This window comes from Paenibacillus sp. VT-400 (assembly GCF_001029205.1).
In the GTDB taxonomy this organism is placed as follows: Bacteria; Bacillota; Bacilli; order Paenibacillales; family Paenibacillaceae; genus Paenibacillus; species Paenibacillus amylolyticus.
Map to the genome: position 1 here is coordinate 1845482 of NZ_LELF01000067.1, position 57671 is coordinate 1903152.

Consider the following 57671-nt stretch of genomic DNA (forward strand, 5'->3'; position numbering starts at 1 on the left):
GCGGTGGCGGGACTAATCTACATTACTCGCAGAAATACACGCCCCATCCAGCTGATCATGAATCGAATTCAGGCGTTACAGCCACGTGCCGAGGAGAATGAAGCAACTCCATCCGTCAAAGATGAACTGGCACTCATCGACCGTGCGCTGGAACATCTGATTGCTCAAACGGTTGACTATGAGAAACAACATCATGAAAACTTGCTGATTCATCGCAGACAGTTGCTTGTTGATCTGATGGAAGGAGAGCGGATGGATTCGTTCCGTCAGCGACTTCGCCATCTGCAACCGCTAGAGGAACGATTCATGGAACCGAAGAGTGTTGCTGTCCTCATTGCGGAGATGAATGGTGACGATCTCTCGACCAATCAGAATATTCTGAAGATTGCGCTTATGAACGTAGTGGAAGAACTTGTGCAGAATGAGACCCAGTTCGGCGGTTGGGCTGAATGGTTTGGGAACCGCAGGCTTATTGTAGTGATTGCATCGGATGAGCAGGAAGGACTGGACCGTGAATTACTTATGGATCTGGCTAAGCAGATGCATATGTGGATTGCGGAAAACTTCCGCCTACGGTTTACGTTCGGGATTGGACGAACCGTACCGGGCTGGGAGGAGATTACTCGTTCCTATGCGAGTGCAGATGCGGGTTTGCAGCATAGACTTACCCTAGGTAAAGATGCGATCGTTCTCAGTGAGCAACTGCCGGATCGTATTGAGCTGCAATCGTACAAGTATTTGCAGATGCTCGCAGACTTTGTCCGTGAATTCAGACTAACCGGCGATGGTTGGCGAACGCAGCTGGATCAGATGTTTGTTGCGTTTAATGAAGATCAGATTACAGATAACGATATTCGCATGTTGCTGCAGGCGTTAATCCAGATGTTGTCCCGTGAATTCGGGGAGCTGTCTGAGCGGCTGCAAAGCCAATTTGCCGAGGAAATCCTGACTCGTCTTCGCAGTGATATCCAGCAGGTGGAGACACTCGAGGGGATTCAAGAGATTTTGCAGGAGTGGCTTAAAGAGGTTTATCGCAATTATGTATCTGTAAATGAAACGAAAAGTCATCGCGCGATGATCAACGAGCTGCGGATCTATATTGAAGAGCATTTTGATGATCCGGATCTGTCGCTGAAACATCTGAGTGATCGGTTCCAGATCTCGGGCAAATATGCGAGTTATCTGTTCAAGGAAGAGTTTGAGATGAAGTTTGTTGATTTTCTGGTGAAACTGAGGGTCGAAAAGGCCTGTCGTCTGTTGTCTGCATCCGATATGGCTGTTCAGGATATTGCTCTGCAAGTGGGTTATGCCAATGCCATCTCTTTCGGCAGAGTATTTAAACGGATTATGGGCGTGACACCAGGAGACTACCGCAAGCAGAGTGGAAAACAAGGGGATCAATAACGGAATTGCACGTGTTAGAACATCCGAGTATCGGGTGAAAAGCAATATTCATAGAGATATTTCATGAAATCTCTTGTATGAGGGGATAAGGTTCGTGCCTTATCGTCCTTTTACAGGAGATTTTTTGATTTTTAATACAACATCTTAGGCCCATTAAGCTGGTGCGTTAAGGAATTTTACGAATGACCTATACTAGCATTATGACAATCCATTAATTCATAGGGAAGGAGTTGAAGATGATGTATACATACGGACAGCAAGTGTGGGGATCGGTAGATATCAATAGGCGGGTTACCATTACAGCAAGCAACAACACATTTACATTTCATGTAGATGACTCGTCATATACGATAACTATACCTGTTGGTACCTACACGACAAGTCAACAAAGGCATGAATCCGAACTTATTCAGGCCATTTCGAAGGCAGGGGCAGCTCAGAACATTCCAGTACGATTTATTTTGGGCGGAATGCATTATGATGAGAAGTATAATGTGTTGATTTTGGAACATACGGACACGACCAACGAGCATGTCATCGATCAATTTGCGGGAAATGCCATCGATACGTTGTTTGGTCAAATGAAGTTTAATCTTCCGCCGAGGAATTAGTCGTGGAATCGTTCTACACGTTTTGCTAAACAAGGAGATCACATAAGATGTGGTCTCTTTTTCATTTTTTGAAGAGAGATTTAATGGAAAAAAGATTATTGCAAGATGGGTGATGCCAGATTAGGTATGAGAAATCGATCTTAATGCAACATAATTTGTTATTATAGTTAACATTACTGGCGTGAAAATTGTATATTGTCAGGAAATATGTTTATATATCGCGGTGTTTAACGTAAAAAACGTGAATTTCACATTTTGAAAATAGTTTATTGTCTAAATATCAGATCGTATGTAATGATTAGTGACATTCACAGGTGCAACAAAATGGGATGAACAAAGTGGAGTGGCAATCATGTGAATCCATTCAGAGAGTGTGCGAAAGGGGAAAGGTCAAATGAGATTATTTCAAAGACGTAAGGCAGGCAAGGCAAGTTCAATCCTCGCAGTGGTAACAGCATTCACTCTATTATTATCTGCATGTTCATCAGGAAGCGAATCAACATCTTCATCTGGAGAGTCGGGTTCGGGGGAAAAAACGACTTTGAAAGTAGAAATCTTCGATCGGGGAAACACTCCGGCGGGCTACACCATTTCGGACAGTTATCTGACTCGCTTCATTCAAGAGAAGTTTGGTGATCCAAACAACATCGATGTTCAGTTTGTTCCGGTACCGCGCTCGGAGGAAGTACAGAAACTTAACGTTCTGATGGCGAGTGGCTCTGAAGTACCTGATATCGTCTTTACCTACGATTCGGGAACATTCAACCGGTATGCAGAGCAAGGAGGTCTGACCGAACTTACGGATCTGATCAATCAAAGTGGTCCTAACCTGAAGAAGTTCCTGGGAGATGAAACTCTGGCCTACGGTCAATACGATGGACAACAGTTCGCGGTTCCAGGTAAACGTCTTGTACTTGGGAAGTATGCATCCTATGTTCGTCAGGACTGGCTGGATGCACTCGGATTGCCATCACCTGAGACAGCTGAGGAGCTGCATACAACACTGAAGGCCTTTAAGGAAAAAGATCCGGGTAAAGTCGGTACAGGACTTATTCCGATGGGGATGTCCATTGCCTCGGCTCAATATGAACCACTGATCTGGTCATTCATTGAACCGCTGACGGAAGAACAGAAATATACATTAACGCAACAACTGGGTTCCAATGACTATCCAACGTTGTTGCCTGGTTTCAAGGACGCCCTGAAATATATGAACACACTTTATAATGAAGGATTAATGAGCAAGGACTTTGGACTCGACAAAGACAAGAAAAAGCTGTGGGAAGATGTATCTAACGGCAAAGTTGGATTCTACACCGAGGATGCAGGGGAGATTTATATCTCCGGTACGTACAAAAACCTGCAAACCAATCAACCGGGTGCAGTGATGACACCGATTGATGCATTCAAAAACTCCGAAGGCAAATTCGCCAAACCGGCATATGCACCCAATGCGATGTATGTCATGATCCCGAAATCGAGCAAAAATGCGGAAGCCGCGATGAAGTATCTGGATTGGATGGCTTCGGGCAACAACCTGTTCGACCTGCAATTCGGTGTTGAAAACGAGAACTATGAACTTGTGGATGGGGTACCACTGATCAAAGATGATGCTTCTCCTGAAATTGCAGGCCGTATCTATAATTCCGGTGACATTGCCATTATCGTGAACGGTAAATACGTTGGGGATGACAAGAAAAATGAAGAGGCCTATGTCGTTCAGGTAGAGTCGAAATATCGGGATGATATGCGCAAGTCGGTAGCGATCTCTAACACGGACACCATTCAACCGGTACGTTTCTCCAAACCGATTGAGGCGGAAGCACGCTACGGTAACGGCTTGAAAGACAAGTTTATGGAGTTTTTCGTGAAAACAACCATTTCCAAACCTGCTGATTTTGAAGCCACGTATGACAGCATGATGAAGGACTACATGGCGAGCGGTGGTCAAGCAATCCTGGATGAACGTACAGAAGCTTACAAAGCGATGAAATAAGTAGAGTAGAGATCACATCTAATGTGTATGACAACAAAGAACAGGGATTTCATTAGGGCGATGGCAACATCGCCTTGATGAAAAATCCTGAATGACATGGGGGGAAGGTATATGAAAACAAGCATCTATTTCCGCAGAAACTGGCAACTATATGCGTTGCTCCTACTGCCCATGATCTACTTCATTATTTTCAAGTATGGGCCAATGTATGGCGTGCAGATTGCGTTCAAGGACTTTAACTTCTTTCAAGGGATCGCCGGTAGTGAGTGGATTGGCTTGGATGCATTCAGAGAAGTGTTTCATAATCAGGGATTCTACACGGCATTACGCAACACGTTAGTGCTTAACATGCTGGATCTACTGGTCTCCTTCCCGGCACCACTTATATTAGCCATCTTATTGTTCGAGCTGAAGAAGGCCTGGTTCAAAAAGTTGGCACAGACTTTACTGTACATTCCTCACTTTATTTCGTGGGTCATTATTGGAGGGATCGTACTTCAGGTATTCGGTACACAATCCGGTTTTATTAACAATATCTTGATGAGCATGGGATTTGATCCATTACCTTTCCTTTCAGACAAAAACTATTGGCTCTTCACGTATCTTGCGGTAGGCGTGTGGCAGAGTGCAGGCTGGGGTACGATTCTGTATCTGGCATCTCTCACGGGCATCAACCGGGAACTCTACGAAGCCGCAGAAGTGGATGGAGCAAGTCGGCTACGCAGAATCTGGCACATCTCCTTGCCAGGCATCAAAACAACGATTGTTACCTTATTGATCATCAATGTCGGCAACATGATCTCTATCGGCTTCGACCGACCTTTTATAATCGGTAACGTGGCTGTACGTGAATACTCGGATGTGCTCAGCACATTTGTCTATCGTGTCGGTTTACAGTCTGGTCAAGTTACGCTCGCAACAGCTGTAGGTTTGTTCCAGGCATTAGTTGGACTTGTCTTCATACTCGGAGCAAATTATACGTCCAAGAAATTAACCGATGAGAGCATTATGTAGTGGATTGATTCACATATGATCTGTAAGGAGTGAGTGGGATGTCTGAAAACACGGCGAATCGAATATTCAACACGGTAAACGTCATTCTTATTGTCATTACGATGGTGCTGTGTCTTGCACCATTCATTCATATTATTGCGATCTCGCTCAGCTCAAACCGGGCGATCGGTTCAGGAGAAGTTTCCTTTTTCCCCAAAGAGTTATCCTTTGAGGCGTATACCAAAGTATTTGCAGATGGATCAATGATTCGTTCCCTCATCTATACCATTTGGCTGACCGTCCTGAGTACGGTGCTAAGCATGGTGATGACCATTGCAGCAGCTTATCCACTGGCGAAGAGCAATCTGAAAGGGCGCAAGTGGTTCATGCTTGTCATTGTGGTGACGATGTTTTTCAGTGGCGGCATTATCCCCGAGTACATTCTGATCAAAAATCTACATCTACTTGATAGCACATGGGGACTTATTCTGCCTGGATTGATTAGTCCGTTTTATATGATTATCCTCATTACCTTCTTCAGAGGGATTCCCGAAAGTCTGGAAGAAGCAGCAGGCATTGATGGAAGCAGCCACTTTGGAACACTTATGCGCATTATTTTGCCACTATCCCTTCCGGTTATGGCAACACTAAGCCTATTCTACGCGGTAGGACGGTGGAATGGTTTCCAGGATGCACTCATGTATATTACCAAACCTGAGCTATACCCTTTGCAATTGAAATTGTATCAGATGATTCAGCAAAACCAGATTACAGAACTGATGCAGAACGAAGGTATTGGTGCTGTTCAAGTCCTGCCTGAGAGTCTGAAAGCAGCCAGCGTTATATTCTCCACGTTACCGATCCTGCTTGTGTATCCGTGGTTGCAGCGGTACTTTATCAGTGGCGTAATGGTAGGTGCTGTAAAAGGTTAATAGAGGTTGTTCAAAAAGTTCACTTTTGATTACGAATGATGCCTAGTGGCATCATCAGCATCGAATATGAAATTCAGCCGAAATGTCCGTTGCTCACGTAGTTGTCCTACGCTCCGCTACTCCATTTCTAGCTTAATTCCATCTTCTTGGTACTGAAAACTGATCTTTTTGAACACGCACCTATAGTCTCGGGAGGTCCATGACATGACACAACGAAGGGTAGAGAAGATGTCGAAAGAGCAACAGTATCTTGTAAATCAGTCCATGTTGATGATGGATAGCTTTTATGACGAGAAAGTGGATCTGATTCGGAGTTTCGAAGAAGAGGATTCATCGCAGCACAGCACACGAGCCAGTGCACATTATGCGCTCGGATTGTTAATTCGAAATGAGCCTGGTGATGTGAAACGCGCGATACGAGTGTTCCACAAGGTGCTCGATGTTCAATATGACGCTCCGGATGAGATCTATCACGGAACCTTCGCGACCCGACCAACTGATGTGCATCCACCAGCGGGTCACTATGCTTGGAAATCTTTTGCGCCAGGCACGGCCTATTTCCTGGAACGCACCTTTGAGAAGGTGTCTGCGCAGTTTATCCATAAACTACAGGAAGAGGGTTCTCTGCTAACAGAGGCAGCAGACCCCAAACAACTGAAACACCTTTTTTATTCGGCAGTGAATCAGGTTCTGCCACCGGTCTGGATCAGCTATGATCCCAACTGGCGCGAGTTTATCGCTTGTGTCTGTGTGGTTGTGACTGCCGAATTCGCCGAACTTATGCCGGAGACACTCATGAAACGGATGGACCATGCGATGGAGTTGGCTGTGCAAGGGTCAATAGAACGCAGGTTATCCGATGTAATCCCCATGAACACGAATATTGAGTTGATGCACATTTTCATCACCCACTACTACGGCCATCGCTTGAACCGAACAGATTGGATTCAGCATTCGGATGAACAGGCGGAGGGGTTGGTGAAGGAGTTTGAACAATACAACGGTACATTCGCGGAGTTCAATACGACAACGTATTACGGGGTGGATCTGTCCGTGCTTGGCATGTATCGAAAGTATGGACTCACGGAACGTTTGATCGAAATTGGACACCGGATTGAACATGGGCTGTGGAATAATATTGCGCTATATTACAATGCCAATCTGGAGAATCTCTCCGGCCCATTCTCTCGGGCGTACGACATGGAAATGCGAGAGCATAGTTCGATCGGTGTATTTATCTATCTCTTGCTTGGAGAAGGGTATGAATATCTGGCAGGAATCAACTGTGAGTCAGGCCATGATCCACTGATTGCGCTCCTTGGGGTGGATGTGCCCGCTGAAGCCGTGCCGTATTTCAAGGCTCATCAAGAAGATCGGCTTGTGCAGAAACGGTTCATGGAACTGTGTGAGCGCAATGATCCAACGTCCAATCGGAATTTGTGTACAGCCAAAGCTTGGATCGGTGAAGATCGGATGATCGGGGCCATGTCGGGAAGTGTGAATACCAATGGCCAGATGCATCCAGCCACGATCCACTGGCAGACAGAGACGGGTGAACGTTATTATCTACGCTTGATCCGTCGTGAGGTAGGTGAGGGCTGGAACAGCCATCTGCGCGGAATAACGTTTGATGCGGACCTCACGCCAGATTCGTTAACCATTGATGTGGAGCTGGATACGGCGGAAGAGATCGATGTTTATTTTGAAATCAGAGGGCCATTCCTTCGTCAGCAGGATATTACACCAGTGTTATGGCAGTTCCCTGGACTTACGTGTACCGTGAAGGCTGAAGCACCTGAACCATCCGTGTTAATGTACGTGAATCATGCGGAGATCATCTATCGTTATGTGCCTGGAAAGACTGCAAACAGGATGAGATTTGAATTGACCCTCCGTGAAGACAACGGTTAGAGGGATGAATAGGTATATAAGATGAACTGAACATTTACACGAGAACGAAGAGTGCAGAACCGATCTGAAGAAGCGGAGCGTTCGCCTGAAAGCTTTCTGCAAGAAAGCTGCATCGGAAGATGGTACTGCAATTGGAGTGATCTAGTGTAAATTTTATTGGTTCAACTTATATAGATAGAGATAAATGGAATATGAATGGGCGATAGAATGAGAGACAGGAGGAACCAATGATGTATACGGACAAACAGGAATATTCATTCTCAACATGTTGGAATATCAAACGTCATACGACCGGACAAGGCATGATCGAGGAGATCAAGTCCCTTGGATTCAAACAAGTTGAACTGAATTATAACGTAACGGAAGAGATGCTGCAGACGATAGAACCGATGATTGAACAGGGCGAGATCGGTGTATCCAGTGTGCATAATACATTTCCACTTGTGGCTGATCCGGATTACGGGACGGATTCCGTCCTGCTTGGGTTCAATGATGAACCGCGCCGCAAACGGGCGATTGAGCTGTTACTTCGCTCAGCCGAGTACGCACATCGTTATGGGGCCAAGGCTGTTGTTGTACATCCCGGTGAGGTTCCGTTTGAATACAATATAGATGAAGTATTGAAAAAGATATACCACGATCAAGGACCGGATTCACCGGCATATCAATCTTTATGGCAAGAGATGCTGGAGAAGCGGGAAGATGGCAGCGCACATTACCTGAGCCTTATTCAGGAGAGTCTGGAAGAGGTATGTAACTTGTCGGAGCAGCGGGGATACGGGGTGAATTTCGGTATTGAGACCCGTTCACGCTGTTATCAGATGCCGACTTTGAACGAAGCGGGAACGATTATTGGACAAATGAAGGGCGCACCGCTTGGTCTTTGGTACGATATTGGTCACGGCATGATGATGGATCGAATGGGGCTGTACGATAATGTACGTGAGGCTAACGCGTTGATTGATCACGTGGTTGGCGTGCATATTCATGAAACCGTAGGGTTATCAGATCATTGGTGTCCATACATCCATAGTAAAGACATGACCTTTTTTGATTCATTTTTGGATATCATTGATCGTTCGCCAGTGAAAGTATATGAGTTAAAAGCCGCGTGTACACCGGAAGAGATTGATGAAAGTCACGATTTGATTACGTCTCGCATTGCTGAACGTCAGCGCGGGTAAAGGAGCAGATGTATCAAGCATGAATGCTCCTTATAGGAAAACCTCATAGTAAAGTAAATCAACAAATAGAGCGGTTCAGAACAAACCTCAGGTTGCGTTAGAGGGTGTTCTACCGCTCTTTTGTTGTTCTTTTAAACGGGTACATGTTTTTACCGTTTCTCAGGGAGTGTTACGTCACCGAGAATCCCTGCCTGATAGCCTTTGACTACAGCACCAATTCTGGACTTAACACCAAATTTCTGTGTAATAGAAGTTATATGATACTCCACTGTACGTTGACTGATCGCCAGATCCTGTGCAATCTCCTTGTTGGTCATCTCCAGTGCAATGCGGTTAAGCACTTCCCGTTCAGTTGCTGTGAGTGATTCCTCCAGATTAGGGGATAACATGGTCTCTGGAATAAGAACATGTCCCAACATACTTTGGTGAATGGCGTTGATAATCTGTCCATACGTTGCTTGTTTCGACAAGTAGGCATGGACGCCCAGATCATAAGCTTTTAACTGGAATTCATGATAGTTGTATCCGGATAGCAGTATGATTTTAACGGATAACCCGTATTGATCTTTCAATCTTCTCACAACCTCGAATCCGTCGAGCCGGGGCATGCGGATATCCATCACAACAACATCTGGCCGCAGCGCCGCTACTTCGGATAAAAAAAGCAATGGGTCGCTGAATGTCTTCACTACCTGTATGTCTGGTTCACGATTCAAACGGTTGTTGAGACCTTCCATGACCAGAGGATGATCATCAAGCAGTACGACTGTGATTGGCTCGTTCATTGTTCAGTTGCTCCTTTGGTTAAAGGCAAACGGATGTTGATTGAGGTTCCTTTGCCAAGGCTGGAATGTATGGTGAATTCTCCACCGAGATGTTGAATGCTGCTCTGTATGGATATCAAACCGAAGTGCCCTGTTGCAGTATCAAATGTGGTATGAACATTGAACCCCAAGCCGTCATCCTCTACTTGGAGAATCAAGTCAGTATCCCTTGTATGTACCTGAATGGAGCAGAACGACGCCTGTGCGTGCTTCATCACATTCATAATGAGTTCGCGGACCGTCCGAAAGACGGTGGACTTCAGAGGTTCGTGCTTCAACTCTTCAGAGAGGGCGTTGTAGTTTAGTTCCATTCTGATGCCACTTTGTATTTGGATTGTACGGATGAGCCATTGCAACGCTTCCTCAAGATCACTTCGATCCATAATATGAGGGTAGAGATCATCGCACAATTGACGTATATCTCTCTGGGAAGCATACAGGCACTCCAGCCAAACAGCCGTTTGATCCTTATGCGTCTCTCCGGTATCGTGTAATTCCTCCAAATCACGAGACAGGAAAATCAGGTTTTGAAGCAGTTGATCATGAAGGAAATAAGAGGTTTTCATACGCTCTGCCTGTTGGGCTTCCATCATAATATCATTGAACTGCCGATGACGGCGTATCTGGTGTTCATGAAGAGCTGTCTGGTCTACACGGTATTCATATCGCTTCTGCAGATCGGATAAGAGTCTGCCATTGACGAGCATTCGAATTGACTCCAGCCTGCCTTTATCAATGATATCCTGTTCCTCTGCTGAAAAAAGGGTGCGATTTTCTTTGTGACCAATGCCCAAAAATCCTATCGTCTCCGTAGTGGGTTCACCTGACAGCTCCCAAACCTGTGCCAAATCATATTTTTGTCGTAAAACTTTAATATCCAACGCCTGGTTATCTATATTCTGAATGGAAGTAAAAATCCCTGTACCTTCCTGAGAATATCTGTGCTTATCATCAATCCATATGACAATTACACCTTCAATATCCAGCATCTTGTGGAACATCTCGGCAAACACGTGAATCATGTCCCGCATGTTTTGCTGCTCAGCCATTCGCACAGTCAACCGCAGTTGCTGGTGTTCCAACCAGTCTTTGTTAAGTTTGTTTTTCTTGCGTGAGCGTGTGAGCGTGTACTGATACACCCAAGTGATTAGCAAAAACGAGACAAACAGTAAGCTGATATGAATTAACGAATGCAGGTGAGAAGCAGCCAGAAACAGTAAAAATACGATTAAAGCATATAGTCCATGAATTATCAATCTTGGCATAACCAGTTTGAGGTCAAGCATACTCCGTTGTACAAGTACATAAGTGAACATCCATGATAAAGGCAGAAATCCAATTAATGTATACTCTACAGGCAATAACGGTTCACCTTGAAGCAGGGTTGGAATAGCAAAACAGATGATGAAGGGAATCAGGCTGACAATAATTCCTGTTAACATGAGCAATAGCTGGTTCTGCTCCTTGCGATTGTAGCTTTTACGATTAACCCATGTCATCCAGATTAAGATCAGAAGGGTTGCACAAAGAATAAAGTTGAGCAGATTGGTTGGACCAGACGGTGCAACAGGAGTACTGACGGTAGTAATGCCTTGATTGAACTGAACATCGGTCATCATCCACTGCTTGATGTACAGAAAGGCAAGGCCGGTAGAGTAGGCAACGGCAATACATCTGCTGATGATTAATAACCATCGGAAACGATGCAGACGGGTACGGAATACAAAAGACACATAAAAAGCAGTTAGACAGTAAGGTAACCATGCCGCACAAAAGGCCAGAATATAATTAGATAAAGGCAACTGGGATGTGTATATCGTCAGTATACATATGGCCATGGACAGGTTAAGGAGGTAGAACAGGCGCATCACTCGTGAACCGGGTTGGTTAAACAAGGCATAGGTTCCGGTCAACAATAGCAATAATTCTACTATGGATGAGAAGCCGATGTTGAACCATTCACGTGGTCCAGGCTTCATTGTATGTTCGGATGCCTGACCGTGAGAATTCTCAACGCCGATGGTGTAGGCTTCAGTCACTAAGAATACACCTTTTTGATGGAGTAACCGTACTCCTCCTTTGGGTTCCAGCGAGATAACGGTGTCACCTGATCTAATCCCGGATGTATAAGCTAAACCTTGCGGATTTACATCATGTACTGCCCAAGAATTGGAGGCATTTGGTGTCAACGAAAGTCCGATATAAGGATTCATAAATGAAGAGATATGGATATACGTGGCTGTCAGTATAAAGCACAACATCGTTACAAACCACACGAGATTAAATTTAGTTTTCATGAATCTATGTAATGAGAGTTTTAGTCGCATGGTAAAATCATCCGTTCTTATAAAATGCATCATTGGTAAAATGAAGTGGAAAAACAAGCCATGTAGCAATGACATGGCTTGCCGAGCATCACTCTATGTTAATGTAGCAGAGTGCCTAACATTTTGTACATCAAAACTGATGATTCCTGCCTGAGCATAGGTTGCTTTGATCTATAATCCACAGCACCGGTGCTGGATACAGATACTTCCGGACCGTAGAGACCTAGAGCAACCACAAACTGGACACCTTCTTCAGCCCAACGATCCTGTGAACCGATGAGATCGGCAGCTACCGCAGGTGCACCAAGGAGTTGTTGTGCCGTTCTCGATATGATCACCGCGGCCTCTTGCCTTGTTATGGCTTGGTCAGGATGGAACAATCCACGGGTATTACCTTGCACAATACCCAGTTCAAGGGCTGTTTGAATGTAGGGGGCATAGGGACTTGATTGGGTATCTTTAAATTTTGGTGATTGAGCTGAAATGGACATCCCGCTTATACCCACAACCTGTGCTACAAACTCCCCACGACTTACAGGCTTCTCTGGTTCAAATAGGGATTGATCCTGTGGATACAGGCCAATCTGGGTTAAGCGATAGATGTAAGGAGCATAGGGATGGTCTTCTGGCACATCTTCATAAGGTCTGGCTTCTGGCAATTTCTCGGACCAGCTATCTGACTTGTTGTAATAGAAATATGTGATTTCACCTGACTGGTTTTTTTTGAAACCAGCGAGCTTGCCTTCCTCATCCATGAACAACATGTCCTTAACGGGGGTTAAGGTGTGAGTGCCATAAGCATCTATAACCTGAAGACCTTTCTCTGTTGCTGAAATATCATACAACCATGCAGGCAGGCGGATATCACGATATAGTCCCTCGTAGGAATGGAGTGAAGACTCGGGTACGCTATAATTGACATCTTGGACCTCATTATTCGGATAAAAATGATCCATAAATGCTTGGAAAAGCGCTTCTCGCACATCTGGTCCATCACTGTTGGAGACGATAAATAGTCCAGTCTTCTCGTTAGGTAACAGCCACAGATTGGAGTGGAATCCATCAAGATCGCCTGCTTTACTCACGACTTTACGTCCATGATTATACTGCGAATAGGTGGATTCGAATCCGTAACCTGTGCCAGGTATATCCGCGTGTATGGAGACATCCAACGTTTGCATCGCTTGGACGGATGACGGTTCTAGTATACGTGCACCCTGGTACGAACCTTGATTGAGCTGCGCAAGCATAAAGTGAGACATGTCCCGTCCAGTTGTAATTAATCCGCCCTCAGGGGAGCTGTCCGGTATATTGGGATATTGCGGAAGCTCCTGCCCTTCAGCGCCATAAGGAGTTGCGAGTTTACTCAGCGTGTCTTTGCTTAGTGTAAAATGGCTATCCGACATATCAAGAGGGTTGAATATATGCTGTTGTACATAAGTCTCAAACGGAAGTTTGGACTGTTTCTGAACAATGTAGCCCAAGAGTGCATAACCGTAGTTGTCGTAACGGAAAACTTCTCCTGGATTGCGAACAACGGACGGTTTGTTGTCTTGGATGAATTGCTGAAGCGGATAAGAACTTTCCAGTATTCTGTCTGTAGCTGCTACATCTGTGAAATCAAACCCGCTGGTGTGGGTCATCAGATGATCCAATGTTAACGCTGTTCCGGTATGGTTGGTCAGATGCAAAGCGTCTGTGTATGCGCTGATATCCTGATTAAGTTTTACTTTACCTTGCTCGGTCAATTGCATAATAGCGGTTGCTGTCAGCGTTTTGGAGATGGAGGCTACACGGAATAGAGTGGATTCGGCGTCGACGGGGATTTGTTTTTCCACATTGGCATAACCATATCCTTTATTCAACACGATCTGTTGATCGTGAACAACGGTGACTACGGCACCTTTCAGAGCAGACTTCACTTCAGGTTGGGCGAAGAATTGATTGATGAACGATTCAGTTTCCTGAGGGCTTACCTGAGGAAGAGGGAGACTGCTCTCTGCCGATACACTGGTTATTGTGGTGAAACTCAGAGATGCCACCAGGAGGATGTTGGCTACGGCACGTTTCCAATTAGGATTCGATTTGTAGCTGTGTTGTTGTTGTCGAGTTGGACATGTTGCTACATGAGATTTCATGAAATTCTCCTTTGAGTTGAGATATGTTTGTTCTCTTACATTTAAGTACATCTATAATCTATCAGTTCGAATGTAAGGGCGATTCCGTAGTACGCACTTATTACAGCAGGACTACCGCAAACCTTTTTGCGTGATCCCGCAATCGTGGAGGATGAAGAGTGAGTTTTGAATAATCTTGAATATATGAAAAGAGGTATTTGTCATGATGACCCAACGGGGGTCTCGACAAATACCTCTTTTTGTTTCGTCTTTTTATTTTCCATGCAAAGCGACATCGTGCAAAGGAATTGGGAAGTAGATTTTATAAAACTACTCGTACATCCGTCGTTCAAGTTCAGCATAGGCAATCGCAGGATCATCACTGGAATTATCAATATAAGCGACGGATGAAGCAGGGAGGGGCCAAGCTACTTCTTTACGGACGAGAGAAGCTGTGAAGGCATCCCAGTTGGCTAACTTCCATTCATCTAGTGGGGATTGTCTTGCTGAGATTCGTTTGTGATACAACGCTTCATTCTCAAGATAAATATAGGCTACACGCACATCCGTATCATCCAGGGTATGTCTAATTCGAGCGAGTTCCTGCTCGATCCAGTCAGGGGTACCGATTTCTTTGGTAAATGGCCCCACAACGATCGTATCGATACCCAACTGAACGTTATCCAGAGCGGCGTCCATCGTAATGCGGTACCCAAGATCACGGCACAACCTTTTGTATTCAGGCGAATCTCGGTCGGAAGGATCAAGTCCCTGAAGGGTCATGATCGCCTCAGCCGCGGGACGAAGCAGAATATCCATATCGAAGAAAGCAGCTTTATGTTTACGGGAAAGGGCTTTGGCTAGTGTGGTCTTGCCACTTCCGGCCCCACCGAGAAAGAAAATTAGTTTGCTCATGAATGTAATGCCTCCTTAGTATGGTGCAAGTGCGTGTAAGATGTGAGCTAATATCATTTGCTTATTTTAGCACAATCCATAACAATCTCACTTCATCACCTGCGAAGGAAACCAGATATGACGCAGGTTCACCCAGCCCTGGCTGTTGAAAGATAGACCACGTACTGAAGGCAGATAAGCCGTCTCTACCGGTTTTTCAGATAAATGGAACAGTAGGTTCTGGCTTACCAAGAATTGTTCAATGCGGTCTAATTCACGAGTTCGATCCGCAGCGATGGGAGAGGCGACGATGGTTTGCAAGATCTCATAGATCGTTATACGAGCAGAATCTTCCAGATGCTCAGACAACGTGGAGTAAAGATCGTATCTGCGCAGTTCTTCGTCCCTGTCCCGAATGAGAGAGAAGAGAATCAGATCAGATTCCAGCCGGAGATTTCCTTTGAACTGCTCCATCGTAGCAGTACGGACGGTACAGGAGAAACCGCACTGCTCCAGTATGGATGCCAGATTTTTAGCATCCCTGCGATATTGTGGAATGGTTGCAATGTGCAAGGAGATGGGACTGGAGGATACGGAACTTATCGATATATCGCTAAATCCCTCCGAGTGGACCTGGACTTTCTTGGTATTCACCGCACTAAAATCAGTCTCCACGACTTCAGAGTCATCTGCATGTCCGTCATCTCTATACATTCCAGCAAGGCATGACTGAAGGTGTGCTCTTACTTCCGGATCGTTTAACGGTCCGGTTTTTTGTGTATTACACGTGAGTAATTTATGAACCATTACACCTGCACTAATCTGTGTCCAGTCTGCACCCGCAGACGAAGACGGATTATGAAGAAGATGAAAGAACGGAGTTTCGATATCTTGGCTATCGTCCATTTTTGCCGAGGCACTCCACGGAATCTGCAGGATATCTACCCGGTCCATGTGTGCTCTACCCTGAAAATACGATGAAAAGGCTTCAAGTCTGCACAAGTGATCATCCCAAGCGGTGACCTTGAACGGTCCCGTCCCAACAGGTTTTTGCATCCCATGCACATCACCCGAATGCTTCAGCTTATGTTCGTTTGTTCCTGGTGAGGGTACAATCGCCGCACGACTTGTTGTCAGGAAGGACAAAAACAATTCATGAGGATTTTTGAGCTGGAAACACACGGTTAAGGAATCGACCGCTTCAATAGATAGAATCTGTTTACTTACATCACGGTACAGTGTCCGGCGATCTGTAGATTGCAGTCGTTCAAACGTATGCACTATATCATGGGCCGTCAACAACTGACCATCGTGAAATGTAATACCTTTTCGCAAATAAAAGATCCAGGTCTTTCGGTCTGCACTGACATCCCAGGTATGAGCGAGACATGGGAGGATCTCTCCCTGTTCACCCCGCTGAACCAACCCGTCAAAGACATGGCTGGTAACAAAGGATTCAGCTAATAGATTAATGAACAGCGGATCAAGGGCATGAAGCTGTTGGCGCAGGGGCAACCGAAGCGTATCAATCTGCTCATTATTGGTGCCGGCTTCCGTATGATGTCCTGAATACCCAAGCAACCACTGGTTTAGATGATCCTGCATGATTGTTGAACTGGAGAATGCGCTCACCTGCTCGGCAGCTTCCTGTAACTCCCGGCGATTCATGGCCTGCATCATATATTCTGCGGCGATTTGATCAGCCGGAACAAGCAAAGTCAGTGAAGAACGCCGACCCCGGCCACGCTGGGAAACCCAACGAATCCAATCATGGGCAACCATCTTTTTGACAATCGTTAACGTATTGCGGTGTGTACAATTTAGCAACTCAGCGAGATCGGCGAGTGTAAGTTCATGTTCTGTATGGTGACCGTAATGACGATGTAACAGCAGATATTGCTGATGTAATTTCAAGTGTTGATTCCCTCCTGGAGGTGAACTCTGACGTATTCCTCTAAAATAAGAAGTTTTGTCGATTTTAATTTCTATTTATATTCCTATTTTATCATCTAGAATATAGCATAGAAAGGTTAATGGAGGTTTTTCCCATGATTGATAAAATAATGGCTTCACCGCAACGCGCTCTAATCACGCTACTGTCTGCATGGATGCTGGCGATCATTCACCAGTATTTATTCTATGGTAATGAGATTGGCGTATCGTATCCTATCTTTGTAATTCTCTTTTATGTGTTCATGTATCTGTTTGCAAGGGATCGCATGAGGTCTTTCAAGTTCATTGATGCTTTTGTAGCGGCTGTAGTGCTATTGTTGTCGCTAACGTTTCTGTTATACGACAATGAACTGCTGTATGTTCTTAATTTTCTGGTCATACCTGGCGTAGTTATCTTACATATGACGTATCTGATGGGCAGAAAACAGAAGCAGTGGTGGGAGATTGGCTTGATTGGTACGGCTATTGACCACTTGCTACCTCAAGCCATACGTCATTGGGGGACTGTTGCTGCTATTGCTGTGAGAGCAGGCGGGCGTGGCATGGGCAAATCCCAGAAAACAGTTGTTTTCAAAGTACTCATTGGTCTTGTGGCGTCCTTGCCTATCCTCATTGTAGTCGTTGCATTACTGTCCTCTGCTGACGGGGTCTTTGATCAGTATTTAGCCGGTTTTCCGGAGTGGCTGAATCAATTGGCTTTTACTCCAGGGATACCAAGAATCATCTGGATTGTCATCGCAGGTGTATTGCTGTTCGGTTATGTATGGGGATTTGTACAGCCAATGCAATATGAGGCAGAGAAGAGAGCGAATGCACATTGGAAAAATGGAGCAGCATCCACGGTTGATAAGCGTGATCACACCTATATATTCTCTCCTGTGGACCCGGCCACTGAAGGTAAGGTTACCAATAAGATTACACCCGAGCCCGAACGCACTCCGGTTCAGCGGGAACCATTCAGATTGGACCCCATCATTGTGGGGACGATGTTGATTGTCATTAACTGTGTGTACGTTTTGTTTGTACTTGTACAGTTTTCGTATCTGTTTGGTGCAGGAGAGGGGCATCTTCCGGTAGATCTGTCTTACGCAGATTATGCGAGAAGTGGATTCGCAGAGTTAATTCTCGTCACAGGTATTAACTTCTTTATTCTTATTGTTGCTTTGCAGTATACCCGTTCGAGTGGCAAAACGGGTTCCATCGTGCATCAGGTACTTCTCTTGATTCTGGTCAGTTGTTCAGCAATTATGTTGTATTCCGCGTTTATGCGCCTGAATCTGTATGAGCAGGCATATGGATATACGTACATCCGCTTCCTGGTACACGCATTCATGATCTTCCTCGCACTCCTGTTGCTGATTGCTGGCCTTCGTATACGCTACACGTCAATACCGCTGATCCGCTGGTATATTGTGCTAGCGCTCACTGCATATGTTGCTGTCAACTATGTGGGCATGGATAAACGGATTGCCGAGCTGAATATTGAACGTTATCATCAGACTGGCAATATTGATGCAACCTATCTGGCGAGTCTATCGGCAGATGCAGTTCCGTTACTTCGTGAGTTTGCTCTGGAGGAGTATCCTGATCTCAAAAGGGAAATGCTGGAACGTCAAGCATATCTGGATATGGATACATCAGATCGTTCCTGGCCTTCTTATAACGTGGCAAGACACCGAGCTGAGCTAGAAATGTCCAAATTGAGAACGGAATAGCTGAATAGTCGTTGTTTTCACGTACGGATTTATGCAAAAACAATATGTAAGTGTTATAATATAAAAACTAACCTATAAAGGGGGTGAATCCCTTGTTTGAACTTCAGGAACTATTACCGTATTTATTCTCGATTGGACTCATCTTCACCGTCAGTTATGCCTATATCGCCCATCTTCACTGTGGCATGACAGAGTATTGGATGGAAGGTAGCGCCGGTGGTGGACTTGAACCAGTACTTCCCGCTTTGAGTTTGGACAGACAACACAGACAGGAAGTCTGGAGCCGCATGATCAGACGAAGAGGAGCGCCCGATGAAGATGATTCAGATTGTCATTCCTCGTTGAACGATTGGTCAACAAATCAACGAGGAGGATATATATGGAAGATAAGACTAACAAGGGATTCACTTTTACTTCGGGCAAGGGACGGATCTATGGCCTGATTGCCATTTTGTTTGCAGTCATGCTGCTTGCCGGATGCAGTAACAACGTGTCGGAGATTACTTCATCGACACCGGGATTTTTTAATCACTACATTGTATTTCCACTGTCGTACCTGATTCAGCACATCGCCACGATATTCAACGGAAGCTACGGGGTCGCGATTATTGTGATTACGCTAGTCATTCGTTTAGCACTGTTGCCCTTGATGATGCGTCAAGCCAAGTCCCAGCAGGGAACACGAGTCATCATGAACGCCATGAAACCCGAGATGGATGCGCTCAAGAAAAAATATGAAGGCAAAAATGATCCTGCTGATAAGCAAAAGCTGTCTCAGGAAACGATGGAGCTATACAAGAAACATAAGTTCAATCCGCTGAACATTGGTTGCTTGCCGATGCTCATTCAGTTGCCTATACTTTCAGGTATTTACACAGCCATCCGACTTACACCGGAGTTGTCCTCTCACTCGTTCCTGTGGTTCAAACTGGGAGCGCCGGACTACGTACTCGCTGTGGTGGTCGCGGTCATATATCTGATTCAAGCCAAGGTATCACAAGCCAATATGGCGCCTGAGCAGCGAAAACAGTTCGCCATTATGGGTTATCTCTCCCCATTGATGATGGCATTCTTTTCTCTTACAGCTCCGGCAGCGATGCCGCTCTACTGGACCGTTGGGGGTTCGTTCCTGGTACTACAGACATTATTGTTCCGTAAAATGTACCCGGTGGAACACCCACAGGAGCCTGTGGTTGTGGAAGTAAGTAAGAAAAAGAATAAAAAATCCAGCTCCGCCAAACCTTCTCGGAAACCTGCAAAGTCTTAATAAATTTGGTCGCAGGTGACAAGAGAAACATGGTGACTACGTAATCTTGTTGAATACAAAAAACATAATGAAGAAGCCTGATCCATATGGATCAGGCTTCTTTTTTGTACTATCAGGTGTTCCTTTTTAGTTTTTTACGAAAGCGGATGGAAAGCATAACGTCCACTGCCTGTTCCCCAATATCACTTAATGATATATACTTACCTGATCAAATATGATATTGATAATCAATATCAATTATTGAGTGATGTATACATTGGAAAAAGTGAAACGAGGAGTGCGGGTAGATGCAAGAGGAAGAAGCAAGACAGGGATTTACACCAGAGATGATTGATATGATGGCCAGTATCTGGGCACGTTCGATCATTACATTAATAGATGTACGCTTTCAGAATGTAGCGTCACAATACCCGTTGGAGCAATATAAAATGCCTAGTAGCATGTTTATCTATGCATATGGGGGAGAAGCGCAAATCCAACTGAATGAAACCACATTTGCAATGGAACGCTTCGGTTTAGTTCACGGCGGGAAGGGGAGCCTGCTCAGTATTACGCCTAAAGAGGAGATGGTGAAGACATTTATGGTGTTTTATAGAGCAGAATCACCTCTCTTTTTCAAGAAACATCTGCAACAATTACTGGAGCAAGTGAATCCATTTGTTCAACAGTTTGGTTATACGCCAAGTAATCCTATCTTGCTACGCGATTGGTTCCAACGGATGATGAATGGCTGGAAACGTGGCAAGGCGATGGATCAGCTACAGGCCAAAAGTTTTCTATATCAATTGATTCATGAGGTGTACAGGGATTTGGAGGGTGGTGAGATTCGGTATCTCCAGCCAGATCCAGCCTGTTCTGCCAAGATATATCTCGATAAACATTACAGGGAGCCGATTATGTTCCAACAAATTGCCGATATGTTTGGGATCAGTGGTGGACAATTGACGCGGTTGTTCAAAAAAAGGGAAGGGATGAACTTACAGGAGTATCTCATTCAGAGAAGGATTGAAGCAGCCTGTCATGACTTGAAACATACAGAAGCGACGGTTAAAGAAATCGCAACGGGAGCTGGTTTCACAGATGAGAAAAACCTGTTCCGCATGTTTAAGAAGCATTACAAGATGACGCCAAGTGATTATCGGAAAATAAACGCACTATCCATGCAGGTTGATGGTATTGATAATGATTCTCATCTCCCTTACGATGAGAGGGAACTAGCGAGTCTAGTCAAGTCTTATAGAGATGGGGAATCAACGATGTTTGGATCTTTAAGAAGTAAAGAAATGATTTTGGCGGCGGCGATAAGCATGATGCTGTTATTAACGGCATGTACGTCAGGGACGCCAGCGAATAATGGGGGAACGGCAAATACAACACCTGCGCAGACACAGCAAACGACACAACAGGAAGGGTCGGAGACAAAAGCTTCAGAAGCAGTCTCGCAGACCAGAACGATATCCACAGTTAAGGGTGATGTTGAGGTACCTGATAACCCTCAGCGAGTTGTAGTCGATTATTTGGTTGGTGATGTGGTAGCCCTAGGTGTAACTCCTTTAGGTGTGGCTAGAGCTGCACGGGGGGAGACAGAGCCTGTTTATGCTAACCAGATTACAGACTCCATAAAAGTAGCCATGGAGCCGGAAGATATCATGACGCTTGAGCCTGATCTTATCATTTTGGCATGGAGTGATGAGTCGTATGATGATTTATCCAAAATTGCCCCCACCATTTATGTTCCCTATGGTGATATGACTACAGAAGAGCGGATACAATTTATTAGCGATGTTTTGAACAAACAGGAAGAGGCTAAGGATGTTTTGAATGCTTATACCGGAAAAATCGAAGAAGCAAAGCTAGCCTTTCAGAATGCGGGCCTATCCGATGTGACGATTACGGTTGGAGAATTCAGTGATAAAAGTAACTACATAGCTGGAGCCAAACATGCCGTTGGCGAGCTTGTTTACGATGAACTTCAATTGCAGGCACCTTCAAAAGTCCAAACGGATATTATCGATGCAGATAAATATTGGGGCGATGTCTCCATGGAAGTATTACCCGCTTACTCTGGGGATTATATGATCTTCTTAGGAGATGGAACAGTTGCTGCTGATAATGCAGTGTGGAATGCCATACCTGCTGTGCAACATGATCGGATCGTAAAGGTGGATTCTTCGCTATCTTGGTCCACCGACGTAATGACTTCCAGTGCATTGATTGATTATATTGTTAGTCAATTGCTAGCATTAGCTAAATAAGAGTTAGAACGAAATTTTAATTGAGCACTCCAAATTTTCAAACATGACCAATCGAATTTATGGACGTTAATATCCATAATCGTTTGGATTGTCAATAGGTGATGAAAGGGAAACGAGATGAAAAGCAAGCCTGAACAAAAACGCCGTGGGGCGATGAACTTCACCATGTACATGGTAGTAGGGCTTGGATTAACGGTTCTCATGTCGGCGGCATCCATTATGTTTGGTGCTGCTGATATGAGGTTAGCAACGGTATGGGAGGCTATTTTCCGATTTGATCCAATGCTCACTGAACATCAAATTATTCAAACCATGCGTCTTCCGCGTACCGTAGCTGATCTGATCGTTGGGTGCAGCCTTGCGGTATGTGGCGCTATCATGCAGGGGACAACGCGTAATCCGCTGGCCGACTCCGGGCTGATGGGGATTAGCTCTGGCGCAGCATTTGCAATTGCACTATGCCTGGCCTTTCTGCCGGGTTATTCGTATTGGCAGATGATGTTGTTCGCTTGTCTGGGAGCAGCGATCGCCACCGGTATGACTTACTTTACCGCGTCACTGGGAAATCGCGGAATGACGCCTCAGCGGCTTGTACTGGCAGGTCTGTCTATTTCAATGTTGTTTGGCGCACTCAGTCAGTACTTGGCAATCAATTATGATTTGGGGCGAGCATTGACATTCTGGACGGCGGGTAGTACAGCGGGTGTCAAATGGGGAGAATTGCTGATTATCTCACCGCTCTTTGTTGGGGGTATACTGCTGGCACTGGCGCTGTCCCCTTCCGTTACATTGCTCAGTTTGGGAGATGATGTGGCAAGTGGACTCGGCATTCGTAGCGGACTGGTCAAGATTTTGTCGACAATTATTGTACTTGTACTGACTGGATTGGCTGTTGTTGTGGTTGGCCCGGTTGGTTTTGTGGGTCTGATCACCCCGCATATTGTGCGATATATGGTAGGTGTCGACTATCGATACATTATTCCGGCAGCGGCTTTATATGGTGCGTTACTGACCGTATCGGCTGATTTGGCTGGACGTTTGATCAATAAACCGTTCGAAACGCCGATTGCCATTATATTTTCTATCATTGGTGTGCCGTATTTTCTCTTCTTGGCTCGAAGACAAAGGAGGGAATATGAATGATCAAGCGGCGTTATACGATGAAACGAGGCATTATCATCAATGTAGTGCTTATGGTGCTCATCCTTGTGTTTGCGATCATTAGCATGAATTCTGGCAAAATGAATCTTTCACCGCTAGAAGTGCTGAACGTTCTCATAGGAACCGGTACCGATAAGCAAAATCTGATTGTGTTTGATTTTCGTTTGCCACGAATTGTACTTTCGATTTTGGTAGGTCTGGGAATGGGAGCGGCGGGGGTCGTGATGCAGAGTTTGCTGCGTAATGACATGGCTAGTCCGGGAACACTGGGAATTAGTTCGGGATCGGGTTTGTTTGTCCTGTTCTTCGTTGTATTCATTGCATCCACAGGCAAGAGTTCCTTTATTGCTCTGCCTTTGTTGGCTTTTGTTGGCGGACTATTGGCAGCGGGTTTGATCTTCTTATTATCGTATCGCCGCGGACGAGACATCTCGCCAATCGGTTTGATCTTGACTGGGGTCGCGTTAGGAAGCGGGTACGGGGCGCTGACGACCTTCTTGACACTCAAGCTGGATGATTCGCAGATGAACTTCATGCTGTATTGGCTGGCGGGGAGCCTATGGGGCGATGATTGGGGTTATATTTCCATACTGACACCATGGGTCTTGATCTTGCTCGGCTATATTTTTTACAAGGCTCGCATACTGAATGCCCTCCATTTGGGCAATCAGACAGCACAGGGGCTTGGTGTTTCCGTGAAGCGACAGTTCTTGGGGTTGTCAATCGCTGCTGTTGCTTTATCCTCTGGCAGTGTAGCTGTGGGAGGCAGCTTCTTTTTCGTTGGATTGATCGCTCCGCATATGGCCAGAAAACTGGTCGGTCCCGATCACAAATTGCTCATTCCGGCTGCCAGCTTGGCTGGGGGACTAGTCGTGGTGTTGGCTGACACGATTACGCGCACGGTTAGCCTCGTAGGAGATGTGCCGACAGGAATCGTTATTACAGTCATTAGTGTTCCGTATTTTCTTTATTTACTAGCAAAAGCCAAATAACACAATCAATGATATAGTCTGAATTTTTTTGTGGAAAACGGCTTGGCAGGACTGCGCGTTGCATTTTAAAGCAGAATGCAAGATAACAAAAGTTCAAACAACGAAGTTACCCTGTGTTACCGCTATGCTTCTTAATTAATAGCATATAGAAAAAGATGCCATTACGAGGATATCGTATTGGCATCTTTTGATTTTTCTCATTATTCGATAGTCAATTTGATTACTGGGAAATTTCATCAGGATTTATATCGCAGGATCATCCGACAGCTGGAAACGGGAAACGAAATACCAGATGAGCTCGCGACGGGAGGATACCTTGGTCTTGGCGAAAATGGATTTCAAATGATCCTGAACCGTGTAGACCGAAATATGCATCGAAGCAGCAATTTCCTTGGACGAATAGCTGCGTAGCACATATCCGAGCAGTTCCCGCTCTCGACTGGATAATCCATGGCTTTCAGCGAGCAAGGGCAGTAAATCCTGTGGCATCGCCTGCTCCAAACGGATAGCAATCTGATCTGGTCCCGTAAGCTGTTGCATAATACTGGCATGAAGTATGAGGTAACGCCCATCCGGAAGTTGGATACAGACTTTGGAGGGTGAGTTGGGAGCGATCTGAGTATCTTCAGCCCGTTCTGCCCGATTCTTGCGCTGCAAGTGGGAACTCACTGCACGTACCGGACGGGGCAACACATCCGGCCCTACATGTTCCAGCATACGTAATTGGGACAGCCAATATTGAGCGGAGGCGTTCAGGGATAAGAGTTGGAACGTGTCTGAGGTGATCAAAATTCCGGGTTCCTCGGGACTTTCACTCGTGATCTCATCGATCAGTGTCAGGCTCGTGGACCGCAGCATCGATGCAATAGAAGCGGTCCAGGACTGAATCATCATCCGTTCCTCTTCTGTAAAGACAGCACTTTCTGTCTTACGATATAGGGTCAGATATCCCCAGCAAGCGTCTCCACTGACCAATACAGCACGTAGTTCATCACCAAACCCCGCTGGCTGAAGAATGTTGATATAACGTGGGCTTTGTTCAAGCTGTGAGTTCATGGACGTATGAAGTGTAGCTGTATGCTCACCGCTGCGAATTAATTCAGCGTATTTATGTATATCTTCTTCCATGTATTCATTGATGAATAACCGATCATGAATGGCCTCAATGCCATCTTCTGTCACGGCTCCTGTGGAGAGAAGAGTCAGAGGATCAACGGTAGTGAAACAGTATGCATCGTAAGGTATAACCGTATGGATCTGCTTGAGAACAGCTTCCCGATAGGTATGTGAGGTCCAGGTTCCTTTTTCAAGAGAAGTGATAAGTCTGTGGTTCCGATCAATACGTGATGTCAACAAGATTACTCCTCTCTCTGTGCGCATATCCCAATCTTCTGGGATTGTAGGCTCGCCGTATCCTTCTATAATGAAATTAGACGAACAACGAGTCAAGTCTAACTTCAATTCAAGAGGAGTGCGGTGTCTATGAATCACAATCCATCACCGATGAGCTGGGAAACAGCAGATGTTCATCGTTACGAACAATCGATAGCCCTGAAAATTCCGGGTTATTCTCATATGCATGATCTAATGGAACGGCTGCTTTCAGCATCTTTCATGAATAACAACGATATTCATATCCTTGTTGCCGGTGCGGGAGGGGGAAAAGAGATTGCTCTGCTCGGATCACGTCATGCCGGTTGGACATTGACTGGAGTAGATCCATCACAGCCCATGCTGCAACTTGCTGAGAAACGAGTCACGGAAGCAGGCATCGGTTCCAGAGTGAAACTGCAACCTGTCACGGTTGAAGAATTGCTGGAGGATATTGTATATGATGGGGCGACAAGCATGCTCATGTTACATTTCCTTCAGGGGATGGAGGCCAAGAGAACGTTTCTGACCAGCCTCGCAGCTAGACTTAAACCGGGTGCACCACTGATCATTGCGGCTGTAAATGCCGATCTTCGTTCACCTGCACATCCAATCATGATGCAAGCTTGGAAGGATCACATGTTGAGTGTGGGCGTCCTTCCTGAAGAGTGGGAGCGCTTTGCTGCTTCCCTGGGCCGTGAATCCGATCCAATATCCTCTGAAGAGATGACTCAGCTACTGACCGAATGCGGTTTCTCACATATTACACGTTACTTCGGGGCGTTCTGGGTGGAGGGGTATTATGCAATTCGAAACTAGCGTGAAGCCTATTAAAGATCAGATCTGGGTGGTTGGTGGTTATGGTCAAGTGGGGCAGATGATATGTACTCAACTGGGGAAATTGTTCCCGGGTAAAGTATGGGCTGCGGGTACACGCATGAACCGTGCGGAAGAGTTCAGCAGGTCTACAGGTGGTGCTGTGCTACCGCTTCAACTGGATGTAACAAAACCTGTGGAGCCATCCATGTTACGGCCTGTGAAGCTGGTCATCATGTGTGTGGATCAGAGCGATACCCGTTTTGTTGAAGCCTGCGCACAAGCCGGAACCGACTATATTGATATTTCTGCAAAATATGATTTTCTCGCTCAGGTTGAACAGCTCCACACCAAAATGCAACGTTCCAAATCGACCGCGATCCTCAGCGTTGGATTATCACCTGGAGTGACTAATTTGCTTGTGCGCGAAGCGACCATGCATATGGATCAGGTGGAGGAAGCAGACATTACCGTAATGCTGGGACTTGGAGAGAAGCACGGAAAAGCTGCCGTGGAGTGGACCGTTGATCAGATGAATGCCACCTACCAAGTGATGCAAAAGGGCAAACCTGCTGAGGTACAGAGTTTCGGAGATGGTAAACGTATTGATTTTGGAGCGGAACTGGGGAACCGGAAGGCGTATCGATTTAACTTTTCGGATCAGCATGTGGTTGCTCGGACGTTACGTATTCCAACCGTATCTACCAGACTCTGTCTGGACTCCCGCTGGATCACAGGATCCATGGCAATCTCCAAACGTGCAGGGTTGTTTTCGTTGCTGCGTATCCCGTCTATTCGCAATGGAACAGTCAAGGCATTTGGTCTTATTCCCGGAGGAGAGCCGATGTATGCAGTCAAGGTCGATGCCGTAGGATGGGAAAATGGTGAGCAAATCCGTGTTGAACAACTACTGGTCGGCGCAAAGGAAGCAGATGCAACAGCGGCCGTGGCAGCAGCCGTGGCGGAACGCGTATATAGAACGGAGTCAGAGTTGCCTCATGGTGTGTTTCATATTGAACAGTGTCTCTCTTTGCAGGACATTCAGGATGCACTTCATACGCCACTAAAGGTGACGACCAAGATCACCTAGTTTCATGTTCTTTTGCTGGGAACCTCCGATCTGCTATGATGGAACAATAATCATGGCATGAATGGAGGGAGATCATGAACTGCGTTGCTGTATTACCTTATTACAAAGTACAGAGAGAAGTGACGGGTCTCGCCCAAGAGATTGAGATGAATGCCCGCTCCATGATTCTGTATTCCGATAAAATTGTGACCAAATACCGCGAGTTCAACATCACGGAAGTGTTTGATATGTCATTTCGCCGTATGGGTGATGAAGGTGGATTTTTCTATTTGCACACAAGCACAGGAGTATATCCATATATGGTCGAGATCGACCCCAAACCTTTTATACAACATTTCAGAAAGATGACGATCCAAAAATTAAAATGACTTGACCTTGCCGTTACGTGAAGGCTTACCCTCGGATATGGAAAGAACCATAACCAATTCAGAGGAGCCGTGAATGTAATGAGTATACTAATTCAGCAAGCTACGATCCTAACGATGAAAGATGCCGATGCCCCCTTTACGGGGGATATTCGTGTTGAGGGTGATCGCATTACGCAGATTGCTGATCACATTGTGCCTCACCCCCAAGATGAGATTATCGATGGGCGCAATAAGGTTGCCATGCCAGGACTGATTAATGCCCACCAACATACACCGATGAGTCTGCTCCGGGGATTTTCGGATGATCTGAAGCTGATGGACTGGCTCGAACGCAAAATGCTGCCTGCTGAAGCACGGATGAACCCGGAAGACATCTATTGGGGTGCCAAGTTATCCATCGCCGAGATGATCCGTTCGGGTACCACTGCTTTTGCGGATATGTACATTCATATGAATGAGATTGCAGAAGCGGTTAAACAAACGGGTATGCGGGCATCGCTTACACGTGGGATGGTATTCATGGAGGATGATGGGGGACGCAGGTTGCAGGAAGCGATCGATCTTGTACAACGCTGGTCTGGAGCGGCCGATGGACGGATTACAACCATGTATGGGCCCCACTCACCCTACACTTGTCCCATGGAGCCGCTTCGTGAAGTCATTGCCATGGCTGTCACAGAGGATATCCCGCTACATATTCATCTGGCTGAGACGAAGGAAGAAGTTGTAAAGATTCGTGAGCGCTATGGCATGACACCGACAGAGTATCTGGAAGAGGCGGGGATGTTCGAACAGGCACATGTGTTGCTTGCACATGGTGTGCACCTCAATCGCAGGGACATCGGCAGATTGAAGGGCATGCGCGGCGGTGTAGCACACAATCCAGTCAGCAATCTGAAGCTGGGCTGTGGAATTGCTCCAATTACCGAGATGTTGGCTCAGGGAATTAACGTTGGAATCGGAACGGATGGAGCGGGAAGTGCCACAACCGTGGATATGTTCGAGGAGATCAAAGCCGCGACCTGGCTGCAAAAGCTGGATTATGGCGACCCAACTCGCTTGCCAGCCAAGGACGTACTAAGCATGGCTACACGCGGAAGTGCTAGTCTGCTTGGTCTACAGGATGACGTAGGGATGCTTGAGGTGGGGTGCAAAGCTGATCTGATCCTGATCGATCTGGCGAAACCACATCTTCAACCGGTACATGAGGTAGAATCGTTACTGGCTTACAGCGTAAATGGGGCGGACGTGGACACCATGATCGTGAATGGTCAGATCCTCATGAGAGGCAGAAAGTTGCTCACGATTGATGAGGATGAACTTTACCGTGAGGTGAAGGTTAGAGCCAAAAGGATTGTTGAGGGAATTTAATTTTAGGTGAATATGATCCAAACTGGAAAATGATTTGTGTTCAAAACGCTATGGAGGCTTACTCCATGGCGTTTTTTGTCGAATTTCAACTGGAAGTAGTTCTGTGGTCCTGTTCAGAATCGGTTCAGAATGGGTCGTTATACTGAGCATGTAGTTGTTCAAATTTGAAATGTATACGAGGAGGAACATGAATTGAAGGGGAAACAAAACAAAAAACGGCTTAAGCCGATATTGAAAAAAAGCATGTTGACTGCACTCGGGCTGAGCATTGCGTTGCCTATAGGTGGAACGCTTCCACAAGCTAACGCAGGAGCAATTGGTCCGGAGATTAAGATTTCACAACCTGTTCTTAACGATGGCATTAACTGGTTAAGTTATTCATCGGCACAAGATAATCCTTCTTTTGTGCCCGAAGTGCCTATTGAGGTAACCACCAATAATATCATCAGAATCAATCTAAGTACACAATTTCGATCCGATGAGTATAGCCCGCCTACAGCCAGCTCAAGTGATAACAGCATCGCTGAGGCGTATGTAGAAACGAGACAGGATGAGAATATGACAACGCCTGTCAGTACATTGGTGGTTATTCCTCGCCAAAGCGGCAAAATCAACATCGAATTGAAAGCGAATTATATGATCTCTGGTGCACCAGAGACTGTTACGGATAACATTGAACTTTACATTAGTAAAAAAGGGGATGTAAATGCAGACGGAAAAGTGAATTCTTTGGATGCCGTAGACCTTTTCAATTATATTCGTAACATGATGACTCGCCGCAGCTTTTCTTATGTAGAGATGAACCGAATGGATGTAGATCGTAATACGGAACCCACTCTGGGGGACATGGATGCTTTGTTAATAGGATACAAAGGCAAAACACTTGGTGGAAAAAACAATGACTATGTGTTGACCTTTAAGCAAGTAGATGATGCGCCGTATGTACTAAATGGTGAATTGAAGAATGCCATGTTAATTGGAAATGAAATTGGCGTTAGTCATTATATAATGGATATTGATTACAATGATTACATTAATACTCCTTCTTACCAGTGGTACCGCGCAACAGAAGCTTCGAGAGAAGATATGGTGCCAATCGAGGGGGAAACAGGAGCAAAGTATACCGTTAAAGATGAGGACGAAGGTTATTATCTTGTGCTCGAAGTTATTACTCAGTCCACTTGGGACTCGAATACGGAGCCTAGAAAAGTATACATTGTTGGAAAAGAAAAAATACAACGCCTTGATTAATTCAATTTTTTATTTTAGATAACGAATAACAATACATTTTCTATCTTTACCATACGATCTATCAATTGATACAGACATGGAGGCTATCACATGTTTCAACCGAAAAAGAAACGTCCTAGAATCAGAAAAACAATGTCAGGTCTCATTGCACTGACGCTACTCTCGTCTATCGTATTCCCGAGTATAGCTGGGGCAGAGCCGGCAGAACCATCACAAGTACAATTTGCAAATGTGAGCGTACAGGCAGGGCAGACCGTTCATGTACCTGTTGCATTGAAGAAGTCCTATTTCGGGGTGAAAGCTTATAATATGCAGATTGATTATGATACGTCTGCACTGGAAATTGTTCGGATCACGCCTAAATCTGTCAACGTCATCAGCACATCCCCAAATGAAGATGGTGTAGCAGACTTCCAGTACCAAATTAATAATGCGGAAGGCTGGGTACGGATCATCTGGGTTGATTTTACTGGGGGTGACCACTCAATTGTAGATGAAACCCAATTATTTGATATGGAAATCAAAGCCAAAAGCAATGCGGCGCCTGGAACGAAACAGCTATCCGTAGATCAAACTGATTCAGAACATTGGCATTTTACAAATGTAGAACACAATAGTGGTGCTCAGTTGTCTGGTGGAACAATCACAATTACAGCAGCAAATTCAGGTGGCGACAATTCCGGTTCGACACCTACGCCGAATCCTGGTAACTCTTCGGGTGGAGGAGGAAGTGTATCGCCAACTACACCCGTGATTACCCCAGTTCCATCGACTCCGGCGGTAACCAAAGGCGTAGACATCTATGTGAACGGAAAGAAGCAGGAACAATCTGCGACGGCCACCACATCAACGGTAAACAATCAGGTTACCACCACGGTTCATGTGGATAATGATAAAGTGATTAATCAGATTGGAAGTGGTCTAAAAACGCTTCTGCTGCCTATTACAGGTACTGGCAAAGGCGCAGTAGTTGGTGAACTGAACGGCAAACTGGTCAAAACGATGGAAGGAAGTAATGCCGAAGTTGTCATTCAGACAGACAGCGGTACGTACACACTTCCAGCTAACCAGATTCAGGTAGAACAGATTCTCAACCAATTCGGAAACACGGTTCCGTTGGAAGATATCACAATCCAAATCGCTATTTTGCCTAGTGCCACATCTAAACAAACAGCAATTCAGGCCGCAGCGGATAAGTTGGAGAACACAACGGTGATCGCAGCTCCGATTGATTTTGAAGTAAAAGCGATCTGGAATGGACAGCAAGTTAATGTAGATCGTTTCAACTCTTATGTAGAGCGCTCCATTACTTTGCCAGAAGGTGTCGATGGTTCAAAGATCACGACAGGAGTTGTGCTTCAGCCAGATGGCAGCCTTCTGCATGTACCGACAAAGGTTATCAAAGGTAACGTGCAAGATTCTGCTATTATTAACAGCTTGACGAACAGCACCTATGCGCTGATCTATCATCCGGCAACATTCAGCGATGTATCAAGTCACTGGAGTCGTGATGACGTACAGGATCTGGCATCCCGTCTGATCGTACAAGGTACCGGTGAGGACGTATTTGCGCCAGACCGGAGTATTACACGGGCAGAGTTTACGGCTGTTCTGTTAAGAGGTTTGGGGCTGCACTCCCCGCGCAGTACAGAAGCGGCATCGTTCACAGATGTGAAGACTGGCAGCTGGTATGAGGATGAGGTTCAGACGGCTGTGTCCTACGGCCTGATCTCAGGTTATGCTGACGACAGCTTCCGTCCGAACAGCGAAATTTCTCGTGCGGAAGCGCTGACTATTGTGTCACGTGCGATGAAACTGGTCGGTCTGGCACAGGCTGACCAGTCAGAGACAACAAGTCTGCTGAGCACATACAGCGATAGCGCTAAAGTACAGGCTTGGGCAGCAGAGCCAGTTGCATCGGCGATTAAACAAGAGCTGTTACAAGGTGCTGATGGCAAACTGATGTCAGATGCAGACATTAGTCGTGCACAGTCAGCCGCGATTGTGAAAAGGTTACTTGCAAAAGCGGGATTAATCTAATCAAATTTGGACACCTACACTTACTTGAAATGAAATTTCAAGCAAGCTGTAGGTGTTTTTTTTGCATATAGTTCTCTTCGAACCTCTTATAGGTGCAATGGTCCAGTTCATTATCAGTTCATACTGATTTGTTACGATATGAACATCAAATAGATAGATATCGTGCATGATCAGGAGAGGAAGAGATCCATATGAAAATACTAGAAGTTAAAAATGTGAAGAAATCATACACCTTATATGGAAAAGAAAGAGTTCCGGTACTCCACGGTTTGAACTTAAGTTTTGAGACAGGGGAATTTGTCTCCATCCTCGGTGAATCTGGCTGTGGTAAGTCAACACTGATGAATATCATTGGTGGCATGGACTCCGATTATGAAGGGGACGTCGTTGTTCGTGGCAAGAACTTAAGTGCCATGACAGAGAAGGAAATGGATGATTATCGGAAGAATAATATCGGCTTTGTCTTTCAAAATTTCAATCTGATCCCGCATCTGTCTGTCCTCGAAAATGTAACGATTGCGATGCAAATGACGGATACCAATGAGAAGGATCGCAACCAACGTGCTGTTGATATATTGACAGAGGTGGGACTGAAGGATCATCTGAACAAACGTCCCAACCAGTTATCTGGCGGTCAGAAGCAACGGGTTTCCATCGCACGGGCATTATCCAACAATCCGGATATTATTCTTGCAGATGAACCGACGGGTGCTCTGGATAGGGAAAACGGAGATCAAATCCTCGCTTTGCTCGACAGTATAGCCAAAAAGGGAATGCTGGTGATTGCCGTAACTCACTCGCAGAAAGTCGCTGACTCCGGTACACGGATTGTGAAGGTTGAAGAGGGGCGTATTAGTGATGATATTCACCTGAAAGATCCTTCTACGGCTGTTTACGAGAGTGGTCAGGATTCTTCCCGTAGCCTGAGCTTGCTTGCTTCATTCAAGATGGCACTTAAAAATATGAAACTCAACGGCAAGCGTAATGTTCTGGTCGCTTTGGGTGGATCTATAGGTATATTAAGTGTACTCCTGATGCTCTCCTTGGGGAATGGAATAACGACGTATATGAATGACGAAATCAATTCAAGTATGGACCCTTTCCTCGTGGATATAACAAAGCCGAGTGAAGAAGCCAAGGACATGCAAGGTCCTGAGGCCTTGATGGCACCAGGTGAACCGTTCACCGAAGCTGATGTAGAGACGATTCGCAATTTTCCTAATGTGGATCATGTAGAGACAATTACGACCATTACAGGCAAATCCACTATGGTGAATGAAAAACAAAGTGTAGGACTCACACAGTTAACAACGTTAACGGATGCTTTTGATCCAGCATTGATGACAACTGGTGTTCTGCCGGTAGAAAATCAGATGCTGTTACCTCTCGATACAGCGAAACAATTAAGCGGAGATGATCAAGCTGAAACCATGATCGGCAAGTCCGTGTTTTTATATATCAATGAGATGGATAGTAATAATAAACCAGTGACTTTGGAGAAAGAAGTAACAATCTCAGGGATCTACGAAGCGGCAGATCCGCAATCTCCAATGCAACAATCCCCGGGGTACATTTCATCAGAGACGCTGGAGCAAATGTATGCGGACGAAGGAATAACGATTGGGCCAATTCAAGTTAACGCCTATGCAACCGATATTAAATATGTAAATGATATCAATGAAGCTGCTGTAGACGCTGGTTTCGCAGGCTCCCAAATGGCCAAGGTCATGGAGAATATCACCACATATGTAAGTATGGCTTCCATTGTACTTGCGGGTATTGCAGGTATTTCGTTGATCGTATCCGGTATTATGATACTGGTAGTACTCTATATTAGTGTCGTGGAACGGACAAAGGAGATCGGAATTCTCCGAGCGATTGGAGCAAGAAAGAAAGATATCAAGCGAATATTCTTCTCCGAATCTGCCTTATTAGGCGTATTTAGTGGTATTATTGCGGTAATCTTTGCAGTGATCATTAGTTATGTATTAAACATTCTTTTGGACAATGCGTTTGGAGCTAAACTCATTAATCTCTCGGGATATTATATCTTGTTTGGGATCGTGGTAAGTACAGCGATTAGTATTGTTGCCGGTTTGATGCCATCATCAAAAGCGGCGAAGCTGGACCCGATGGAATCCTTACGATACGAATAAATATCAATTTTGGAAAGGATAATGGCTACATGAACACAATTCTGGTGGTGGACGATGATTCCCATATCCGTAAATTAATCCGAATCTATCTTGAAAAGAATCAATTTTCCGTGCTGGAAGCACCAGACGGTCAAGAGGCGTTAGATATCCTCTCGCACACGAAAGTTGATCTGGCGATTGTGGATGTGATGATGCCGCGAATAGACGGCATTGAACTGACGGAAGATATTCGGTCTTATCTGGATATTCCCATCCTGATGGTGACTGCCAAGGGAGAATCCAAGGACAAAGTCAGAGGATTTAATGCAGGATCAGACGATTACCTGGTTAAACCATTTGATCCTGTGGAGTTAATCTTGCGTGTAAAATCGTTACTGAAACGATATAACAAAAGTGCATCAAACATGATTCAGATCAGCGGTGTAACGATTGATTTGGGCAACCTGATGATCATCGCGGATGGACAATCTATCGAATTGAAAAAGAAGGAATGTGAATTGTTATTTTCTCTGGCGAGTTCGCCAGGGAAAATATTCACACGTACACAGCTTATAGATGACATATGGGGCATCGATTACGAAGGAGATGAGCGTACGGTTGATGTACATATCAAACGGTTAAGGGAACGGCTTGAACCCGTACCTGAGCTAGTGATCTCAACGATAAGAGGACTCGGTTATCGGCTGGAGCGGGCATGAAAATGTTTAGGAAAAGCCTGCGACTTCGCATCGTAGCTACGTTTATCGGGATTGTTCTGGTGAGTTTAATTCTCTCCTTTATGATAAATAACGGGTCCCAGGAAAAAACACCGAATCGTTTTATGGTTACCTTTGCTCAAGATCTCGCTACACTGATTAACCTGATTGATGATCCGGAAAAAGTGAAATCAAGCTTGGGTATCTTTGCTCGCTACGGCTTAAATATCACTCCCGTGAATGAACAAAGTGAAGTGTTATCTTCCTTGCCAGAGGACAAAGTTCATTCGTTGTTTGAAACGGGTACAACGGATGCCATTTTTCTGTCCAGTAAAGATGGAATCGCGACCATAGGTGTTCCTGGAACAAACGAGGGGATCGGCACATTTCTGATTCAGAGTGATTTCTCCTCTCTTTTTCATACACTGCGAAACACGCTCTTAACCTCACTGTTAACGGTTCTGGTGATTGGCAGCTTATTAATCCTGTTCATGTCCGGGTACATTGTGAAACCGATTAAGAGATTAACGGTTGCAGCGAAGGAGATGTCCTCAGGTGACCTGTCGGTCCGCTTGAAACATAATAATCAGGATGAGTTTGGGGAACTGATGGAGAGCTTTAATCATATGGCCAGTGAGTTGCAAAAAATCGATTCGGTTCGTGATGACTTTGTCAGCAACGTCTCTCATGAAATGCAATCTCCGCTCACATCAATTAGAGGATTCACCAGAGCACTACAAGATGGTGTTATTCCATTAGAAGAGCAGAAAGAGCATCTGGATATTATATATGAAGAAACGCTACGCTTATCGAGGCTCAGTGATAATCTGCTTCGGCTAGCCTCGCTGGATTCAGAGCATCATCCGGTTCATTTCACCACATTCCAGGTAGATGAACAATTAAGAAGGGCGATTTTACTGGCAGAGCCGCAGTGGGCTCAGAAGGACATACAGATCGAATTGGATTTGTTGCCCTGCGAGATCACAGTGGACAAAGATTTGTTTGATCAGGTCTGGCAAAATTTAATAAACAATGCGATCAAATACACCGGTCCACAAGGTACCATTCATGTCGAAATTGAGACGTCATCTTCATTTGTGAAGGTATTGATTAGAGATTCTGGACAAGGAATACCTGAGGAAGCCCTCCCGTATATCTTTGATCGATTCTACATGGTGGACAAAGCGCGAAGCAGCTCGCTTCGAGGGAATGGATTGGGTTTGTCCATTGTGATTAAAATATTGAAATTGCATCAATGTACAATTGATGTAGAGAACGAAATGGGTAAAGGCACACAGTTTATTGTCACGATCCCCAGATCGACCATTACACCTACATCTTAAGGCAAGCCAGAACAGAGAGAGCAATATGGAAACAATCGGTCCCTGTGCGTTCAGGATTCAGATTGCTGCCAGATTGCTTTTTTGATATCTGTATTCGCGACAAAATTTCACATATAGTTTTGTTTAGCAGTGGATCATTTGATAAAATAGAAGAGACGTTATGTGAATCTATGAACTTAATTAATTTAATCATACAGAGAATGGAGCCATCCAATGAAATATCGCAACATGGAAGATTGTATTAACGATCTGGAGCAACACGGTCATTTGATTCGGGTCAAAGAAGAGGTTGATCCTCATCTGGAGATGGCAGCGATCCACATGAAAGTGCACGAGGCTAAAGGCCCTGCTTTGTTATTCGAAAATGTAAAAGGCTCAAAGTTCCAGGCCGTATCCAATCTGTTCGGCACGGTGGAACGAAGCAAGTTCATGTTCCGCGGTACGCTGGAAGGCGTACAACGGGTCATGGCAGTTCGTGACGATCCCATGAAGGCGCTTAAGACACCATTTCAGCATGTCCAAACAGGTCTTGCTGCGTGGCAGGCGCTGCCAAAACAGAAGTCTATTAGTCTACCAGTGTCCGCGCAAGAAATTCAAATCTCGGACTTGCCTCTCATCAAGCACTGGCCTATGGACGGTGGGGCATTTGTGACTCTACCGCAGGTGTATTCCGAAGATCCAGATAAGCCAGGCATCATGAATTCCAATCTGGGGATGTACCGGGTTCAACTGGATGGCAATGATTTTGAAATGAACAAGGAAATAGGGTTACACTATCAGATTCATCGCGGAATTGGTATACATCAAGCCAAAGCTGTCAAAAAGGGAGAACCACTGAAAGTGAGTATTTTCATTGGGGGTCCGCCTGCACATACACTTTCAGCGGTTATGCCTTTGCCTGAAGGACTTAGTGAGATGACATTTGCCGGTCTGCTCGCTGGACGTCGCTTCCGGTACAGTTACAAGGACGGATATTGCATCAGTAATGATGCCGATTTTGTCATCACGGGTGATATCTACCCAGGTGAGACAAAACCCGAAGGGCCGTTCGGTGATCATCTGGGTTATTACAGTCTGACACATGAATTCCCGTTAATGCGTGTGCATAAAGTCTATGCCAAACCTAATGCTATCTGGCCGTTTACGGTTGTTGGTCGTCCGCCGCAAGAGGATACGGCTTTTGGTGATTTGATTCATGAGATTACTGGAGATGCGATTAAACAGGAGATTCCTGGTGTCAAAGAAGTGCATGCGGTCGATGCAGCAGGGGTTCATCCATTGCTGTTTGCCATTGGCAGTGAACGTTACACGCCGTATCAGGCTGTGAAGCAGCCGACAGAGTTGCTCACGATTGCCAATCGCATTTTGGGTACGGGTCAGCTCAGTCTGGCGAAGTACCTGTTTATTACTGCTGAGGATCAGCAACCTCTGGATACCCATAAGGAAGTTGAATTCCTGACCTATATCTTGGAGCGTATGGATATGCAGCGGGATATTCATTTCCATACCCATACAACGATTGATACACTGGATTACTCGGGTACAGGGCTGAACAGCGGTAGCAAGGTCGTTTTTGCAGCATATGGCGACAAGGTTCGAGAGTTGTGCACGGAAGTGCCGGAGTCTTTGAAAAACATTCGTGGTTATGAGAATCCACAGCTCATCATGCCGGGTATCGTTTCGATCCAGACATCGGCCTTTACGAGTTATGCGGATACAGCACAGGAGATGCAAGCATTCACGTCTCTATTGAAAGAACAGGGAGGTCTGGACTCGTGTCCGATGATCATTCTATGTGACGACAGTTCGTTCCTGAGTGCTAACCTCAGCAACTTCTTATGGGCAACCTTTACTCGCAGCAACCCTTCACATGACATGTACGGGGTTAATAGCGGATATGACCACAAGCATTGGGGCTGTGATCAGGTGATTATTGATGCACGTACCAAACCCCATCAGGCACCGCCGCTGATTCCCGATGCTTCGGTCGAGAAGAGCATTGAAAGATTTTTTGTTAAAGGTGCTAGTCTGGGTTCGATCAAAATCTAATTTGAGATGTCTTGAAGAAGTTCAAACGGAGCGTTTGAACTTCTTTGGCTTACTCTGATACGGCAATGAGGCACAAAAGTGTGTAAAAGTTTAAAACCGGGACTAATTTGGATGTTGGAGTGAGGATAAAGTCTTAGGCGTTCGTATTTACCATTGTGATTAAGGTCGTTTGAACTATGTATGAAATGAAGAATTATAACGATATAAAGAAGTATAGGTATTTTTGTGGCCCCGTTCCGTTGGGTGCTGTTACTATAATGAATTGTTCAGGGGGAATACCGATTTGAGAATCCATATTATGAACCTGCAAGACGGAGACCGTCTAACTGCGGATACATTCAGCGATGCAGGATTACACGTTCTCGGGAAGGGAACTGTGATCAAAGGTGAGGATATCACCTTGCTTATGCAGCACCGTGTAGATTATGTAGATATTGAATCACGCGAAGAGGAAATCACTGAAGCAGAATTTTTTGCAGCAGCCGCAAAGCATGCTTCGGGGATAACTACGAAGGAAGAACCGCCTGAAGAAGAGCTGAAGTCCCAATTTATTCAGACTGTACATAATTATCAAAATGCTTTTCTCGAAGCTCTGACCGTTGGCAAGTTCAACGCCACCATGGTGGATGATGCACTGCAACCGATGGTTGAGGGACTGGATGAGCAGAAAGATGTCGTTCATCTCCTGATGATGCTGGAGCGGGATGACGTCAATAACTATACACATTCAATCCAGGTAGGATTGTTGTCCTTCTACCTTGCGAATTGGCTTGGATATTCTCAGAAGGAGAGTTATCAGATTAGTCGCGGTGGTTATCTGCATGACATTGGAAAGTGCAAAGTATCCCACCGGATTCGGAACAAAACAGAACCGTTGACAGCGGACGAGCAGCTTGAAATGCAGCGTCACACCATATATGGTCATGAAATCATCAAAAATTCGATGACGGATGAAGCGACAGCACTGGTTGCTCTGCAGCATCACGAGCGGGAAGATGGGTCGGGTTATCCGATGCAACTTGAGAAAAGTGAAATTCATCCCTATACCCAGATTGTATCTGTAGCGGATATCTATATAGGTATGAGATCGGGGAATCACGGAGGAAGCAATCCAAATCTGATCAACAACCTTAGAGATATCTATGGAATGGGATTTGGTAAATTGAATGAAAAACCGGTTCAGGCATTGATGCAACATTTGCTTCCAAATTTCATCGGGAAACAGGTTCTGCTCAGCAATGGAGAAAAAGGTGTGATTGTCATGAACAATACATCTGATATTTTCAAACCACTCATCAAAGTGGAGTCTGAAGAATATCGCGATCTCTCCAAAGAGCGTACACTTGCCATTGATGAATTGCTTATTTAATCTAAATATGATCTGTATTCCTTACTTATATTGAGGACGGGCCTCCTGTACGAAGACAGGGGACCCGTTTTTTGTTATATCATCCTAGATGTGTTGTTCGACCAAGGAAGCAAGCGTATACTTTGCAAAGACCTTATTTTCCTGCCAAGGAGCGATCGCCATGATTGAAGTGACAACCGAGATTACGATACATGCCTCGATTGAACGATGCTTTGACTATGCCCGGGATATTGATGTACATACTCAGACCGTCTGGCAACATACAAGAGAGCGAGCAGTTGCAGGAGTAACCACAGGAAGAATTGGAGCAGGGGATACCGTTACATTTCAGGCTACTCATTTTGGGGTCAGACAGAAGCTGAAGTCCCGAATTGTACAGTTTGAACGACCGTTTCTATTTGTGGATCAGATGGAGAAAGGGGCTTTCAAGAGCATGCGACATGAACATCATTTCAGCGTAATTGGGGATCAGATGACTTGCATGAGAGACACACTTCGATTCGAAGCTCCACTTGGATTACTGGGATGGGCAACGGAGCGACTTGTGCTGAAGAGATACATGCAGGCATTTCTGGAGGATCGTAATCGTAAGCTCAAAGATATGCTTGAGCAGTAGCCAGAATTGAAGGGATAGAGGAGAGAAGACATTTGATGGATAATGAATATTTTGTAGGTTGGGGTACCCTTGCCTTGATTAATGCCGGACTGGCTCAGGGAAAAAACAGAAGTGGTCGGAACTGGTTTCTGATTTCCCTGTTATTTGGTCCGTTGGCAACTCTTTTTATTGTGGTGTGGAATAAACTGGACTAATTCAACGATCGAGATTCCGATGCATATAACGATCGATCATCCAGAACACAAGGGCTGCTGCACTAACGCCAGCACCTAACCAGGAAACAGCTGTCCAGCCCGCCCATGCATATACTTGGGTAGAAACGATGGAGCCAATCGCACTGCCGATGGAATAAAAGATCATATAAGCTGCCGTCAGGCGGCTCTGTGCTTCGGGGCGAACTTCGTAGATCAGGCTCTGGTTGGTAACATGAACGGCCTGCACGGCGAGATCGAGCAGGATAACGCCCAGGATCAGAAACCAGAGAGAATGATGGACATAACCGATGGGCAGCCAGGACAAGAGCAGAATGACAAGGGCGACACCGGTTGTTTTCTGCCCAAGGCCCCGGTCGGCGAGTTTACCTGCACGGGCAGCGGCCAGTGCTCCAGCCGCTCCTGCGAGACCGAATGCACCTATGACTGTATGAGACAGGGACAGTGGAGGGCTACTTAGTGGCAGTACCATAGAAGTCCACAAGATGCTAAAGGCTGTAAAAATCAGCATGGCCAGCACACCTCGTACTCGTAACACACGCAACTCACGGTACAGTTGCAAGACGGAACCGAGTAATTGGATATAGCTTTGTTTTACCTGTGGGGATTGTTGCCTTGGGAGAACAAAAAATAAGGCGACAATTCCGAGTAATGTAAGGCTGGCGGAGAAGAGATATACCGATCTCCACCCGAACCAATCGTTCAGCGTACCTGCAACCGTTCGTGCAAGTAAAATACCAATGACGATTCCGCTGGTTACCTGCCCGACAATGCGACCACGTTCGGAAGGGGCTGCCAAGTGTGCAGCAAAGGCAACGAGCGTTTGCGTAATGACCGCGAGTAGACCTACGACAGCCATGCCCGTGAATAAAAGTGAGCTGGATTGTGCGGTTCCTACGAGAACCAGTGCAAGCACGGATAAGAGCATTTGAATGATGATCAGCTTGCGGCGATTTAAGAGGTCACCAAGCGGAACAAGAAGGAACAGCCCCAAGGCATAACATATTTGAGTCACTGTGATGATAATCCCTATGGATGATGGAGAGAGGCTGAATTCTTGAGCGATGGAGTCCAGCAAAGGCTGAGCATAATAGATATTGGCGACCGCAAGTCCGCTGCACACGGCAAAAAGAAGAGCAACTAACCGTGACATGGCAGGACGATCCTTATTGGATAATTGTGCATCTGGAGAAGAAGTTTGCATAAATGGATGTCACCTTTCTATTATGTACTGATCAGTATGTTATGTTTCGGAATAACCATACTTTATTTGCGTGAATTCTGTCAACAGAGAAATGGGTGAGATTTTCAATTTGGTTAAAAACGCTTTATGGAGGAGTTTACTTAATTTTAATAATTTTAAATGAGTGATCTTTGACTTATCCATTGTTATGGGGTTAAAATATATAAACATACTGATCGATACATAAAGAGGTGAATTGTATGGTTAGACAACGGGAATTTGATACGGATAAAGCACTCGATGCAGCGATGCATACGTTTTGGGACAAAGGGTTCGAAGCGGCATCTTTGAATGATTTGACGACCGCAATGGGCATACAACGTCCCAGTCTGTATGCGGCTTTTGGAGATAAAAAGGAATTATTTGAAACAGCACTTCGCAGGTATACCACTCAGCACGCGGCTCAAGTCAGAGCCAGACTTCAACAGGGCTCCTCCGTGCGGGAAGCCTTTCGTGGATTGTTTGAACATATTGGAGCAGAGGGGAGTGTGACCGAGCCTAGTCACGGCTGTTTTTGCATTAATACGATGGTTGAGCTGGCTCCACATGATCCCAAATTCGCTGTCCTTACACGGGAGCATCAGATGTACCTGGGTGTTCTTTTCAAAGAAACGATAGAACGAGGGCAACAGAGCGGGGAGTTGTCTACTGACATGAACGCAAGTGCGGTCGCACAGTCTCTGGTTGTATCCATGATTGGACTGACTGTACTGATGAAATCAGGACCGGACCGCTTGTTTGTAGAGCAGAGCATCCAGGTTACGCTGTCTTTGTTACATTAATAGGGAATTATTCTGTTTAAAGTGATGCGGAGTTGCTACAATATATACAAGAATTGAGCAGATATAGGAGGAGATCAGAAATGAATACGAAGTTGCGCTGTGCCATTTTGGATGATTATCAGAACGTTGCGCTGACGTCGGCGGATTGGAGTCCGTTGATGGATCAGGTGGAGATTCAGACATTCAACAACTATATGGGCTCGGAAGATAAAGTCATTCAAGAATTGCAGGATTTCGATATTGTGGTGCTGATGCGGGAACGTACACCGTTTCCGGAGAAGGTCATTTCGCAGCTCCCTAAGCTAAAACTTCTGATTACAAGTGGTATGCGCAACGCGTCGATAGATCTTAAGGCTGCAGAGAAGAACGGGATTATTGTGTGTGGAACCGAGGGAAGCTCTAATCCGCCGACGGAGCTTACATGGGCACTGATTCTAGGGCTGTCCAGACAACTGGTTACGGAAAATAATGCACTTCGCTCCAATCGAAACTGGCAGAGCACTGTAGGGTTGGATTTGCATGGGAGAACACTTGGATTGCTCGGTTTGGGCAAGATAGGAACTCGCATGGCTGAGATCGCACAAGCATTTGGCATGAATGTGATGGCCTGGAGCGAGAATCTAACACGTGAGAAAACCGAAAAACATGGTGTGATCTGGTGCGAGACCAAGGAGCAACTGCTTGCACAGAGCGACATTGTATCCATTCATCTGGTATTGAGTGATCGTACGCGGAATCTGATCGGACAAGCCGAATTTCAACAAATGAAATCGAGTGCGCTATTAATAAATACGTCGCGAGCGGGCATTGTCGATCAGGAAGCTATGGTGGAGGCATTGCAGCGTGGTGTGATTGCTGGTGCAGGTCTGGATGTATATGAGCAGGAACCGCTACCCGTTAACCATGTGATGCGAACATTGCCCAACGTTCTGGCCACACCGCATCTGGGTTATGTGACTCGTGGCAATTATGAGATCTATTATAATCATACCGTAGAGAATATAGCGATGTTCCTGAAGGGAACACCGATCAGGCAACTGCATTCTTAGAATGAACGTATGCGGAGTATGACTCTGCTATAGTTATATAGAATCAACGACAAATAAGGTGCTGCCAGGAAAGAGTTAGACCTGAGCAACACCTTTTTAGTATATCTGTGTAGTAAACAAATGAAGGGACGGATGTAAAATACATTCTATCCCGGTGACCCATCCCCCTCACCAAATTTAACTGTGTGGCCCTCGCTGGGAAGAATGAATCATGGCTACGCTTGATTCACGAACGATTAAGCGCGGTTCAAACTGGATGTGTTCGTAATCGGTCGTGCTCATCTCCCGAATTCGTTTTAACAACAGCTCAGTAGCAAGTCTGGCGACTTCTTCGCCCATTATGGAGACGGAACTAATCTGAGGAGACGTGACGGTTGTCCATTGATTGTTATCCACACCCACAACAGCCACATCTTCAGGTACACGAACCCCTAACTCCTTGAACCGATTAACCAATCCTATGGCAACCATATCATTAATGGCATAGACGGCATCTGGCATATGCGTAAGTCCATAGAAATAATCTGCAGCATTGGCACCTGTATTTAATGAAAAGTCCTCACCAAAGTATACGAGAGAAATGTCCACATGGCCTACAGCTTGCTCATACGCACGAAAGCGTTCTTCAATAATGTCCTTCGGTGCTCCCGCATATGCAATTCGAGTTCGACCGATCTTGAACAGATGTTCCATTACCAATTTGCCTTCAGGTTGAGAGAGAGAGACGATATCCGCTTTCATACCCGGTTCCAGTTTTTTGCCGTAATTAATCATCGAGATAGGGAGCGGAGCCTTATCAATCAGTCCGGGTAACGTTTTGGGGTACGCCAGAGGCATGAAGATCAGTCCGTCCACATGCAATTTTTTGACATTACGAATGGTTTCAAGCTCCGTTCTGGCATTGCCTGCCGTATTGATCTGGACGACATGGTACCCATGTTGCTTCGCCGTTTGCTCTACAGACCAGGAGATTTCCGGAATGATGGCGTTTCGTATGTCGGGTACAACAAGAGCGATCTGGTGCGTTTGCCGGATTTTCAGACTCTGTGCCGAGGTGTTGGGTACAAACCCCAGTTCTTCAATGGCCTGCATCACTTTATCCCGTGTTTTACTGCTGATGCCTTCTGAATTGTTGATGGCCCGGGATACGGTAGCGATGCCCACGCCGGCACGCTCTGCAACGTCCTTGATCGTAAGTTTCTGTTCTTTCCTCAATGTACGGTTACCTCACTTTATCGGAAACGATTCCGAATTATTAGGAATATGTAAGAACTTCACGATAGTTATATAACTTGATTATAACATTTGAACAATGAAGTATCCCGTGAAAGGGCCAGATTTATGGCAACGCCTGATTAAATTTCAATGGGACTACAATAATATTTGCCATGATATATGTTAATAACAAGGATTACATCGTTTGTAATACCGCTAAGATCACTTGAATTAAAGTGCGAGCATTCTTCAGTGAACTCGATATGATCATGAAATAGCCATATTAGTGGAGAAATATGTTTGACAGCGTATCTAAAATGTGACATATTTAATTTACGGAAACGTTTCCGATTATATCACAAATTATGATCTGGGAGATGAAATGAATGAAAGCATTACGTTGGCATGGAGTCAAAGATTTACGTCTCGAAAATATTAATGAACCTCAGCCTGAAGAAGGAAAGGTCAAAATAAAAGTAGAATGGTGCGGTATCTGTGGCAGTGATTTACACGAGTACACAGCAGGTCCAATCTTCATTCCCGCTCAAGCACCGCATCCGCTAACAGGGGAACAAGCGCCTATAGTTATGGGGCATGAATTCTCAGGACAGGTGGTTGAAGTAGGGGAAGGTGTTACACGTTTCAAGGCGGGCGATCGTGTTGTGGTAGAACCCATCTATGCATGCGGACACTGCGAAGCTTGTAAACAGGGCAGATACAATCTGTGCGATCAGATGGGTTTCCTTGGACTCGCTGGAGGCGGAGGAGGATTCTCCGAGTATGTAACTGCTGCAGAAAACATGGTACATGCCATTCCGGATTCAATCTCGTATGAGCAAGGTGCGTTGGTTGAACCTTCAGCTGTAGCACTTCACGCTGTGCGCCAAAGCAAGCTGAAAGTGGGAGATACAGCAGCCGTTTTTGGCGCAGGCCCAATCGGACTACTGGTCATCGAAGCGCTTAAAGCTTCGGGAGCGTCGGATATTTATGTGGTGGAGTTATCGGATGAACGGAAAGCAAAAGCCGAAGAGCTCGGTGCCATTGTGATTGATCCCATTCAGTTTAATGTCGTGGAAGAGATCCATCAACGTACACAAGGCGGCGTTAACGTAGCCTATGAAGTAACCGGTGTTCCACGTGTTCTGCAACAAGCCATCGATTCAACACGTATTGGTGGAGAGTTGATGATCGTCAGTATTTTTGAACAGGAAGCGCCGATTCACCCGAACTCAATTGTCATGAAAGAACGTACAGTTAATGGCATTATTGGTTATCGCGATGTGTTCCCGGCTGTTATCAGTCTGATGGATAAAGGTTTCTTCCCGGCTGACAAGCTGGTGACCAAACGAATTTCGTTGGATGAAGTGGTAGAGCATGGATTTGAAGCACTGTTGAAAGAGAAAAATCAGGTTAAGATTTTGGTAAAAGCTGAATAGAAATCATAGACATTAAGAACAAGTAGACAGCACATCAACAGATGTGATTGTCTACTTTTTTTGTATAAATAGGGCGGAATTTGTTGCATGTGCGGGTGGTTTTACATAGTATAAAAAGATACAAATTGTATCATCTTGGTGTGAAGGTAATAATGATGAAAAAATGAAGGAGGAAGCGGACATGCACAGAAATACAAAATGGACAGCCGTAATTTTGACCATTGTCGCAGGAATGAGCTGGATGCTTATGGGGAACTCCAAGCCGAAAAACACCACGTCAACGAGTCAACCCCCTGCGACGGAACGTGGGCTTGCCAAGGTGTCGAATGCACCGATCAGTTCAGCCGATGTAACATCGAAGATCGAACTGCTAGGCAGACCTTTTACCAAAACACCATATGCTAATAACGTCTGGGACATGCAACTGTACAACGGCAAGATATATTTGGGCCACGGAAATAGCAGCAATCTGGGCGTAGCTCCAAATTCAGGCCCTATTCCAGTCATTTATTATGATACAGCGAATGCAAAATTTAAGACCCAGTCGGTAACGAACAGCAACCCGGGCATTTTGCCATCAACGAAGATGTATGTGGATGAGGAACAGATTGATATCTACCGAGTACTAAACGACAAGTTATATATTCCTGGCAATGATTCCGATAGTGAACAGTGGGAACTGGGCAACTTCTATCGTCTGGATGGAGAAGTGTGGACCAAATATCGCAATCTGCCGCTGGGTGTACACGTATACGATTTGGCATCTTATCAAGGCAAGATGTTTGCCGCGCTGGGTACAGAGTCCAAACCAACCATTCTAATCTCTCATAATGAAGGTGAAACTTGGCAGAAATATGCGACCATTAATACGTTTGGTTTCCGGGCTTATACCATGTTCCATCTTAATGGCAAGTTATATGCATCTGGCATGATGTATCCTGCCAATAAAATATGGAATGATAAAACTAATATTTTGGAGATTAATGAAAAGCTTGAGAAACGGGATGTTGTCATCTATGGTAACAAAATGCTGCCTGGACTAACCTATCAAACGGGCACGATTCCTTATAATAAAATAGGCAAAAATGTTAACTTCAATAACAAGTTGCTCTATATAGCGGGAGGCGTGTTCAATGATGGGCAGCTGCTGCCCAAATCTTTGAATGTCATGACCGACATCAATCAGGCAAGGCGAGTTAATCTCCCAGATGCCAAGGCGCTCCCAACCGATGTGCTGTTGCGTGATGGCAAGGTGTATGTGCTTACGTACACTCGCCAAAGTGCCAATCTGTATATTAATCGGGTCTACCAATCAACGGATCTGACCACATGGAATGAGATTTTACGTTTTAACCAGGACACCTATGCCAAGTCTTTTGAGGAGAACGAGGGTGACTTCTACTTTGGTCTGGGTACCGATCCGGATGTGTTATCAACTTCATCAGGGAAATTGCTTCGAGTGAATCGCAGTGATATCCCCGTGAATGCTAATTAAATTGGAAGGAAGATTATGGATTATATACTATGCTACATCCACATTATTGGTGACCGGGAAAATACTTTAAGATGTAGTAGAGTGCATGTCAGACTGCTTCGGTAGTGTGATCCAACAGAGGCTGCCGTAAGGTAGCTTTCTTTTTTTTTCTATAAGAGTAGTTTGAACGCCCAACTTCGAAAATTTGAAAATAAAATTAAGAAACTATAAAATGGATAGAGAAATAATCCTAAACCAGTCAACTGGATTACACGTGTTACAATATACAAAAGCATGTCGCATTTCATGTGGATGCGGAGTTCCACACTTCCAATTGCAAAGGAGCAATGTACTATGAACGTACCTTCAGCATTATTCAAACCTTTCACCTCGGACAAGCTAACATTGTCTAATCGAATCGTTATGGCACCCATGACTCGCGGATTCTCACCAGAGGGTGTACCTGGACCAGAAGTTGCTGAATACTATCGTCGCAGAGCAGCAGGTGGAGTGGGGCTCATCATAACGGAAGGTACAGGCATTAATCATCCATCTTCGGTTAGTGGAGCGAGTATTCCATTATTCCATGGTGAAGATTCGTTGCAAGGATGGGCTAATGTAGTGAAAGCAGTACATGAAGCGGGTGGCAAAATCATGCCACAATTGTGGCATGTGGGTACAGCACGTCGTTCCGGTGACTTGCCTAACGCAGAAGCTGAACCTGTAAGTCCGTCAGGGGTAAGCATGGCAGGTGAACCATCACGTGAACCATTAACGGAAGAGGAGATTCAAGGTCTTGTACAGGCATTTGCCCAAGCGGCAGCGGATGCACAGCGAATCGGGTTTGACGGCATTGAACTGCACGGAGCCCATGGATACCTGATTGACCAATTCTTCTGGGAGCAGACGAATCGACGGACCGACAATTATGGTGGTGATTTGGTACGGCGAACTCAATTTGCAGTTGAAGTGATTGAAGCTTGTCGTGCGGCTGTTGGTCCTGATTTCCCAATTGTGCTCCGGTTCTCCCAATGGAAGATGGGGAATTATGAGGCACGTCTGGTGGAGACGCCAGAACAATTGGAGCAATTCTTGGCCCCACTTAGTGCTGCTGGCGTGGATATATTCCATTGCTCTACACGCCGGTTCTGGTTACCGGAATTCGAAGGATCTGAGCTGAATCTTGCGGGTTGGACGCAAAAAATAACGGGTAAACCAGCTATTTCAGTTGGGTCGGTAGGTCTTGAAGCTGAATTCGTAGACAGAGCAACCGAGAACCAGGGAACAGGTGATGCCCATTTGGATCAATTAAATGAGAAGTTGGAGAACAATGAATTTGACTTGATTGCCTTGGGTCGTGTTCTGCTTAGTGATCCCGAATGGCCTGCCAAAGTTCGTGAAGGTCGCATATCCGAAATCATTCCATTTACAACGGAAGTGTTGCAAACACTCCATTAATAGAAGCCTAAGAACGTTTGGTGAAAGGTGAACTAACGCTGAACGGCAACGATTTATAACGAAAAGTAAAACAAAAACGAACAAATAGTCCGCCTTTGGGCGGCTTTTTGATTTGCCTATACTAATAATTTCAACATATGAAAAATTCACAATAGAAAATCGTTTTTTGCACCGTTACTCCTTTTTATTCTCCACATACATCGCACACGCGCCTAGTCACAACACCATTAAGTTCCACATCTCAGGTTCCAGTGCAACCACTTTTTTTACCGCTTAAGTGTCTGAACAACGATTCAATCTTCAGTACGACTTATTTTGAAAATCCACCGCCTTATGATAAGGTTAGGCCTGAACCCAAGGGTTGCCAAGATGACATTACATAAGGAGGATGAATATCCTTGCACAACTATAGGTACAACTCGAACAATACATGGAGAAAACCACTGCATATGATGTGTCTTCTGCTGGGGATCGTTCTGCTTTTATCGGCATGTGGCCAAGCACAGAAACCTTCCTCCGCAACGGACTCGAATACCGGATCGAACGCTGGCTCCAACTCAGGGCAATCTTCCTCATCGCCGGAGCAGAATACCGCTCCACCGCAGGAAGAAGTACCGGAAGAAGTCGATCCGGTGCAGGAGCAGCTTAGTTCATTAACGTTAGAAGAGAAGATTGGACAGATGATACTGGCCGGTGTTCAAGGGACAACGTTGGATGATCAAGCCAAACAGATGATTACGAATCAAAAGGTAGGGGGCATTATTTTCTATGCCAACAATGTATCAACACTCGAGGGAACAGCCAAGTTTGTGAAGTCCATCAAGGAAGCGAATCAGTCCAACCCGGTACCGATCTTCATGAGTGTGGATCAGGAGGGCGGGAAAGTCAGTCGTATGCCAGAGACGGTGGAATCCATTCCTTCCAGTAGAAAAGTAGGCGAGACGAAAGACAGCGCGCTTGCTGAAACGATGGGCGAATTGTTGGCGAGACAGGTTCAGCTTGCGGGTTTTAATGTGGACTTTGCTCCTGTGCTGGATGTGAATAGTAACCCGAAGAACCCGGTGATTGGAGATCGTTCATTCGGCAGCTCGGCAGAACTGGTGTCACGTATGGGGATTGCAGAGATGAAGGGACTACGTAGTGAAGGTATTATTCCGGTAGTGAAACATTTTCCGGGTCATGGTGATACGTCCGTGGATTCCCATCTTGATCTGCCTGTTGTGAACAAAACGGAAAAACAACTGGCCGAGCTTGAATGGATTCCATTCCAGGTCGCAGTGAAGGAGCAGGTAGAGGCGGTCATGGTTGCACACATTTTGTTCCCGAAGCTGGACCCGGATCATCCGGCTTCCTTATCGGATGTCATTATAGGTGAACATCTGCGCGGGAAGTTCAAGTATGATGGTGTCGTCATCACAGATGACCTGAGTATGGGTGCAATCGCGAAGAACTACAAGTTGGACCAGGCAGCCCTAGCAACTGTTAAAGCAGGAAGTGACATTCTGTTGGTAGCTCACAGTTATGAGAGTGCCAAGACGATTTTTGATACGCTAATAAGTGCAGTAAAGTCAGGCAAAATCACCGAGTCCCGAATTGATGAAAGTGTATATCGTATCCTGGCATTGAAGCAACAATACAAGTTATCCGATGATCAGAAAGCTTCCGGAGACCTGAAGCAATTGAATGCAGATATTGTGGATTGGAGTAAGCAAATCGATGCTAGATAATAAATCCTGTGTTATGATTTTGCCAGAGGTGAGATCCAATAATGTATACCATTATGATAATAGAGGACGATCCCAAGATTGCGGGATTATTGAAATCACATATTGAACGCTACGGGGACCGGGCCGTACTGGTCGAGGATTTTGAGATGATTGTGCAACAGTTTGAGCAGGTACAGCCACATGTGGTACTTCTGGATATCAACTTGCCCAGTTACGATGGTTTCTATTGGTGTCGCCAGATTCGTACGCTGTCCACATGCCCTATTTTGTTTATCTCCGCGCGGAGTGGGAAGATGGATCAGGTCATGGCACTGGAGAACGGGGCGGATGATTATATCACGAAGCCATTTGAGCATGAGATTGTTATAGCAAAAATTCGAAGTCAGCTGCGCCGGGTATATGGGGACTATGCTGCACGTGACGAAGAACGCAAGGTGGAGCTGGACGGTTTGGTCGTGTACTTGGAAAGACTGGAGATTCAGCTTGGTGATCGCAAAGTGCAGCTGACGAAGAAGGAAACGATTCTGCTGGAAACGTTACTGCGCCGCAGTCCAAAGCTTGTGAGCAGAGAGACAATCTTGGAGAAGCTGTGGGATGACTCTTTTGTGGATGACAATACACTCAGCGTAAACGTTACTCGGGTGCGTAAACGATTAGCCGAACTTGGTATTACGGACGCACTGGAAACGGTCAGAGGTTCGGGTTACCGATTGAACAATACCTGGAAGGCCTCTTCACCATCATGAGATTGTTTATACGAGAACATCTCGCTTTAACGTGCTGGGTTGTTGCCATCTTGTTCACTGTTGTTGCAGTGTTCTGGTATGACGGTTACAACGATTGGGTCACGGCTACTTATGCCGTAGCGTTGGGATTATTTTTATACATCGGATATTTGGTGTATCGTTATTATTCACATCGCTCCTTTTATACCCGGATGTCACGGTCGATGGATTCCCTGAAGGAATTTGTACCATTGAACGAAACAAGTCCTTTATCACTGGCGCTGGAGAAGTTGTTGGATTCACAATACGGCCAGTATCATGCTCATCTTCATCGGCTGGAACAACGGCAGCAAGAATATCTGACATTCATGAACCAGTGGGTCCATCAGATGAAGACACCGTTATCCGTTATTGAGTTGACCGTGGAAGGTCAGGAAGATGATGATCCTCGGCTCGTAAGCATTCGGGAGGAAGCGGACCAGATGAGGCGAGGTTTGGAGACTGTGCTGTATGTGGCCAGGTTGGATACCTTCGAACAGGATTTCAGTGTGGAACCTGTGATACTGAGGACCGCTGGGGAAGAGGCGATCCATGAGCTGAAACGGTTCTTCATCCGCAATCACGTCTATCCAGAGATACATATCGATTCTGCGCTGGTTGTGCAATCCGATGCCAAGTGGATTCGTTTTGTCTTGGTACAGTTACTGTCCAATGCAATCAAATATTCCGCGGGCAGCGGGCAAAAGATCTATGTGCGTGCGTATGAAGCCGAACGCTCCATCATATTGGAAGTGCAGGATCAGGGCATCGGAATTCCGAAGTCTGATCTAAACCGGGTATTCCAGCCTTTCTTCACCGGGGAGAACGGGCGGCATTTCAAAGAGTCCACAGGCATGGGGCTGTATATTGCCAAAGAAGTGTTAACACGGATGAATCATAGGATTGATCTTGAATCTGTGTACGGCGAAGGAACGACTGTCCGAATTACATTCAACTCCTGAAGTGACAGGTTGAAGATAAGATTGGGACGTGAGTTCTGTATTTTTGTTGAAGAAGTGTGAGTGGAGTATGAATTACAATGTAAGTGTAAGGTGTAAGTATAGACGTCTATTGCCTGATCGAGGCGAAGGCGTCTTTTTGATTTTCATGATGCAACCTTACAACATTGTCATGTTGATGAAAGGTTAAACCATAGGAGAATGGCCGAAACTTCGATAGACTATAGTCATAAGAGTACAGGAAAGGCCACGCACAATACACATGCACATAGCATGAATGTAACTTGATTTTGAATTCATATATCACTAAGGAGTTGTAACCATGGAGATTTGTTCTGTGAAACAGATCAGTAAAATCTACAAAGGCATCGTATCTTATGAAGCGTTATCAGGTATTGACCTCAGTATTCAGGAAGGTGAGTTTGTTGGCATCATGGGACCATCGGGTAGTGGCAAAACAACGCTGCTGAACATGATCTCAACCATTGATCACCCAACATCAGGCGAACTGCGGATTGCAGGAAAGAATCCGTTTGAATTGAATCAGGACGAACTCGCGCTGTTCCGGCGCAAAGAGCTTGGATTTGTTTTTCAATCGTTCAATCTGTTAAATACACTGACAGTCAAGGAAAACATTGTGCTGCCACTGACTCTTGACGGTGTTTCGCTAGCAGAGATGAACACACGTGTCGAACAGCTGGCAAGCAAGTTGGGGATCGAGGGTATTCTGAACAAACGGACATATGAGATATCAGGAGGACAGGCACAGCGTACGGCCATTGCCAGAGCGCTTATCCATTCCCCGAAGCTGATTCTGGCCGATGAGCCAACAGGCAACCTGGATTCGAAGGCGGCAAGAGATGTCATGGAGATTCTCGAAACGCGCAATCAGGAGGATCAGGCTACGATGCTGCTGGTCACTCATGATGCAGTAGCTGCAAGTTATTGCAGTCGGGTTGTCTTTATCAAGGATGGCAAACTGTATAATGAAATTCACTACGGCGATAATCGCGCAGCCTTTTACCAGAAGATTATTAATGTATTATCCCTAATGGGAGGTTCAGGACATGAATTTTCGCCAGTTCGCCATTAATAACGTTGTTCGCAATAAACGAATTTATCTGGCTCATTTTCTGAGCAGTACATTTTCCGTTATGATCTTTTTTACTTACGCATTGCTCCTGTTCCATCCTGATTTGAAAGCGGGGTTAAAGGGATCAAGTGGGACGGTTACGTTGCTTGCAAATCAGGGGTTTGTGATTGCAGAGATCATTATATTCATCTTTTCATTCCTGTTCCTGCTCTACTCCGTTGGTTCATTTCTGAAGACGCGCAAGAAGGAATTTGGTATTTTCCTGATCATAGGCATGACACGTAAGCAGATGAACAGACTTCTGTTTATGGAGAACATGTGTATCGGATTAGCTTCCATCATTACCGGGATTGGACTCGGAATTATTTTCGGCAAATTGATTCTGCTGATCTGTGGCTCCATGCTGGCTGTTGAGAACAGTCTTCGATTCTATTTTCCGCTAAAAAGCATTGCCCTGACGGCAGGTGCATTTCTGCTGCTGTTTGTTGTGATCGCGATGTCCTCATCCTTGCTCATTCGCAAAGGAACTCTCATTGACCTTGTGAAATCAGAGGAAAAACCGAAACCGGAACCCAAAGCCTCACGTCTACTCGCCTTGTTATCCGTATTGTTGATTGGTGGGGGTTATGCAGGAGTATTCACTTTTGTATGGATAAGCTTCTCCTTTCCGTTATTACTCGCAAGTGTCGTGGTTGTTATTGCAGGTACGTACTTTCTGTTCACGCAGCTCAGTGTATACATCATTCGGGCACTGAAAAGAAATCCAAGGTTGTTTTTCCGTAAAACCAATCTGCTCTTCCTATCTGAACTTACCTATCGAATGAAAGATAACGCCATCATGTTTTTCATGGTAAGTATCATCTCGGCTTCTTCATTTACGGGAATTGGCACCATGCTTGCTATTGCTGACCCGGGGTTGTCGTCCATGTCGAATCCGTACGCATTCAGTTATATGAATAACTGGTATACTCCAAACTCCGAGCGACATATTCGGCAGATTGAAGAAACGTTGATTGATAATCAAGTTCCCTACGTGAAGGGCAGTTATGCTCCTATAGGTGAAAATAATAATGGGAATATTATCAAACTGAGTGATTATAACCGTCTTGCGAAGGCACTGGGGTATGAAGAACGTACGTTGAAACAAATCGATGAGTCATTTATGACACCAAGCAATTTGGCGATGCGCAAGGAGTACCGTGAACAGGTTGAAAAAGGAGCCTCGGGAGGAAAGATCAATCTGGAGGTTGATAATCAGCACATACCTGTCCAGCTATCGACACCTGGTACCGATATTGTGATTCCTTTTCAATATGAAATTTATCTCTACGTCGTAACCGACGAATTGTTTAATAAGATGAGACCTGCGTACAACGAGGAAGTTGGCATGCCTGAAGGTTTCTATTCGAGTCGAACGATACAATTTATCGTGAAAGATTGGATGGGTACACGCAGCTTTGCTCCTGAATTGATCAAATCCATTCAAGATGATCATTCCGAAAAAGGTTATTACGAGGTCAGCGCGCTTGTGGTGGATTGGCTTAATTCCAAGCAGACCAATGGCATCATTCTAATTTTGAGCGGCCTGATCGGCATTGTTTTCTTCACCTTTGCAGCAAGTTTCACGTATTTCAGACTTTACGCAGATCTAGAACGGGATGAAGCGCAGTATCGCATGATTGGCAAAATGGGACTGAGTCGTCCCGAACTCCGTAAGATCGTAACAAGGCAGCTATTGCTTATGTTCTTCCTGCCGATTCTGGTGGCGGTCATCCACAGTTCGGTTGCCTTTGTGGCGTTGCAGCAACTGGTTGATTTCTCGGTCTTTGGATACAGCCTGCGCATCTTCTTGGTGTTTGCTTCCATGCAGATTTTGTATTTTGCACTCGTTCGCTGGCGGTATCTGCGTCACATGTATTCCAAATTAGTATAAAATAGCATGGCCCAACAGACACCGGACTCTTCGCTCGGTGTCTGTTGACTTTTCTATCTCTGGCACAGTACTATTTTGTTAGATACAGAATGTATCATTACATAGTTTCTCAAGCAGTTAGAAGGATGGAGTTACAGAAATGTCAGGCCGGTGCCTGAGAGGGAGGACATATCATGAGTATCACGATGTCTCGTGGACAAGCTTACATTCAGCGTCTGAATGATGAGCGGAATGTATGGCTGGACGGAGAGCGTATCCAGGTAACTGGGCATCAGGCCTTTCAGGGAACACTTCAAACCATAGAAGGATTGTTCAATCTGGTGGATGACCCGGAGACAAGGGAAACCGTGGCCTATTGGGACGAACAGACGGGAAGTTACGTGCATCGCTCTTTTCTTGTGCCTCGTTCACTTCCTGACGTGAACAGCAGGGCGGATGCTTTTCGGCTGTGGGCCGATCGGACGTATGGGGTGATGAGCCGATTGTCTGATTATGCCCGATCCAGGCTGACCGGTTGGTATGCAACACGACATGAGATGACAGCGCATGACCCGGCATTTGCAGACAAAATATCGGATTATTTTGCACAAGCCAAACGAAAAGATGCATTCCTGACAATTGTCCAGCGGGACCCACAGATTAATCGTTCCTTGCCTGTTGGAGAAGATGAGGATGCCATGCTGCGGATTGTCAAAAGCAATACAGAGGGCGTTGTGATCCGCGGGGCCAAAATGGTGGCAACAGCAGCGCCTTATGCCGATGATATCATTGCTTATCCCGTTCAACGAATTCCAGGCCACCTGCCAGAGCTGGCCCATATGGTAATTGTAGCCGCGGACAGTCCGGGCTTGCACATGATGTGTCGTGAATCTTTTGCCACAAAAGATACAGATAAATCACATCCACTCAGTGCGCAGTATGATGAGATGGATGCCGTATTATTTTTTGACGATGTATTTGTGCCCTGGGAACGTGTATTACTGCACAATAACCCTGAAGCCGTATGGCAGATTCGCTGTAATACAGCTTCGGCCAGTCTGGCCTACCATCAGAGTGTCATTCGATTACACTCGAAACTGGAGTTTATTACAGCCGTGACCTCATCCATTGCCAAGGAGATCGGGGTGGACTCTTTCCTGAATGTGCAGGAACAACTTGGAGAGTTGATCAGTCAGATGCAAACCATCGAGGGACTGATTATTGCTGCTGAAGCACAGTCCAAACCAGACACATTTGGCAACTGGCTGCCGGAATT

Annotated in this window: 44 protein-coding genes (2 of these 44 running past the window's edge); 36 read left to right on the forward strand and 8 right to left on the reverse strand. The window is 45.5% G+C overall.

Translation table 11 applies throughout. The annotated features are described in order from the left end of the window. The 7 genes from EL84_RS19070 to EL84_RS19100 all read left to right on the forward strand — a co-directional run. Positions 1–1404, forward strand: partial view of a helix-turn-helix domain-containing protein gene (locus tag EL84_RS19070; protein ID WP_053061534.1) — the 3' portion only. It extends 840 nt beyond the left edge of the window; 1404 of the gene's 2244 nt are visible here — the last part of the coding sequence; the start codon falls outside the window, past its left edge; the stop codon is at positions 1402–1404. A 236-nt stretch (positions 1405–1640) separates the two neighbouring features. Then, complete coding sequence (locus EL84_RS19075) at positions 1641–2015, forward strand: hypothetical protein (RefSeq protein WP_161799437.1); 375 nt, start codon at positions 1641–1643, stop codon at positions 2013–2015. Positions 2016–2409: 394 nt separating this feature from the next. Beyond that, complete coding sequence (locus tag EL84_RS19080; RefSeq protein WP_047842691.1) at positions 2410–4011, forward strand: extracellular solute-binding protein; 1602 nt, start codon at positions 2410–2412, stop codon at positions 4009–4011. Positions 4012–4122: 111 nt separating this feature from the next. Further along, the gene (locus EL84_RS19085) at positions 4123–5025 is read left to right on the forward strand and encodes an ABC transporter permease (RefSeq protein ID WP_047842692.1); all 903 of its coding nucleotides are present in this window, start codon (positions 4123–4125) and stop codon (positions 5023–5025) included. A 38-nt stretch (positions 5026–5063) separates the two neighbouring features. Next, positions 5064–5936, forward strand: coding sequence for a carbohydrate ABC transporter permease (locus tag EL84_RS19090; RefSeq protein ID WP_047842693.1), 873 nt, complete (start codon positions 5064–5066; stop codon positions 5934–5936). 204 nt (positions 5937–6140) lie between these two features. Continuing rightward, positions 6141–7847, forward strand: a complete 1707-nt coding sequence (locus tag EL84_RS19095) for a hypothetical protein (protein ID WP_047842694.1) — start codon at positions 6141–6143, stop codon at positions 7845–7847. A gap of 230 nt (positions 7848–8077) precedes the next feature. After that, complete coding sequence (locus EL84_RS19100) at positions 8078–9031, forward strand: sugar phosphate isomerase/epimerase family protein (RefSeq protein WP_047842695.1); 954 nt, start codon at positions 8078–8080, stop codon at positions 9029–9031. 149 nt (positions 9032–9180) lie between these two features. Here the strand turns inward: EL84_RS19100 and EL84_RS19105 are convergent, their stop codons facing one another. The 5 genes from EL84_RS19105 to EL84_RS19125 all read right to left on the reverse strand — a co-directional run bounded on the left by EL84_RS19105 (position 9181) and on the right by EL84_RS19125 (position 17107). Then, the gene (locus EL84_RS19105; protein WP_053061535.1) at positions 9181–9816 is read right to left on the reverse strand and encodes a response regulator; all 636 of its coding nucleotides are present in this window, start codon (positions 9814–9816) and stop codon (positions 9181–9183) included. Next, positions 9813–12116, reverse strand: a complete 2304-nt coding sequence (locus tag EL84_RS19110) for a sensor histidine kinase (protein ID WP_047842696.1) — start codon at positions 12114–12116, stop codon at positions 9813–9815. The genes EL84_RS19105 and EL84_RS19110 overlap by 4 nt, the downstream gene beginning before the upstream one ends. Positions 12117–12280: 164 nt before the next feature. Continuing rightward, entirely contained in the window at positions 12281–14320 is a 2040-nt protein-coding gene (locus EL84_RS19115) for a serine hydrolase (protein ID WP_053061536.1), read from the reverse strand. A 309-nt stretch (positions 14321–14629) separates the two neighbouring features. Then, positions 14630–15214: an AAA family ATPase gene (locus EL84_RS19120; RefSeq protein WP_047842697.1), complete on the reverse strand. Its 585-nt coding sequence runs from the start codon at positions 15212–15214 to the stop codon at positions 14630–14632. Between the two features lie 87 nt (positions 15215–15301). Beyond that, positions 15302–17107 (reverse strand): ABC transporter substrate-binding protein, encoded by a 1806-nt coding sequence (locus EL84_RS19125; protein ID WP_047842698.1) that lies wholly within the window; start codon positions 17105–17107, stop codon positions 15302–15304. A gap of 134 nt (positions 17108–17241) precedes the next feature. On the opposite strand from EL84_RS19125, the gene EL84_RS19130 reads away from it, so the two are divergent. From EL84_RS19130 to EL84_RS19150, 5 genes are all read left to right on the forward strand, one after another. Next, positions 17242–18861 (forward strand): DUF4153 domain-containing protein, encoded by a 1620-nt coding sequence (locus tag EL84_RS19130; RefSeq protein WP_047842699.1) that lies wholly within the window; start codon positions 17242–17244, stop codon positions 18859–18861. A gap of 379 nt (positions 18862–19240) precedes the next feature. Next, a complete protein-coding gene (yidC, locus tag EL84_RS19135; RefSeq protein WP_047842700.1) occupies positions 19241–20128 on the forward strand; it encodes a membrane protein insertase YidC in 888 nt (295 codons plus the stop codon). Between the two features lie 287 nt (positions 20129–20415). After that, positions 20416–22383, forward strand: a complete 1968-nt coding sequence (locus tag EL84_RS19140) for an AraC family transcriptional regulator (protein WP_047842701.1) — start codon at positions 20416–20418, stop codon at positions 22381–22383. Positions 22384–22500: 117 nt separating this feature from the next. Beyond that, positions 22501–23526 carry a FecCD family ABC transporter permease gene (locus tag EL84_RS19145; protein WP_047842702.1) on the forward strand — a complete coding sequence of 342 codons (1026 nt, stop codon included), beginning with the start codon at positions 22501–22503 and terminating at the stop codon, positions 23524–23526. Further along, positions 23523–24536 carry a FecCD family ABC transporter permease gene (locus EL84_RS19150; protein ID WP_047842703.1) on the forward strand — a complete coding sequence of 338 codons (1014 nt, stop codon included), beginning with the start codon at positions 23523–23525 and terminating at the stop codon, positions 24534–24536. Before EL84_RS19145 ends, EL84_RS19150 begins: the two co-directional genes overlap by 4 nt. Positions 24537–24779: 243 nt before the next feature. Here the strand turns inward: EL84_RS19150 and EL84_RS19155 are convergent, their stop codons facing one another. Then, positions 24780–25889: a helix-turn-helix transcriptional regulator gene (locus EL84_RS19155; protein ID WP_053061537.1), complete on the reverse strand. Its 1110-nt coding sequence runs from the start codon at positions 25887–25889 to the stop codon at positions 24780–24782. A 129-nt stretch (positions 25890–26018) separates the two neighbouring features. On the opposite strand from EL84_RS19155, the gene EL84_RS19160 reads away from it, so the two are divergent. From EL84_RS19160 to EL84_RS32160, 13 genes are all read left to right on the forward strand, one after another. Next, positions 26019–26726, forward strand: coding sequence for a class I SAM-dependent methyltransferase (locus EL84_RS19160; protein ID WP_047842705.1), 708 nt, complete (start codon positions 26019–26021; stop codon positions 26724–26726). Further along, positions 26710–27813 carry a saccharopine dehydrogenase family protein gene (locus tag EL84_RS19165; RefSeq protein ID WP_047842706.1) on the forward strand — a complete coding sequence of 368 codons (1104 nt, stop codon included), beginning with the start codon at positions 26710–26712 and terminating at the stop codon, positions 27811–27813. Before EL84_RS19160 ends, EL84_RS19165 begins: the two co-directional genes overlap by 17 nt. 74 nt (positions 27814–27887) lie before the next feature. After that, a complete protein-coding gene (locus EL84_RS19170) occupies positions 27888–28181 on the forward strand; it encodes a hypothetical protein (protein WP_036608638.1) in 294 nt (97 codons plus the stop codon). Between the two features lie 78 nt (positions 28182–28259). Then, positions 28260–29552 carry an amidohydrolase gene (locus tag EL84_RS19175; RefSeq protein WP_047842707.1) on the forward strand — a complete coding sequence of 431 codons (1293 nt, stop codon included), beginning with the start codon at positions 28260–28262 and terminating at the stop codon, positions 29550–29552. A 192-nt stretch (positions 29553–29744) separates the two neighbouring features. Beyond that, the gene (locus EL84_RS19180; RefSeq protein WP_047842708.1) at positions 29745–30803 is read left to right on the forward strand and encodes a dockerin type I domain-containing protein; all 1059 of its coding nucleotides are present in this window, start codon (positions 29745–29747) and stop codon (positions 30801–30803) included. Positions 30804–30893: 90 nt separating this feature from the next. Continuing rightward, on the forward strand, positions 30894–32843 hold the full coding sequence (locus tag EL84_RS19185) for an S-layer homology domain-containing protein (protein WP_053061538.1): 1950 nt from the start codon (positions 30894–30896) through the stop codon (positions 32841–32843). Positions 32844–33034: 191 nt separating this feature from the next. Then, on the forward strand, positions 33035–34999 hold the full coding sequence (locus tag EL84_RS19190; RefSeq protein WP_047842709.1) for an ATP-binding cassette domain-containing protein: 1965 nt from the start codon (positions 33035–33037) through the stop codon (positions 34997–34999). A gap of 29 nt (positions 35000–35028) precedes the next feature. Continuing rightward, positions 35029–35697 carry a response regulator transcription factor gene (locus EL84_RS19195; protein WP_047842710.1) on the forward strand — a complete coding sequence of 223 codons (669 nt, stop codon included), beginning with the start codon at positions 35029–35031 and terminating at the stop codon, positions 35695–35697. 2 nt (positions 35698–35699) lie between these two features. Further along, complete coding sequence (locus EL84_RS19200; protein WP_047842711.1) at positions 35700–37037, forward strand: sensor histidine kinase; 1338 nt, start codon at positions 35700–35702, stop codon at positions 37035–37037. Positions 37038–37250: 213 nt separating this feature from the next. Beyond that, positions 37251–39086, forward strand: a complete 1836-nt coding sequence (locus tag EL84_RS19205) for a UbiD family decarboxylase (protein WP_047842712.1) — start codon at positions 37251–37253, stop codon at positions 39084–39086. A 283-nt stretch (positions 39087–39369) separates the two neighbouring features. Beyond that, the gene (locus EL84_RS19210; RefSeq protein ID WP_047842713.1) at positions 39370–40455 is read left to right on the forward strand and encodes an HD-GYP domain-containing protein; all 1086 of its coding nucleotides are present in this window, start codon (positions 39370–39372) and stop codon (positions 40453–40455) included. Positions 40456–40615: 160 nt separating this feature from the next. Continuing rightward, positions 40616–41071, forward strand: a complete 456-nt coding sequence (locus EL84_RS19215) for an SRPBCC family protein (RefSeq protein WP_047842714.1) — start codon at positions 40616–40618, stop codon at positions 41069–41071. Between the two features lie 32 nt (positions 41072–41103). Then, on the forward strand, positions 41104–41265 hold the full coding sequence (locus EL84_RS32160; protein WP_155985038.1) for a hypothetical protein: 162 nt from the start codon (positions 41104–41106) through the stop codon (positions 41263–41265). 1 nt (position 41266) lies between these two features. Here the strand turns inward: EL84_RS32160 and EL84_RS19220 are convergent, their stop codons facing one another. Beyond that, positions 41267–42487 (reverse strand): MFS transporter, encoded by a 1221-nt coding sequence (locus EL84_RS19220; RefSeq protein ID WP_047842715.1) that lies wholly within the window; start codon positions 42485–42487, stop codon positions 41267–41269. A 239-nt stretch (positions 42488–42726) separates the two neighbouring features. Between EL84_RS19220 and EL84_RS19225 the strand changes: the two genes are divergently transcribed. Both EL84_RS19225 and EL84_RS19230 read left to right on the forward strand, forming a co-directional pair. Beyond that, positions 42727–43308 carry a TetR/AcrR family transcriptional regulator gene (locus EL84_RS19225; protein ID WP_036670661.1) on the forward strand — a complete coding sequence of 194 codons (582 nt, stop codon included), beginning with the start codon at positions 42727–42729 and terminating at the stop codon, positions 43306–43308. Positions 43309–43388: 80 nt separating this feature from the next. After that, positions 43389–44357: a D-2-hydroxyacid dehydrogenase family protein gene (locus EL84_RS19230; RefSeq protein ID WP_047842716.1), complete on the forward strand. Its 969-nt coding sequence runs from the start codon at positions 43389–43391 to the stop codon at positions 44355–44357. Positions 44358–44534: 177 nt separating this feature from the next. On the opposite strand, the gene EL84_RS19235 is transcribed toward EL84_RS19230, so the two are convergent. After that, positions 44535–45572: a LacI family DNA-binding transcriptional regulator gene (locus tag EL84_RS19235; RefSeq protein WP_036608611.1), complete on the reverse strand. Its 1038-nt coding sequence runs from the start codon at positions 45570–45572 to the stop codon at positions 44535–44537. A 386-nt stretch (positions 45573–45958) separates the two neighbouring features. Here EL84_RS19235 and EL84_RS19240 point away from each other — a divergent pair, with 386 nt between their 5' ends. From EL84_RS19240 to EL84_RS19280, 9 genes are all read left to right on the forward strand, one after another. Next, positions 45959–47008, forward strand: coding sequence for a 2,3-butanediol dehydrogenase (locus EL84_RS19240; RefSeq protein ID WP_047842717.1), 1050 nt, complete (start codon positions 45959–45961; stop codon positions 47006–47008). Between the two features lie 181 nt (positions 47009–47189). After that, positions 47190–48503, forward strand: a complete 1314-nt coding sequence (locus tag EL84_RS19245; protein WP_047842718.1) for a hypothetical protein — start codon at positions 47190–47192, stop codon at positions 48501–48503. Between the two features lie 333 nt (positions 48504–48836). Next, positions 48837–49940 (forward strand): NADH:flavin oxidoreductase, encoded by a 1104-nt coding sequence (locus EL84_RS19250; protein ID WP_047842719.1) that lies wholly within the window; start codon positions 48837–48839, stop codon positions 49938–49940. A gap of 398 nt (positions 49941–50338) precedes the next feature. After that, positions 50339–51667 carry a beta-N-acetylhexosaminidase gene (gene nagZ, locus EL84_RS19255; RefSeq protein ID WP_235431553.1) on the forward strand — a complete coding sequence of 443 codons (1329 nt, stop codon included), beginning with the start codon at positions 50339–50341 and terminating at the stop codon, positions 51665–51667. A gap of 41 nt (positions 51668–51708) precedes the next feature. Then, on the forward strand, positions 51709–52413 hold the full coding sequence (locus EL84_RS19260) for a response regulator transcription factor (protein WP_047842720.1): 705 nt from the start codon (positions 51709–51711) through the stop codon (positions 52411–52413). Further along, positions 52410–53393 carry a sensor histidine kinase gene (locus EL84_RS19265; RefSeq protein ID WP_047842721.1) on the forward strand — a complete coding sequence of 328 codons (984 nt, stop codon included), beginning with the start codon at positions 52410–52412 and terminating at the stop codon, positions 53391–53393. Before EL84_RS19260 ends, EL84_RS19265 begins: the two co-directional genes overlap by 4 nt. Positions 53394–53712: 319 nt before the next feature. Then, the gene (locus EL84_RS19270; protein ID WP_036608600.1) at positions 53713–54483 is read left to right on the forward strand and encodes an ABC transporter ATP-binding protein; all 771 of its coding nucleotides are present in this window, start codon (positions 53713–53715) and stop codon (positions 54481–54483) included. Next, entirely contained in the window at positions 54458–56416 is a 1959-nt protein-coding gene (locus EL84_RS19275; RefSeq protein ID WP_047842722.1) for an ABC transporter permease, read from the forward strand. The genes EL84_RS19270 and EL84_RS19275 overlap by 26 nt, the downstream gene beginning before the upstream one ends. Before the next feature lie 173 nt (positions 56417–56589). After that, positions 56590–57671, forward strand: the 5' portion of a protein-coding gene (locus tag EL84_RS19280; protein ID WP_082219071.1) for a 4-hydroxyphenylacetate 3-hydroxylase family protein. It continues 364 nt past the right edge of the window; the window shows 1082 of its 1446 coding nt (coding positions 1–1082); its start codon is at positions 56590–56592; its stop codon lies beyond the right edge, outside the window.

Coding starts and splice junctions, on each gene's coding strand:
- EL84_RS19240 (WP_047842717.1), top strand. CDS start 45,959: ATGAAAGCATTACGTTGGCATGGAGTCAAAGATTTACGTCTCGAAAAT.
- EL84_RS19170 (WP_036608638.1), top strand. CDS start 27,888: ATGAACTGCGTTGCTGTATTACCTTATTACAAAGTACAGAGAGAAGTG.
- EL84_RS19110 (WP_047842696.1), bottom strand. CDS start 12,116: ATGTTGTGCTTTATACTGACAGCCACGTATATCCATATCTCTTCATTT.
- EL84_RS19205 (WP_047842712.1), top strand. CDS start 37,251: ATGAAATATCGCAACATGGAAGATTGTATTAACGATCTGGAGCAACAC.
- EL84_RS19140 (WP_047842701.1), top strand. CDS start 20,416: ATGCAAGAGGAAGAAGCAAGACAGGGATTTACACCAGAGATGATTGAT.
- EL84_RS19095 (WP_047842694.1), top strand. CDS start 6,141: ATGACACAACGAAGGGTAGAGAAGATGTCGAAAGAGCAACAGTATCTT.
- EL84_RS19200 (WP_047842711.1), top strand. CDS start 35,700: ATGTTTAGGAAAAGCCTGCGACTTCGCATCGTAGCTACGTTTATCGGG.
- EL84_RS19215 (WP_047842714.1), top strand. CDS start 40,616: ATGATTGAAGTGACAACCGAGATTACGATACATGCCTCGATTGAACGA.
- EL84_RS19275 (WP_047842722.1), top strand. CDS start 54,458: ATGAATTTTCGCCAGTTCGCCATTAATAACGTTGTTCGCAATAAACGA.
- EL84_RS19150 (WP_047842703.1), top strand. CDS start 23,523: ATGATCAAGCGGCGTTATACGATGAAACGAGGCATTATCATCAATGTA.
- EL84_RS19160 (WP_047842705.1), top strand. CDS start 26,019: ATGAATCACAATCCATCACCGATGAGCTGGGAAACAGCAGATGTTCAT.
- EL84_RS19220 (WP_047842715.1), bottom strand. CDS start 42,487: ATGCAAACTTCTTCTCCAGATGCACAATTATCCAATAAGGATCGTCCT.
- EL84_RS19145 (WP_047842702.1), top strand. CDS start 22,501: ATGAAAAGCAAGCCTGAACAAAAACGCCGTGGGGCGATGAACTTCACC.
- yidC (WP_047842700.1), top strand. CDS start 19,241: ATGGAAGATAAGACTAACAAGGGATTCACTTTTACTTCGGGCAAGGGA.
- EL84_RS19115 (WP_053061536.1), bottom strand. CDS start 14,320: ATGAAATCTCATGTAGCAACATGTCCAACTCGACAACAACAACACAGC.
- EL84_RS19085 (WP_047842692.1), top strand. CDS start 4,123: ATGAAAACAAGCATCTATTTCCGCAGAAACTGGCAACTATATGCGTTG.
- EL84_RS19270 (WP_036608600.1), top strand. CDS start 53,713: ATGGAGATTTGTTCTGTGAAACAGATCAGTAAAATCTACAAAGGCATC.
- EL84_RS19245 (WP_047842718.1), top strand. CDS start 47,190: ATGCACAGAAATACAAAATGGACAGCCGTAATTTTGACCATTGTCGCA.
- EL84_RS19250 (WP_047842719.1), top strand. CDS start 48,837: ATGAACGTACCTTCAGCATTATTCAAACCTTTCACCTCGGACAAGCTA.
- EL84_RS19195 (WP_047842710.1), top strand. CDS start 35,029: ATGAACACAATTCTGGTGGTGGACGATGATTCCCATATCCGTAAATTA.
- EL84_RS19175 (WP_047842707.1), top strand. CDS start 28,260: ATGAGTATACTAATTCAGCAAGCTACGATCCTAACGATGAAAGATGCC.
- EL84_RS19090 (WP_047842693.1), top strand. CDS start 5,064: ATGTCTGAAAACACGGCGAATCGAATATTCAACACGGTAAACGTCATT.
- EL84_RS19120 (WP_047842697.1), bottom strand. CDS start 15,214: ATGAGCAAACTAATTTTCTTTCTCGGTGGGGCCGGAAGTGGCAAGACC.
- EL84_RS19100 (WP_047842695.1), top strand. CDS start 8,078: ATGTATACGGACAAACAGGAATATTCATTCTCAACATGTTGGAATATC.
- EL84_RS19080 (WP_047842691.1), top strand. CDS start 2,410: ATGAGATTATTTCAAAGACGTAAGGCAGGCAAGGCAAGTTCAATCCTC.
- EL84_RS19130 (WP_047842699.1), top strand. CDS start 17,242: ATGATTGATAAAATAATGGCTTCACCGCAACGCGCTCTAATCACGCTA.
- EL84_RS19225 (WP_036670661.1), top strand. CDS start 42,727: ATGGTTAGACAACGGGAATTTGATACGGATAAAGCACTCGATGCAGCG.
- EL84_RS19260 (WP_047842720.1), top strand. CDS start 51,709: ATGTATACCATTATGATAATAGAGGACGATCCCAAGATTGCGGGATTA.
- EL84_RS19230 (WP_047842716.1), top strand. CDS start 43,389: ATGAATACGAAGTTGCGCTGTGCCATTTTGGATGATTATCAGAACGTT.
- EL84_RS19265 (WP_047842721.1), top strand. CDS start 52,410: ATGAGATTGTTTATACGAGAACATCTCGCTTTAACGTGCTGGGTTGTT.
- EL84_RS19190 (WP_047842709.1), top strand. CDS start 33,035: ATGAAAATACTAGAAGTTAAAAATGTGAAGAAATCATACACCTTATAT.
- EL84_RS19185 (WP_053061538.1), top strand. CDS start 30,894: ATGTTTCAACCGAAAAAGAAACGTCCTAGAATCAGAAAAACAATGTCA.
- EL84_RS19165 (WP_047842706.1), top strand. CDS start 26,710: ATGCAATTCGAAACTAGCGTGAAGCCTATTAAAGATCAGATCTGGGTG.
- EL84_RS19075 (WP_161799437.1), top strand. CDS start 1,641: ATGATGTATACATACGGACAGCAAGTGTGGGGATCGGTAGATATCAAT.
- EL84_RS19105 (WP_053061535.1), bottom strand. CDS start 9,816: ATGAACGAGCCAATCACAGTCGTACTGCTTGATGATCATCCTCTGGTC.